Annotated in this window: 67 protein-coding genes, 1 tRNA gene and 1 pseudogene (2 of these 69 running past the window's edge); 46 read left to right on the forward strand and 23 right to left on the reverse strand. The window is 66.7% G+C overall.

Features of this window, described 5'->3' with window-relative positions; translation table 11 throughout:
- From glgX to AC1HIL_RS17235, 5 genes are all read left to right on the forward strand, one after another.
- Positions 1-655: the 3' end of a glycogen debranching protein GlgX gene (glgX, locus tag AC1HIL_RS17215; RefSeq protein ID WP_479672267.1), read on the forward strand. Its footprint begins 1475 nt before the window's first position; the window shows 655 of its 2130 coding nt (coding positions 1476-2130); the start codon falls outside the window, past its left edge; the stop codon is at positions 653-655.
- A 269-nt stretch (positions 656-924) separates the two neighbouring features.
- Positions 925-2364, forward strand: a complete 1440-nt coding sequence (locus AC1HIL_RS17220) for a DUF4331 domain-containing protein (protein ID WP_479672268.1) — start codon at positions 925-927, stop codon at positions 2362-2364.
- Positions 2365-2377: 13 nt separating this feature from the next.
- Positions 2378-2662, forward strand: a complete 285-nt coding sequence (locus AC1HIL_RS17225; protein ID WP_057591434.1) for a hypothetical protein — start codon at positions 2378-2380, stop codon at positions 2660-2662.
- The gene (locus AC1HIL_RS17230) at positions 2659-3846 is read left to right on the forward strand and encodes a tetratricopeptide repeat protein (RefSeq protein WP_479672269.1); all 1188 of its coding nucleotides are present in this window, start codon (positions 2659-2661) and stop codon (positions 3844-3846) included. The genes AC1HIL_RS17225 and AC1HIL_RS17230 overlap by 4 nt, the downstream gene beginning before the upstream one ends.
- A complete protein-coding gene (locus AC1HIL_RS17235; protein WP_479672270.1) occupies positions 3833-5029 on the forward strand; it encodes a HupE/UreJ family protein in 1197 nt (398 codons plus the stop codon). Before AC1HIL_RS17230 ends, AC1HIL_RS17235 begins: the two co-directional genes overlap by 14 nt.
- 114 nt (positions 5030-5143) lie before the next feature.
- Here the strand turns inward: AC1HIL_RS17235 and AC1HIL_RS17240 are convergent, their stop codons facing one another.
- From AC1HIL_RS17240 to AC1HIL_RS17255, 4 genes are all read right to left on the reverse strand, one after another.
- Positions 5144-5701 carry a fasciclin domain-containing protein gene (locus AC1HIL_RS17240; protein ID WP_479672271.1) on the reverse strand — a complete coding sequence of 186 codons (558 nt, stop codon included), beginning with the start codon at positions 5699-5701 and terminating at the stop codon, positions 5144-5146.
- A gap of 111 nt (positions 5702-5812) precedes the next feature.
- Positions 5813-7900: a TonB-dependent receptor gene (locus tag AC1HIL_RS17245; protein WP_479672272.1), complete on the reverse strand. Its 2088-nt coding sequence runs from the start codon at positions 7898-7900 to the stop codon at positions 5813-5815.
- Between the two features lie 99 nt (positions 7901-7999).
- Positions 8000-8479, reverse strand: a complete 480-nt coding sequence (locus AC1HIL_RS17250; RefSeq protein ID WP_261213914.1) for a hypothetical protein — start codon at positions 8477-8479, stop codon at positions 8000-8002.
- A gap of 171 nt (positions 8480-8650) precedes the next feature.
- A complete protein-coding gene (locus tag AC1HIL_RS17255) occupies positions 8651-9010 on the reverse strand; it encodes a helix-turn-helix domain-containing protein (RefSeq protein WP_479672273.1) in 360 nt (119 codons plus the stop codon).
- 56 nt (positions 9011-9066) lie between these two features.
- Here AC1HIL_RS17255 and AC1HIL_RS17260 point away from each other — a divergent pair, with 56 nt between their 5' ends.
- Positions 9067-9270, forward strand: coding sequence for a hypothetical protein (locus AC1HIL_RS17260; RefSeq protein WP_479672274.1), 204 nt, complete (start codon positions 9067-9069; stop codon positions 9268-9270).
- 2 nt (positions 9271-9272) lie between these two features.
- Here AC1HIL_RS17260 and AC1HIL_RS17265 read toward each other — a convergent pair whose 3' ends face one another.
- Positions 9273-9719: a hypothetical protein gene (locus tag AC1HIL_RS17265; protein ID WP_479672275.1), complete on the reverse strand. Its 447-nt coding sequence runs from the start codon at positions 9717-9719 to the stop codon at positions 9273-9275.
- Between the two features lie 95 nt (positions 9720-9814).
- On the opposite strand from AC1HIL_RS17265, the gene AC1HIL_RS17270 reads away from it, so the two are divergent.
- Positions 9815-10453: a hypothetical protein gene (locus tag AC1HIL_RS17270; protein WP_479672276.1), complete on the forward strand. Its 639-nt coding sequence runs from the start codon at positions 9815-9817 to the stop codon at positions 10451-10453.
- Positions 10454-10578: 125 nt separating this feature from the next.
- Here AC1HIL_RS17270 and AC1HIL_RS17275 read toward each other — a convergent pair whose 3' ends face one another.
- From AC1HIL_RS17275 to AC1HIL_RS17345, 15 genes and pseudogenes are all read right to left on the reverse strand, one after another.
- Complete coding sequence (locus tag AC1HIL_RS17275; protein ID WP_479672277.1) at positions 10579-11421, reverse strand: DUF2303 family protein; 843 nt, start codon at positions 11419-11421, stop codon at positions 10579-10581.
- Positions 11422-11477: 56 nt separating this feature from the next.
- Positions 11478-11852 carry a hypothetical protein gene (locus tag AC1HIL_RS17280; RefSeq protein ID WP_479672278.1) on the reverse strand — a complete coding sequence of 125 codons (375 nt, stop codon included), beginning with the start codon at positions 11850-11852 and terminating at the stop codon, positions 11478-11480.
- A 116-nt stretch (positions 11853-11968) separates the two neighbouring features.
- Positions 11969-12244 carry a KTSC domain-containing protein gene (locus AC1HIL_RS17285; protein WP_479672279.1) on the reverse strand — a complete coding sequence of 92 codons (276 nt, stop codon included), beginning with the start codon at positions 12242-12244 and terminating at the stop codon, positions 11969-11971.
- A gap of 24 nt (positions 12245-12268) precedes the next feature.
- The gene (locus AC1HIL_RS17290; RefSeq protein WP_479672766.1) at positions 12269-13855 is read right to left on the reverse strand and encodes a hypothetical protein; all 1587 of its coding nucleotides are present in this window, start codon (positions 13853-13855) and stop codon (positions 12269-12271) included.
- Between the two features lie 8 nt (positions 13856-13863).
- A complete protein-coding gene (locus AC1HIL_RS17295) occupies positions 13864-14802 on the reverse strand; it encodes a lambda exonuclease family protein (RefSeq protein ID WP_479672282.1) in 939 nt (312 codons plus the stop codon).
- Positions 14799-15614, reverse strand: coding sequence for an ERF family protein (locus AC1HIL_RS17300; protein WP_479672283.1), 816 nt, complete (start codon positions 15612-15614; stop codon positions 14799-14801). The genes AC1HIL_RS17295 and AC1HIL_RS17300 overlap by 4 nt, the downstream gene beginning before the upstream one ends.
- On the reverse strand, positions 15611-15865 hold the full coding sequence (locus tag AC1HIL_RS17305) for a hypothetical protein (RefSeq protein WP_479672284.1): 255 nt from the start codon (positions 15863-15865) through the stop codon (positions 15611-15613). Before AC1HIL_RS17305 ends, AC1HIL_RS17300 begins: the two co-directional genes overlap by 4 nt.
- A complete protein-coding gene (locus AC1HIL_RS17310) occupies positions 15862-16131 on the reverse strand; it encodes a hypothetical protein (RefSeq protein WP_479672285.1) in 270 nt (89 codons plus the stop codon). Before AC1HIL_RS17310 ends, AC1HIL_RS17305 begins: the two co-directional genes overlap by 4 nt.
- Positions 16131-16388, reverse strand: a complete 258-nt coding sequence (locus AC1HIL_RS17315; RefSeq protein ID WP_479672286.1) for a hypothetical protein — start codon at positions 16386-16388, stop codon at positions 16131-16133. Before AC1HIL_RS17315 ends, AC1HIL_RS17310 begins: the two co-directional genes overlap by 1 nt.
- Positions 16385-16603, reverse strand: coding sequence for a hypothetical protein (locus AC1HIL_RS17320; protein WP_398498139.1), 219 nt, complete (start codon positions 16601-16603; stop codon positions 16385-16387). Before AC1HIL_RS17320 ends, AC1HIL_RS17315 begins: the two co-directional genes overlap by 4 nt.
- The gene (locus AC1HIL_RS17325; RefSeq protein WP_479672287.1) at positions 16600-16722 is read right to left on the reverse strand and encodes a hypothetical protein; all 123 of its coding nucleotides are present in this window, start codon (positions 16720-16722) and stop codon (positions 16600-16602) included. The genes AC1HIL_RS17320 and AC1HIL_RS17325 overlap by 4 nt, the downstream gene beginning before the upstream one ends.
- Positions 16719-16928, reverse strand: a complete 210-nt coding sequence (locus tag AC1HIL_RS17330; RefSeq protein ID WP_479672288.1) for a hypothetical protein — start codon at positions 16926-16928, stop codon at positions 16719-16721. The genes AC1HIL_RS17325 and AC1HIL_RS17330 overlap by 4 nt, the downstream gene beginning before the upstream one ends.
- A gap of 482 nt (positions 16929-17410) precedes the next feature.
- Positions 17411-17836, reverse strand: coding sequence for a hypothetical protein (locus AC1HIL_RS17335; protein WP_479672500.1), 426 nt, complete (start codon positions 17834-17836; stop codon positions 17411-17413).
- Positions 17837-17860: 24 nt separating this feature from the next.
- Positions 17861-17983, reverse strand: a pseudogene (locus AC1HIL_RS17340) (DUF4124 domain-containing protein); the annotation flags it as partial.
- A gap of 12 nt (positions 17984-17995) precedes the next feature.
- The gene (locus AC1HIL_RS17345; protein ID WP_479672289.1) at positions 17996-18676 is read right to left on the reverse strand and encodes a S24 family peptidase; all 681 of its coding nucleotides are present in this window, start codon (positions 18674-18676) and stop codon (positions 17996-17998) included.
- 73 nt (positions 18677-18749) lie between these two features.
- On the opposite strand from AC1HIL_RS17345, the gene AC1HIL_RS17350 reads away from it, so the two are divergent.
- From AC1HIL_RS17350 to AC1HIL_RS17460, 23 genes are all read left to right on the forward strand, one after another.
- Positions 18750-18980, forward strand: coding sequence for a hypothetical protein (locus tag AC1HIL_RS17350; protein WP_479672290.1), 231 nt, complete (start codon positions 18750-18752; stop codon positions 18978-18980).
- On the forward strand, positions 18980-19165 hold the full coding sequence (locus AC1HIL_RS17355; RefSeq protein ID WP_479672291.1) for a hypothetical protein: 186 nt from the start codon (positions 18980-18982) through the stop codon (positions 19163-19165). Before AC1HIL_RS17350 ends, AC1HIL_RS17355 begins: the two co-directional genes overlap by 1 nt.
- Positions 19166-19192: 27 nt before the next feature.
- On the forward strand, positions 19193-19507 hold the full coding sequence (locus tag AC1HIL_RS17360; RefSeq protein WP_479672292.1) for a hypothetical protein: 315 nt from the start codon (positions 19193-19195) through the stop codon (positions 19505-19507).
- Positions 19507-20730 (forward strand): DNA-methyltransferase, encoded by a 1224-nt coding sequence (locus AC1HIL_RS17365; RefSeq protein ID WP_479672293.1) that lies wholly within the window; start codon positions 19507-19509, stop codon positions 20728-20730. The genes AC1HIL_RS17360 and AC1HIL_RS17365 overlap by 1 nt, the downstream gene beginning before the upstream one ends.
- Positions 20727-21116 (forward strand): hypothetical protein, encoded by a 390-nt coding sequence (locus AC1HIL_RS17370; RefSeq protein WP_479672294.1) that lies wholly within the window; start codon positions 20727-20729, stop codon positions 21114-21116. Before AC1HIL_RS17365 ends, AC1HIL_RS17370 begins: the two co-directional genes overlap by 4 nt.
- The gene (locus tag AC1HIL_RS17375) at positions 21113-21637 is read left to right on the forward strand and encodes a hypothetical protein (protein WP_479672295.1); all 525 of its coding nucleotides are present in this window, start codon (positions 21113-21115) and stop codon (positions 21635-21637) included. The genes AC1HIL_RS17370 and AC1HIL_RS17375 overlap by 4 nt, the downstream gene beginning before the upstream one ends.
- The gene (locus AC1HIL_RS17380) at positions 21637-22500 is read left to right on the forward strand and encodes a phosphoadenosine phosphosulfate reductase domain-containing protein (RefSeq protein WP_479672296.1); all 864 of its coding nucleotides are present in this window, start codon (positions 21637-21639) and stop codon (positions 22498-22500) included. The genes AC1HIL_RS17375 and AC1HIL_RS17380 overlap by 1 nt, the downstream gene beginning before the upstream one ends.
- Before the next feature lies 1 nt (position 22501).
- Positions 22502-23455, forward strand: a complete 954-nt coding sequence (locus AC1HIL_RS17385) for a hypothetical protein (RefSeq protein WP_479672297.1) — start codon at positions 22502-22504, stop codon at positions 23453-23455.
- Positions 23452-23691 carry a hypothetical protein gene (locus tag AC1HIL_RS17390; protein ID WP_479672298.1) on the forward strand — a complete coding sequence of 80 codons (240 nt, stop codon included), beginning with the start codon at positions 23452-23454 and terminating at the stop codon, positions 23689-23691. Before AC1HIL_RS17385 ends, AC1HIL_RS17390 begins: the two co-directional genes overlap by 4 nt.
- Entirely contained in the window at positions 23688-24419 is a 732-nt protein-coding gene (locus AC1HIL_RS17395; protein ID WP_479672299.1) for a hypothetical protein, read from the forward strand. Before AC1HIL_RS17390 ends, AC1HIL_RS17395 begins: the two co-directional genes overlap by 4 nt.
- On the forward strand, positions 24416-24679 hold the full coding sequence (locus AC1HIL_RS17400; RefSeq protein WP_479672300.1) for a hypothetical protein: 264 nt from the start codon (positions 24416-24418) through the stop codon (positions 24677-24679). The genes AC1HIL_RS17395 and AC1HIL_RS17400 overlap by 4 nt, the downstream gene beginning before the upstream one ends.
- A complete protein-coding gene (locus AC1HIL_RS17405; protein WP_479672301.1) occupies positions 24676-25113 on the forward strand; it encodes a hypothetical protein in 438 nt (145 codons plus the stop codon). The genes AC1HIL_RS17400 and AC1HIL_RS17405 overlap by 4 nt, the downstream gene beginning before the upstream one ends.
- Positions 25110-25742 (forward strand): hypothetical protein, encoded by a 633-nt coding sequence (locus AC1HIL_RS17410; RefSeq protein WP_479672302.1) that lies wholly within the window; start codon positions 25110-25112, stop codon positions 25740-25742. The genes AC1HIL_RS17405 and AC1HIL_RS17410 overlap by 4 nt, the downstream gene beginning before the upstream one ends.
- A gap of 2 nt (positions 25743-25744) precedes the next feature.
- A complete protein-coding gene (locus tag AC1HIL_RS17415; protein ID WP_479672303.1) occupies positions 25745-26089 on the forward strand; it encodes a hypothetical protein in 345 nt (114 codons plus the stop codon).
- Positions 26082-26582 (forward strand): hypothetical protein, encoded by a 501-nt coding sequence (locus tag AC1HIL_RS17420; protein ID WP_479672304.1) that lies wholly within the window; start codon positions 26082-26084, stop codon positions 26580-26582. The genes AC1HIL_RS17415 and AC1HIL_RS17420 overlap by 8 nt, the downstream gene beginning before the upstream one ends.
- Positions 26579-27112, forward strand: a complete 534-nt coding sequence (locus AC1HIL_RS17425) for a nuclease domain-containing protein (protein WP_479672305.1) — start codon at positions 26579-26581, stop codon at positions 27110-27112. Before AC1HIL_RS17420 ends, AC1HIL_RS17425 begins: the two co-directional genes overlap by 4 nt.
- A 17-nt stretch (positions 27113-27129) precedes the next feature.
- Positions 27130-27663: a hypothetical protein gene (locus AC1HIL_RS17430; RefSeq protein WP_479672306.1), complete on the forward strand. Its 534-nt coding sequence runs from the start codon at positions 27130-27132 to the stop codon at positions 27661-27663.
- Positions 27654-27730, forward strand: a tRNA-Met gene (locus AC1HIL_RS17435). The genes AC1HIL_RS17430 and AC1HIL_RS17435 overlap by 10 nt, the downstream gene beginning before the upstream one ends.
- Positions 27731-28102: 372 nt before the next feature.
- Complete coding sequence (locus AC1HIL_RS17440; RefSeq protein ID WP_479672307.1) at positions 28103-28387, forward strand: hypothetical protein; 285 nt, start codon at positions 28103-28105, stop codon at positions 28385-28387.
- Between the two features lie 749 nt (positions 28388-29136).
- Complete coding sequence (locus AC1HIL_RS17445) at positions 29137-30072, forward strand: hypothetical protein (protein WP_479672308.1); 936 nt, start codon at positions 29137-29139, stop codon at positions 30070-30072.
- Between the two features lie 179 nt (positions 30073-30251).
- A complete protein-coding gene (locus tag AC1HIL_RS17450) occupies positions 30252-31193 on the forward strand; it encodes a terminase small subunit (RefSeq protein WP_479672309.1) in 942 nt (313 codons plus the stop codon).
- Positions 31177-32928, forward strand: coding sequence for a terminase (locus AC1HIL_RS17455; protein ID WP_479672310.1), 1752 nt, complete (start codon positions 31177-31179; stop codon positions 32926-32928). Before AC1HIL_RS17450 ends, AC1HIL_RS17455 begins: the two co-directional genes overlap by 17 nt.
- A gap of 10 nt (positions 32929-32938) precedes the next feature.
- Positions 32939-35287, forward strand: a complete 2349-nt coding sequence (locus tag AC1HIL_RS17460) for a portal protein (RefSeq protein WP_479672311.1) — start codon at positions 32939-32941, stop codon at positions 35285-35287.
- Between the two features lie 5 nt (positions 35288-35292).
- Here AC1HIL_RS17460 and AC1HIL_RS17465 read toward each other — a convergent pair whose 3' ends face one another.
- Complete coding sequence (locus AC1HIL_RS17465; protein WP_479672312.1) at positions 35293-36102, reverse strand: hypothetical protein; 810 nt, start codon at positions 36100-36102, stop codon at positions 35293-35295.
- A gap of 109 nt (positions 36103-36211) precedes the next feature.
- Between AC1HIL_RS17465 and AC1HIL_RS17470 the strand changes: the two genes are divergently transcribed.
- From AC1HIL_RS17470 to AC1HIL_RS17480, 3 genes are all read left to right on the forward strand, one after another.
- Complete coding sequence (locus tag AC1HIL_RS17470) at positions 36212-36898, forward strand: hypothetical protein (RefSeq protein WP_479672767.1); 687 nt, start codon at positions 36212-36214, stop codon at positions 36896-36898.
- 204 nt (positions 36899-37102) lie between these two features.
- On the forward strand, positions 37103-37960 hold the full coding sequence (locus tag AC1HIL_RS17475) for a DUF2829 domain-containing protein (RefSeq protein ID WP_479672314.1): 858 nt from the start codon (positions 37103-37105) through the stop codon (positions 37958-37960).
- An 87-nt stretch (positions 37961-38047) separates the two neighbouring features.
- The gene (locus AC1HIL_RS17480) at positions 38048-38380 is read left to right on the forward strand and encodes a hypothetical protein (protein ID WP_479672768.1); all 333 of its coding nucleotides are present in this window, start codon (positions 38048-38050) and stop codon (positions 38378-38380) included.
- On the opposite strand, the gene AC1HIL_RS17485 is transcribed toward AC1HIL_RS17480, so the two are convergent.
- A protein-coding gene (locus AC1HIL_RS17485; RefSeq protein WP_245610619.1) for an IS3 family transposase occupies positions 38313-39595 on the reverse strand; the annotation gives its coding sequence in 2 pieces (ribosomal slippage) (positions 38313-39259 and positions 39259-39595; 1284 coding nt in all). The two genes, AC1HIL_RS17480 and AC1HIL_RS17485, sit on opposite strands and share 68 nt — an antisense overlap.
- 213 nt (positions 39596-39808) lie before the next feature.
- Here AC1HIL_RS17485 and AC1HIL_RS17490 point away from each other — a divergent pair.
- The 13 genes from AC1HIL_RS17490 (at position 39809) to AC1HIL_RS17550 (ending at position 52477) form a co-directional block, all read left to right on the forward strand.
- Positions 39809-40684: a hypothetical protein gene (locus AC1HIL_RS17490; protein WP_479672315.1), complete on the forward strand. Its 876-nt coding sequence runs from the start codon at positions 39809-39811 to the stop codon at positions 40682-40684.
- Positions 40685-40917: 233 nt separating this feature from the next.
- On the forward strand, positions 40918-42030 hold the full coding sequence (locus AC1HIL_RS17495; protein ID WP_479672316.1) for a hypothetical protein: 1113 nt from the start codon (positions 40918-40920) through the stop codon (positions 42028-42030).
- Positions 42031-42071: 41 nt separating this feature from the next.
- On the forward strand, positions 42072-43361 hold the full coding sequence (locus AC1HIL_RS17500) for a phage capsid family protein (RefSeq protein ID WP_479672317.1): 1290 nt from the start codon (positions 42072-42074) through the stop codon (positions 43359-43361).
- 58 nt (positions 43362-43419) lie between these two features.
- Complete coding sequence (locus AC1HIL_RS17505) at positions 43420-43899, forward strand: hypothetical protein (protein ID WP_479672318.1); 480 nt, start codon at positions 43420-43422, stop codon at positions 43897-43899.
- A gap of 57 nt (positions 43900-43956) precedes the next feature.
- Positions 43957-44568 carry a hypothetical protein gene (locus AC1HIL_RS17510; RefSeq protein WP_479672319.1) on the forward strand — a complete coding sequence of 204 codons (612 nt, stop codon included), beginning with the start codon at positions 43957-43959 and terminating at the stop codon, positions 44566-44568.
- The gene (locus AC1HIL_RS17515) at positions 44565-45233 is read left to right on the forward strand and encodes a phage adaptor protein (RefSeq protein WP_479672320.1); all 669 of its coding nucleotides are present in this window, start codon (positions 44565-44567) and stop codon (positions 45231-45233) included. Before AC1HIL_RS17510 ends, AC1HIL_RS17515 begins: the two co-directional genes overlap by 4 nt.
- Before the next feature lie 2 nt (positions 45234-45235).
- Positions 45236-46465, forward strand: coding sequence for a hypothetical protein (locus tag AC1HIL_RS17520; RefSeq protein WP_479672321.1), 1230 nt, complete (start codon positions 45236-45238; stop codon positions 46463-46465).
- A complete protein-coding gene (locus tag AC1HIL_RS17525) occupies positions 46462-46962 on the forward strand; it encodes a hypothetical protein (RefSeq protein ID WP_479672322.1) in 501 nt (166 codons plus the stop codon). Before AC1HIL_RS17520 ends, AC1HIL_RS17525 begins: the two co-directional genes overlap by 4 nt.
- A 10-nt stretch (positions 46963-46972) precedes the next feature.
- Positions 46973-47410: a hypothetical protein gene (locus AC1HIL_RS17530; protein ID WP_479672323.1), complete on the forward strand. Its 438-nt coding sequence runs from the start codon at positions 46973-46975 to the stop codon at positions 47408-47410.
- A 3-nt stretch (positions 47411-47413) separates the two neighbouring features.
- Entirely contained in the window at positions 47414-48064 is a 651-nt protein-coding gene (locus AC1HIL_RS17535; protein ID WP_479672324.1) for a hypothetical protein, read from the forward strand.
- On the forward strand, positions 48061-49599 hold the full coding sequence (locus tag AC1HIL_RS17540; RefSeq protein ID WP_479672325.1) for a hypothetical protein: 1539 nt from the start codon (positions 48061-48063) through the stop codon (positions 49597-49599). The genes AC1HIL_RS17535 and AC1HIL_RS17540 overlap by 4 nt, the downstream gene beginning before the upstream one ends.
- Before the next feature lie 2 nt (positions 49600-49601).
- The gene (locus AC1HIL_RS17545; RefSeq protein WP_479672326.1) at positions 49602-51437 is read left to right on the forward strand and encodes a hypothetical protein; all 1836 of its coding nucleotides are present in this window, start codon (positions 49602-49604) and stop codon (positions 51435-51437) included.
- A 2-nt stretch (positions 51438-51439) separates the two neighbouring features.
- Positions 51440-52477 carry a hypothetical protein gene (locus tag AC1HIL_RS17550; protein WP_479672327.1) on the forward strand — a complete coding sequence of 346 codons (1038 nt, stop codon included), beginning with the start codon at positions 51440-51442 and terminating at the stop codon, positions 52475-52477.
- 34 nt (positions 52478-52511) lie between these two features.
- On the opposite strand, the gene AC1HIL_RS17555 is transcribed toward AC1HIL_RS17550, so the two are convergent.
- Positions 52512-53406, reverse strand: partial view of an AIPR family protein gene (locus AC1HIL_RS17555; protein ID WP_479672328.1) — the 3' portion only. The gene runs 884 nt beyond the window's last position; the window shows 895 of its 1779 coding nt (coding positions 885-1779); the start codon falls outside the window, past its right edge; its stop codon occupies positions 52512-52514.

The following is a 53406-nucleotide window of genomic DNA, read 5'->3' on the forward strand; positions in this document are numbered from 1 at the left end:
CTCGTGGAACTGCGGCGTCGAGGGCCCCACCGACGACGAGGCCGTGCTCGCGCTGCGCGCGCGCCAGCAGCGCAACCTGCTGGCCTCGCTGCTGCTGTCGCAGGGCACGCCGATGCTGCTGGCCGGCGACGAGTTCGGCCGCACGCAGCAGGGCAACAACAATGCCTACTGCCAGGACAACGAGATCTCGTGGGTCGACTGGGCCACGGCCGGCGGTGAAGCGGGGCGTGCGCTCGGCGAGTTCGCGGCCCGCCTGCTCGCGCTGCGCAAGGAGTTCCCGGTGCTGCGGCGCAACCGCTTCCTGGCCGGCGCCTGGTTCGAGGACATCGGCGCCAAGGACTCGACCTGGTTCACGCCGTCCGGCGAGGAGATGCAGCCCTCGCATTGGGACGACCCGCAGACGCGTTCGTTCGCGCTGCTGCTCGACGGCCGCGCGCCGGTGTCGGCGATTCCGGTGGCGGCGCACGATGCGAGCGTGCTGCTGGTGTTCAACGCGTGGCACGAGGCCGTGCCTTTCACGCTGCCGGCCGCGCCGGCCGGCGCGTGGACGTTGGTGCTCGACAGTGCCGACCCGGCATTGGGCGTGGGCGATGACGCGGCGCGTGGCGACTATCTGGCGACGGGGCGCTCGGTGCTCGTGTTCGCGAGCCGCTGAGTCCGTGACATTCCGGTGACGGAAGGAAGGACCGCGCGCGCCCTCGCGGGGACGCGCGAATAGCACTTCCACGCCCGCGCGGCGCGGTGAAAACCCTCGGTAAAAAAATCGCATCCGGTTGAACTTCCGGCCCGTACTCATCCAGAGCCGACGTTCGCGTCGGACGAGTCGTGCCTGCCAAATCCACCATTTACACCGAGGTGATGCCGATGAGATTCTCCCTACCGCCCGCAAGGGCCTGTGTCCTCGTGCTCAGTGCCGTGACCGCCATGGGTGCCATCGCATCCAGCCACCGGGAGGCACCGTCGATCGCGGGCATGCCCAAGCTCGATGCCACCGACTTCTACATGTTCCGCAGCTACGAAGCCGGCCGCCAGGACTTCGTGACGCTGATCGCCAACTACCAGCCCGACCAGAGCCCGTACGGCGGCCCGAACTACTTCACCATGGACCCGAACGGCCTGTACGAGATCCACCTCGACACCGACGGCAACGCGGTCGAGGACATCACCTTCCAGTTCAGGTTCAAGAACACGCTGCGCGACATCCAGCTGCCGATCGCGGGCAAGCAGGTGTCGATCCCGCTGGTGCAGGCCGGCGGCATCAGCGCGCCGAACCAGGCCACGAGCAACCTGCGCGAGACCTACACGCTGAACATCGTGCGCGGCGACCGCCGCAAGGGCAAGGTGGAGGCCGTGACCAAGGCCGGCGGCGGCACCGAGTTCGACAAGCCCACCGACAACATCGGCGACAAGACCTTCGGCGGGCCGACCGGTTACGCCAGCTATGCGAACCAGCACCTCTACACGGTCAACATCCCGGGCTGCGCCACGCAGGGCCGCGTGTTCGTCGGCCAGCGCAAGGACCCGTTCAGCGTGGCCCTGGGCCAGGTGTTCGACCTGATCAACCTCAATCCGCTGGGCTCGAGCTCGGCCAACCCCGACGCGCTGGCCGGCAAGAACGTGACGACGCTGGCGCTCGAGGTGCCGATCTCGTGCATCACCACGGCCGGCCAGCCGATCGTGGGCGGCTGGACCACGGCCAGCGTGCGCCAGGGCCGACTGATCGCCAGCCCGCCCAAGAGCGGCCATGGCACGACCGCGATCAACGGCGGTGCCTGGGCCCAGGTCTCGCGCCTGGGCATGCCGCTGGTCAACGAGGTGGTGATCGGCCTGAAGGACAAGGATCGCTTCAACAGCTCCAAGCCGCAGGACGACGCGCAGTTCGCCGACTACGTGACCAACCCGACCCTGCCGGCGCTGGTGCAGACGCTGTTCCAGGCGCCCGCGCCCACGAATTTCCCGCGCACCGACCTGGTCGCGGCCTTCCTCACGGGCGTCGAGGGGGTGAACAAGCCGGCCAACGTCAAGGCCTCGGAGATGCTGCGGCTGAACACCTCGATCGCGCCCACGATCAAGGCGAACCAGAGCAACCTCGGCGTGCTCGGCAACGACCTCGCGGGCTTCCCGAACGGACGCCGGCCGGGCGACGACGTGGTCGATGCCGAACTGCGCGTGGCGATGGGCGTGCTGTGCGTGGCCACCGGTGCCAGCGACACGCTCAAGGTCGGCTGCAAGCCGGCCGACGCGCCCGCGGGTAGTGCCCCTCTGACCGACGGCGCGGCGCAGAGCCCCACGGAGTTCCCCGATGCCTTCCCGTACCTGAACACGCCGCTGCCGGGTTCGACCTCGGCCTCGGCCGCGCGCTGAGGAGGATGCCGGCATGAACCGCAACATTCCTCGCATCGCCGGCCTGCTGCTGGTGGCCGCTTTCCTCGCCGGCTGCGGCGGGGGCGGCGGCGGTGGCGCCGCGTTCTATCCGTTCCCGCCGGTGAGCGGCAACAACCCGCCCGAGAACCCGCCGCCCCAGGCCGACGCGTACGACAGCTTCATCGCCTACGTGCAGTCGCTGGTGGCCTCGGTGCTCGACACGGCCGAGCCGGCCAACGTGGCCGCCTTCGACCCGGCGCCGACGTCGGAGACCAAGGACCCCGTCGCCACGCAATGAGGCTGGCGCAGCGGTCCGCGGCGGCACTGCTCCTGTCGCTGGCCGCGGCCGGCGCCGCGCTCGCGGCGCCACGGGTGCCGGCCAGCGACGACGAGGTGGTCGAGAAGCTGCCCGCGGTGGCCGGCTGGCTCGATGCGCAGCGCAAGCTGCGCCGCGAACTCGCGCAGCGGCCCGGCGACGCGGCCACCGCGATCGAGGCCGCGACCGCCTACCTCGACCTCGCGCGCTCGCAGGGCGATGCGCGCTACGCCGGCCAGGCCGCGGCCGCGCTGCAGGCCTGGGACGCCACGCCCATCGCCCGGACGCCGCCCGCGGTGCTCGTGATGCGCGCCACCGTGGCCCAGTTCCTGCACGATTTCGACGGTGCCGAGTCCCTCTTGAAGGCCGCGCTCGCGCGCCGGCCCGCCGATCCCCAGGGCTGGATCACGCTCGCGACCGTGCTGCGCGTGCGCGGGCGCTACGACGAATCCGATGCCGCCTGCCGCGCGCTGGGCCGCGTGGGGCCGGCGCTCTATGGCGTGGCCTGTCTCGCGGAGAACGCGGGCCTGCGCGGCAACCATGCCGCCGCGCGCGATGCGCTGCGCGGCCTGCTGGCCGATCCCGCGCTGGCCGCTGCGCCGCAGGCCGGAACGCGGCAGTGGCTGTGGACCTCGATCGCCGAGATCGAGGAGCTCGCGGGCCGGCCCGCCGAGGCCGATGCCGCGTACCGCAAGGCGCTCGCGGCCGAGCGCTCCGGCTATCTGCTGCTGGCGTACAGCGATTTCCTGCAGCGTGCCGGACGGTCCGGCGAGATCCCGTCGCTGCTCGCGAAGGAAGCGCGCAGCGATGCGGTGCTGCTGCGGCTGGCCATCGCGCGCACGCATCCGGACCCGCGGCCAGCGCTGCGTGCAGTGGCCCCCGAGGCCGAGGAACTGCGCGAGCGCTTCGAGGCAGCGGCACTGCGCCCCGGCACCACCGCGCAGCATGCGCGCGAGGAGGCGATGTTCGCGCTCGATGTGCAGGGCGATGCAAAGCGCGCCGTCGAGCTGGCGCGCCTCAACCTGCGCCTGCAGCGCGAGCCGGTCGACCTGCTGGTGTTCGCGCGCGCGGCCTCGGCCGCCGGCGATGCGGCCGCGCGCGAGGAGGCGAGGGCGCTGATGCGCGAGATCGGACTGAAGGACGCCCGTGTCGATGCCATTCCCTGAACCACGCCGCATCGGGCTGGCCACCGCCTTGCTGTTCGTGCTGGCGTTGTTCCTGGCGCTCGCGCCGGGTGCCGCGCGCGCCCACAAGGCCAGCGATGCCTACCTGCAGATCCAGCGCGATGCCGAGGGCCTCGACCTGCGCTGGGACATCGCACTGCGCGATCTCGACGCGACGCTCGAGCTCGACCGCGACGGCGACCGCCAGCTGCGCTGGGGCGAGGTGCGCTCGCGGCTCGACGACATCCGAGCCTACGCGCTCGCGCGGCTCCAGTTGCAGCAGGGCCGCTGCGTGCTGGCCGAGACGCGGCCGCCGGCGGTCGAGGACCGCGTCGACGGTGCCTACCTCGTGCTGCAACTGCACGCGCGCTGCGATACGGGGCCCGCGCTAGAGATCGACTACCGGCTGTTTCGCGAGATCGATCCGACGCATCGGGGCCTGCTGCGCTTGGCTTCGGACGGCGGCGCTTCGCCCGCCGTGCACTCGCTCGATCCCGCGGCCGGCAGCGTGGCGCTGCCATGGCCGGGCGCAGCAGCCGGGCCTTCTGTGTCCGCAGCGAACGCCGAGAGCGACAGCCCCGGCTTCTTCCGCGACGGCATCCATCACATCCTGATCGGCTACGACCACATCCTGTTCCTGCTGTGCCTGCTGCTGCCCGCGGTGCTGCACCGGCGCGGCGATGGCGGCTGGACACCGGTGAGGCACTGGCGCGACGCGATCTGGCCGATGCTGGGCATCGTCACCATGTTCACCATCGCGCACTCGATCACGCTGGCGCTGGCCGGGCTCAAGATCGTGAGCCTGTCGCCGCGCATCGTCGAGCCGGGCATCGCGATCACGATCATCCTCGCGGCCGTGGACAACCTGCGGCCGTTGCTGCGCGGCAGGCGCAAGCTCTTCAGCTTCCTGTTCGGCCTGATCCACGGTTTCGGTTTCGCGGGCGCGCTCGGCGAACTCGAGCTGCCGCTGCGCGGCTTCGTGCTCGCGCTGCTGCAGTTCAACCTCGGCGTGGAAACGGGCCAGCTCATGGTGGTGGCCGTGGCACTGGTCGCGCTGCTGTCGCTGCGCGGCTGGCGATGCTATGCGCCGGTGGTGCTGCGCGGCGGTTCCGTCGTGGCCGTGGCGGTGGCGGCCATCTGGTTCTGCGAGCGCGTGTTCGACGTGAAGATCCTGCCGTTCGCCTGAGCGGGCGACGGCGGCGCGGTCGCATGGCGTGAAAGAAAAAAGCCCCGATCGATGTCGGGGCTCCGGAGCGCTTCGAACAGCCCGCACAGTTCGCGCGGGCGGGTGCGCGATGGATTACTTGGGCAGCAGCACCTTGTCGACGACATGGATCACGCCGTTCGACTGGTACACGTCGGCGATGGTCACGGTCGCGGAGCCACCCTTCTCGTCGGTGATCATGACCTTGCCGCCGCTGGACTTGGCCGTGAGGCTGCCACCGGCCACGGTCTTGAGCGTCGCCGAGCCCTTGCCGTCCATGATCATCTTGCTCAGCGCGGCCGCATCGATCTTTCCGGGCACGACGTGGTAGGTCAGGATGCCCGTCAGCATCGTCTTGTTTTCGGGCTTCAGCAGCGTATCGACGGTGCCGGCGGGCAGGGCGGCGAAGGCTGCGTTCGTCGGCGCGAACACGGTGAACGGGCCCGGACCCTTGAGCGTCTCGACCAGGCCCGCTGCCTTGACGGCCGCCACGAGCGTGGTGTGGTCCTTCGAATTCACCGCGTTGTCGATGATGTCCTTGGTGGCATACATCGGTGCACCGCCGACGGTGACCTGTGCGAGCGCGGCGAACGAGCCCAAGCTCAGCGAGACGGCCAAGGCGACCGTGGCCATGCGATTGAATCTGTTCTTCATGCGAGTACTCCTGGTGAGGATGCCGGCGCGAATTGCGCATCGACTGCTGCAACTACGGGCCGGGCCACGATGCAGATTCAATCTCGAGGCAAGGCGCGCGCTTTCTTTCGTTCAGAAGGTCCAGCGTGCGCTGACCCGCGCGCTGCGCGGCTCCATCGGATGGATGTGGCGCCCGTCGATGCCATCGCCGCAGGCACCGCGCGCCACCTCGCCCGCGCTGCACGAGGCGTAGAAGTACTCGATGTCGTTGCCCTTGCGGCCTGCGAGGTTGAACACGTCGAGGCCCAGGGTGAGCTGCTTGTTGACCGCATAGCGCGCGCCGAAGTTCAGCAGCGTGGTGGCGCGCGAGCGCACCGTGTTGAGCGTGTCGAGCGCGCGCGGGCCCATGTAGCGCAGGCGAAGCGAGGCCGTCAGCGGACCCTCGGTGTAGATGACGCCGGCCGCGAACACGCGCTCCACCGCGTTGTCGATGTGGTTGCCTTCGCCCTCGGGCGCCAGGCCCCGGAAGCGCGCGCGCGAGATCGCCGCATCGGCCTCGAAGCGCCAGCGCGAACCGAGCTTCCAGCGCAGCGTGGCCTCGATGCCGCGGCGGCTGCTGGCGCGGCCGGGCTCGGTGGTGCCGGCGTCGCCGACATAGACCAGCTCGGAGTCGAGCCGCAGCTGCCACAGCGCCGTGGTGAGGCTGAAGTCCTCGCTGGGCTGGAAGCGCCAGCCGATCTCGGCACCGCGCCCCTTCACGAGCGCGGGCACGCGGTCTGCGGGCAGGCCGCTCGTCGGATCGACGTTGATCGTCGCGCCGCGCACGTCGTTGCTGTGGAAGCCCGTGCCCACGTTGAGGTAGAGCTCATGGGTGGGTGTCACGGTGAAGGCCAGGCCGGCCTTCGGGCTCACGAGCGAATCATGGCCGCGTCCGCTGTTGATCGGGCCATAGAGCGGCTCGCGCCCCTGCACGTCGTAGCGCAGCAGGTCGCCGCGCAGGCCCACGTAGCCGCGCCAGCGCTCGCTGAAGTTCACGAGCTGCTGGGCATGCATGGAGAACAGGTCCTGCTGCACCTTGTCGTTGCGCACCGTCGAAATCCGCTCGCGCGCCGCTGTGTTGTACAGGCCCACCTCGCCGATGCGGTCACCGCGCCAACTGCCTCCGAAGCTCAGGACGCCATCCAGCCCCCCGATCGAGTTAGGCCTGCTGTGCGTGCCTTGCAACCCGAAGACCCGACGACGATCGGTCTGCTCGAACTGGTCGCCCTGCTCGGGGTTGTTGAGAAAGTAGGTGAAGTCCGAGAACAGGTCGAAGCGGTAGTCGATGACATAGCCACTCAGTTGCGTCTGCCCCTCGGGGCTGTTGTCGAACCACTTGCCCGACAGGCTGAGGCGCCGCGTCTTGCCGCCGTCGGTGGTGTTGAGGGAACCGAAGCGAGAGAGCTCGCCGCTGTCGACCAGCCGCTCGGGGATCTGGTCGGTCGAATTCCAGCGGCTCTGGTAGGCCATGGCCGTGAGGCTGAAGCCGCGCACCGGCGAGCCTTGCGAATAGCGCAGTACCGCGTTCAGCTTGCGCAGTCGCTCGGGCGTGTCCCAGGGTCCGTTGTTGCCTTCGAGCTCGATGGCACCGAGCCAGGTCTGGTCCTGCACGGTGCGCGAGCCTGCCGCGAGCAGGCGGCGGAAGTTGTTGGCGCCCAGCGTGACTTCGGCGAAGGGCGCGTCGAGCGCGCTCACGTAGTCGAGCGAGGCGCTGCCCGCGAGCGAGAAGTCGCCGCCATCGGCGAAGTAGGGACCCTTGCGGTAGCGCACGCCCGAGACCAGGTCGGGGATCAGGAAGTTGAGGTCCGCGAAGCCCTGGCCGTGGCCGTGCGAAGGCATGTTGACCGGCATGCCGTCGACCGTGACCGCGAAGTCGGTGCCGTGGTCGAGGTTGAAGCCGCGCAGGAAGTACTGGTTGGCCTTGCCGTCGCCCGAGTGCTGGGTGGCGACCACGCCCGGCACGGCCTCGACGATGTCGCCCGGGCGCAGCTTGGGGCGGGCCTGGAAAGAGGCTTTCTCCACTGCCCCTTCGCTCGCGCTGTCGGCGGTGCCGATGGCCGCGTCGCGCGGGCCGCTCACTTCGATGGGCGGCAGGTGGACGGGTTGGGCACAGGCCGCGGCGCTGCCGAGCAGGGCGCCGAACATCCAGGGTTGGCGCGCGAGGCGGATCGAAGCTTTCATGGGTCTCCCGCGTCTTCGATGTCCGCGCGGAGCGGGAATGCTCGTTGCCATGACGCGCGATTGATACGCGCCCAAGGGCGCTTTGGATTCGGCGCGCCCTCAGGGCTTCCGGGGCTGCAGCAAGCCCGAGTAGCACTCGGGACTCTTCTCGCTGCCCTGCAGGCAGTCGGAGTGGCGATACAGCGCGTCGATCTCGATCACCGGCACCGGCTTGCCCAGGAACATCCGCTGACCGGTCACGCGGCCGTCGAGGGTCAGCAGCGTGAACTGGGCCACGAGGTCGCGGTCGTAGTAGCCCGCGCCGCAGGCGATGAACTGCTGCTCGTCGCGCGGCCACTGCAGCATGCCTCGTTCATCGGACGTGGCGTACAGCAGCGTGAAGCACTGGCGGTCGCCTTCCTGCGCTTCGATGGCGCTGACGCCGCCGCGCCAGTGGACGCGCGTGCCCTGGGCTCGCGGGGTCAGGGCCTGGGCGGGGGAGAGCTTGACGGACGGGGTGTCGGCGGAGTGCGCGGGCCGATCGGCGGCGCGATCGGAGGGCGTGCCGCAGGCGGTCGCCAGGGCTGCGGCACACAGCATGGCGAGGATGTGTCGTTCTCTGGAAAGAGGCATCGAGGGGAGAGAGCTGTACTTGCACCGGCGGACGCCGATGTTGGCCTGCCCGGAGGGGATCGAACCCCCGACAACCTGCTTAGAAGGCAGCAAAAAAACAACAGTGACAACGACTTAGGGCTTTGCTACCCATTTTCGCTACCCGGGAAGAGGTGGCAGGTAGGGGCGAGGCCTAGTTCGGCTGTTGTTCGCGGCCTTCCGTCTGCTGGGCGGCGCGGTGAAGCTGTAGGCGGGCTCGGGTTGTTGAGGAATCTGCGATGGTACCGGGCTCGGCTTGGCGTGGCCGGGCTTCAGGTTCGCGAGGGCCTCGAGGAAGAGCGCTTCGGCCAAAGCGTCCTCGGGAAACAGCCAAGCCCTGCCGTATTGGATCGCTGGGAGCCTGCGCTCTCGCGCAGCGACTTCTACGGTCTGGGCGGTGCATTGCAAGAGCGCAGCGACCTGGTCGGCCGTGAGCAGCCGCGTGACGAAATCGGGGGGCGGGGATGCGTGCCTGTTCATGGTGTCATACTGGTTCGATGGGAAAGCCGACTCGCACCGCAAAGCAATTGCAGCAGATGCTGATCCAGCGAATTGAAGCCCTGCCGGGCCTTCGTGGCCAGCAGACGGATATACATCGCGGCGGGGTGATCGGCATGCCGTCCGAAGAGGGCGGACCCAACTGGACGGTGCGCGTGGTCACCGACCGCGGCAGGCACCGTGCCGACATCGCACAGATCGTTCGGACCCTGCAGGGGCAATTCGACCTCGATGAGGACTGACGTCATTCGCTCCTCACGAGGGGGAAGGTGTAGGCGCCGACCCATACCGCCGAGATTCCGCCGGCGCGTTGACCCTGCTTTTTCACCTCGGCGCTGATGCAGCGCTTGGGGTCCGAGAAGTGCATCCACGCCGCCGGCGGCCGCTGGTGGTTCCGGTTCACGAACCGCTGCGCGAAGCTGGTGGGCAGCTCGTCGTTCACCTCGCGCGGCGGCAGGCGCAGCTCTGGGTCTTCGCCACGCTCGACGGCTTCGGGCACGTGCCGATAGAGCGCGATGCGCGTTCCCTCGGGTAGCAGCTGGATGACCGGGTCATGCGGGTTGAAGACCGTCACGTCGGGCGGGCAGCGCGGCGTGAACATGATCCGCGCGTCCAGCCACTCGCCCAGCTCGGACCAGGTGATGCGGCCGCGCTGGTAGTCCGCCAGCTTGGCGCGCAATTCGTAGTTCATCGGGGACCGACCTTCCGCCCGACGCGCGCGGCGGCGCCGACGAAACTGATTGTTGGCTCGTTCATACTCGTGGTTCCCAAGGATGGAGGGGGTAGATGCGAAAGGAACTTGCAACACCAGGGGCTGTTGTTGGCGCCTTCGCTCTGGTGATGCTCTTCGGCGGCCTTGCCCTTGCGATCTATCCGGGGTGGGACAAGATCGGTGCGTGGGCGTCGAAAAGTGATGCACCTGCGTGGGTGCAGGCCGTTGGGTCGGTGGCTGCAATCTTGGCCTCGGGTGGCATCGCTTGGTGGCAACTCATCGCCAGCCGGAACCTCCAGCGGGAAACGTCGCGTCAGAGCGCTATGGTGATGGTCGAGGCCATCGGTGCGTTGGCCCGTGCTCACCTGGGCGAACTTGAGTCGTTCAACGCCATGGTGGACCGCCACAACTATCTCGCCACCATGGACTACATGGAGAGGCTGGATGCGCGGGCGCTGTTTCTCACGGCCGAGCAGGCGGCCCAAAGCATTCCGCTTCACGAGCTCCCGGATGCAGAGACCGTTCGACTCCTCATTGATCTCCAGAACGCGATTCGGACCAATCGTGACTCTGCTGTGAAGCTGCGAGACCACATCTTGGACGGCGAGGGTGACTGGGCGCCCATCCTTTTTCCATTGGGGCCCAACATTCAAGGCCTGCGGTTGCTGTTGGAGAAATACGCTGCAGCGCTGAAGCGGGCGGAATCTCTCTAACGTGGTGGCCGGGACCTCAGTTCCGGAGCTTTGGCACATACGCACTCCAGTGCTATTCATTGACGAGAGGCTTGCGCCGCTACGGCGCGAGTGGAGGTAAGCGCCCTGAGGGGCGCATGAGTCGATCAGCTCGGCGTGCCGACCAGGATGGGCAGCTCGGTGTTCTCGGCGATCGTGGTGCGGAGGTCGGCCACCGCGGCCTCGATGACCTTGTGCGGACGCACCAGCTCGTACCAGATGGACAGCTTCCCTCCGTCAGCGATGCGGTACCGCAGGTTCGCTTCGACACGCCAGCGGTCGCCGTTCTCGAAAACCGGAATCGCGAGCACGAAGACGTCGGGCACCTGCAGCTGGCCCTTCTGTGCGCTGCCCTGCACGTCCTCCTCGTAGGTGAACTGGGTGGAGCCGTCGGAGAGGCGCACGCTCGACGCGAAGTTCACCTTCTTCTTCGCCTCGAGGGAGCGGGCCACCTCGAGCACCACGCCGCCGACGGGCTCGGCGATGTCCGGCAGGTTGGTTTCGATGAACTGCGCGAAGTCGGTCTGCGTCTGCGCGCGGCCGCTCGCGCCGATCCACGTCTTCCACTCAGGCGACAGCGGTGCGTTGTAGACGGCGCGATGGTCGCGCCAGCCCGCGCGCCAGCCGCCCGCGGCCGCGCCGGAGTGGTCATTGAAAACGGCCGTGAAGGTTGGCGGGTTGATGGTCGAGTAAAGGCGCGTGGTGTCGCCCTTCTGGTCGTTGACCACCGCAATGAAGCTGACCGCGTCGTTCAGCGTGGTGTTCCCTTTCTTGCGCAAGGGCGAGGCCAGGATCGACTCGAGGCTCTCGGTGCGGTAGCCGTCGGGCAGCACGACGAAGGGAAGGTTTCCCGGGGCCGCCTTGGCAAGGTCCAGGATCTGGACGCCGGCCAGGCCGGCGCCGGCGTTGAGTGCGGCCTGCACGTTGCAGGTGGTGTTGTCGTCGCTCATTGGGGTGCTCGTTGAAGGGGGTGGAGGAAAGGGAAGGAGGTGTGGGTGAGGTGGTCTCAGGACACGGCGCGGACTTGGCTGCGGGTCTCTTCGGCCACGGTGCGCACGCCGTCGAGGGAGCGCTGGCGCGGGTCTTCGCGCTGCAGGTTGTTGTCGGGCGTGGCGAACATCAGCGTCTTGCCGCGGACGGGCTTCGGCTTCTTCACCTTGAGGGCGCTGTCGAGCTCGACCTGGCCGGCCGTGCCGATCGGCTTGATCTTGATCGTCAGCGAGATCTCGCCGGTCTTGCCGGTCTCCGTGCAGGCATGCACGATCTCGTTGAGCTCGTGCGTCGCTTCGTCGTCAATGGCGCCGTAGTCGAGCGACTGGAGGAACTCCGAGAAGCTCTGCCGCTTGGCTTGCGGCGTTGGGGACTTCAATACGTCAGGCATGGTCACCTTTCTGGTGGTTGAGGGGAATGAAAGCGGGCGCCGCTCGCGCGGGTTGGTCGGCAATGGAGGAGGGAGGAGGAGGGAAGGACTCCGACCAACGGGTCGCCCGAAACTGGTCAGCGCGCGCCGGCCGGGGCCGTCACGAACCTCTTGAATGGCTGGGGCCGGATGTGCTGCTCGAAGTACTTGCCGATGGACTCGGCCGCCAGCAGCGCCGCATGGGTCGCGGCGGTGATGTCGGAGTACTGGTAGACCGTGCCGGCACCGCTCTTGAAGGTCACGGCGAGCGTCTTCGTCGCCACGTCGTAGCCCACGGCAGCCAGCTGCGAGGACTTCACGGGCATGAGGGGGATGTCGAGGCGCTCGGCCTCATTGGTGAAGGAAACGGGCATGGGTTCTCCTGGTCGTGATGGGGATCAGGAGCCGAGGTCGGCCAGGTCGATGACGATTCCGCGGCAGTACTTCTCGCCGTCCTCCAAGATGTCGAAGGTGGCGTGCGGCACGGATGTCTCGATGACCCAGGAGTAGTCGCCCTCGGCCCATTTGGCATCGATCTCGAGGCCGCCGCGCTTGCGTGCGAAGTAGTCGGCGCACTCGTCTTCATCTTCGTGGTCGACGCTGTCCCAGTCGGGCACGAAGCCTTTGGCGTCGATGCGGTGCGTGGCGCCCCCGTAGGCGCCAGCCTCGTCGTACAGCGCGCCGCGCAGCTCCGTCAGGTCGTCGCTAGCGCCGAAGATGACCAGCAGACCGGCGGCCTTGGCGTCGGCTTCTTCGGTGGCCGTGATCTCGTTGCGGTACTCGCGACCGTTCAGCAGGGCGGCGAGGGACTCTTTTGTCATCGGCATGGTTGCTCCGGGTAGTGGTGGGCGGTCAGGCGGCCAGGCGCTGCGCGTGCGCGGCCTTGGACTGGAGGGCGTTGCGCGAGACGGCGTCGCAGATGAGCGGGTACTGGTGCTCGTGGTAGAGCGTCGCGGCCCCTTCGCGCGTGGCGGGCTCGATGCCCCAGTCGCGCAGGCGCTGCGCAGTGAGCGGGTGGCCCAGCCGCTCCGAATCTCGCCGATGCGCAGCGTGGGCTTGGCGCCGACGCTCGGCTCGTTGGCCGCTGCCGCGCCGGTGTCGATCGCCGCCGGCGGCGCGGGGGCGGGAGCTGGCGCCGCGGTCGAGATGCTGCGGCCGCCGCCATAGGCCGACGTCACGGGGCGGTGCGATGCGACGGGCGCCTCTGCGGCGCGCGCGGTGGGCGACGCCTCAGCAACGGGCGCGGCGACCGGCTCTGCCGGTGCTGGTGCTGGTGCTGGTGCTGGTGCTGGTGCGGCCTGCTGGCTCCGCATCGCGGCGAGCTCGGCCTGCAGGCGCTCGTTCTCGATGCGCAGCGCCTCGGCCGCGGCCGCTTGGCGCACGTCGGCGATCATCTTCTCGAGCGCCCGGATGGTGGCGTCCTTCTGCGCCGAGGCGCGGACTGCGAAGTCCTCGAACACGACTGCGCTGACGTCGATCTCGCGCACGTACGCCAAGCCGGCCTCGATGCGCTCGATCGGCAGGCCCTCGGCCAAGGCGACGTAGCTTTCGATCTTGGCGATGGCATCCAGGTGCTTCTGGCGGCGTTCGGCTTCGATGCGGTCGCGCTCGGCCTTCTCGGCGGCCAGCTTGTTCTCGTGCACCGTGATCTGCTCGTCGACAGCGGTCTCGACCGGCCGAACGATCTCGATCAGGCGCGCGGCCTCGGCGTCGACGACCTTCTTGCAGTCGTTGAGCTGGTCCTTGGTCTTGTCGCGCAGGCGTTGCAGCGCGAAGCGGCCCGATTCGCGGAGCTCGAGGCGCGCGTCCTTGGCGGCCTTGAAGCCCTTCGGCGTGCTCATGTCGAAGGCGACGTTGCGGTAGCGCTCCGCGAGGGTGTTGACCTCGGCTTCCAGGGGCGCGAAGAGTGCGAGCGCCGCGGCGGCGATGGTGGTCGGCTTGGCGGCGACTTCGCCGCCGGTCGGGGTGGTGGAAAGATCGGACATGGGGCCTCTCAGAACGGGTTGTCGACAACGGCGTGGCCGGCGCGCGCGGGCGCGGTCGGCTCGGGGAACAGGAAAGCGGGGGGCGCGGCCACGCGGGCCGGCGAGGGTGCGGGCGTGCGCGCTACGTGTGGCTGCTGCGCCTGGTCGGCCGGCGGCACCTTGGGAGCGCCGGACATCTTTGCGGGCGCGCGCAGAACCTCGAGGGAGCTTTCGACCAGCCGCCAGAAGCTGATGAGGTCCGACTCGAGGGCTTCGATCGCGTCGTCGTTGCGATAGATGCGCTTCACGAACAGGTCCTTGCCGACCGGCTCGAGCCATGGGCAGTAGACGACCAGGTCGCACCACTTCCGGCCCGTGATCCACAGGCCACCGTTGATCTGGTCGAGGTACTCGAAGTGCGCGGTTTCCGGGCTGGCCCAGACCTTGCCCAGCTTGTCGCACGACAGCGGGCACTTGATCTCCACCATGCCCTCGTCGTCGATGAAGCCGTCCGACGAGTAGCCGAAGCGTTCGTCATCGGTCAGGATCAGGCTGACCTCTTCGACCAGCGCGCCGGTGCGCGTCTCGTAGACCATGCGCGCGCGCGGCTCGAGTTCGCGGCCGCGGCGCATCGCGTAGGTGACGAAGGTGTCGTCCAGCGGCTCGCGGCTGATCGTCTCGAACGCGATCAGCCATGCGTACTTCACGGCGTCGGCGCCCGGCGTCTCGGTGGACTCACCGGCGAGCGCCTTGGCGATGCCGCCGGCCGTGGGCTTCTGCCGGAAGCCGGCCTTCGCTCGCGCGTCCGCCTCGTCCTGGCCCGCCAGCAGCGCGTCGACGTAGACGCGCTGCTGGTCGCTCAGGCCGCCGACCTTCTCGCGCGCCTCCGTAAACCGGGACGCGGTGGCCACGCCGCAGCGGGCGCGCAGCCAGTCTTCGCTGCCCTGTGGGTGGTTCAGGACGATCATGCGGCGCGCCTCCCGCGGAGAGCGGTTCGATGGGCGATGACCGCATCCTTGAACTTCGCGTAGAGGTCGTTGCGCTCCGTCGCGCGCAGCGCACGAGAACCCTCCTGCCACAACGCGGCGGCCTGATCGTCGCGAACGGTGCGCAGCAGGCGATCGATCAGCGCGGCCAGCGCCTGCTCCGCCGCTACATCGGCATCGCTCGACTTCTTCCCCGCGCGGTTGCCGTCGTCGTCTTCCTCACCGATGGCGACGTTGAAGATGAGCTTCAGCATGTAGCGCTGGGCGTAGGTCATCGCCGAGCCCTGGGCGTGGGTCTTCGTCATCACGTCGCCGCCCTTGGCGCCCTTGCCGTCGGCCGGCATGTCGCATTTGTAGGTGCGCATGTGGCCCGCGGCGTGCGACACGTAGCAAAGCACGCGGACGTGGTTCTCCTTGGGGCTGACGTCTGTGTCGTAGCTGAGGGCGAAGCCGTTCTTGGTGTAGATGGGGCGCAGCGCGCGGTCCAGCTGCGTGAAGGTGGCGTAGGCGCTGCGGGTCTGAGCGTTCACGGCATCGGCGGAGACCGGCCCCATCGCAGCTTGAGCCTTCGTCATGGCCGCGTTGAACTTCTGCTCGGCGGCGCGGGCATGCATGCGCTCGTGCATGGCCAGCAGCCGCTCCATCTTGTCGACGTCGACGTTCGGATCGTTGGCCGCGGCGGTGATGGCGTGCATGACGGTCGCGATCTCGTTGCGCGCGGGCAGCGGCGCGGCTGCCGCGACGCGCGTGGGCTCGAGAACTTCGGCCTCGGCGTGGGCGAGTGCGACGCTCACTTCGCGAAGCCCAAGAGCGCGCCCCACTGTGCGAGCGGCTCGCTGCCGGCGAACGCCAGCACCGCGCCGAAGGCGATCAGCAGCACGATGCCCGCGCAGATGAACAGGTCGTGCGCGCGGGTGGAGGGGAACCACAGGCCGGGCGCGTCCAGGGCGTCCAGGTGGTCGTCGTTGGCGGCGGCCGGGAAGCGGTCGGGCGGAAGGGTGTCGCCGGCGCTGGCGCGCGGCGGGTGCACGAGACGGACGCTCACGATGCAATCCTTTCGAAGATGAGGAGGGCGATGACGAACACGCCGGCGGCCGCGGAGGCGGCGATCACCGCCTTCTCTTCGAGCTGCTGGCGACGGGGGATCTCGACGTAGAGCCGCGCGGTGCTGGAGCGCTGGCCGGGCCCGAAGGCGTCCTCGAGCGAGCGCGGCATGCGGCCCGCGCGGTGGTCGTCCGCGTTCACTGTGCCGACCAGCGTGGGCTGGTCAGCGGGCGCGGGAACAAGGGGGAAGCTGTACGAGGAGCGCATCAGGCCTCCCGTGCGCGCAGCATGGCGTCGGCGAGCTCGTAGGCCTTCTCCGCGATCGCGTCTTCGGAGGGGAGAGCCCAGGTGTCGGGGTGGGCGCACAGGCCTTGCAGCACCGCCGTCGCGAACTCGTCGCGGTTGTCGGTGCCGCGGCGCAGCGCCAGCAGGAAGCCGATGTTGGTGGTGACGGTCTGATCGGGCGCGCATTCGCGCTCGGCGCGCCGCAGGTCCGCGTAGCTGAGGATGGTGCGCGTGCTCATTTCGCGCGCCCTTCCGCCGGCACGGGCCCGAGGTGGTCGACCGGCCAGCCCACGGGGAGACGCAGCAGGACGATGCAGCTGCCCCCGGAGGACTCGGCCTGCACGAAGAAGTCCGACAGGCCGAAGCGGCTGACGTAGCGGGCCACGTCGTGCAGGTTGCCGCTCATGGTCATCGAGACCAGTTCGGTCTTCGGCGTGTGCTGCGCGGCGCTCATGCTGCGCACCACCCGAACGAAGCCATGGCGCGCGCGGCGCGCGCCTCGGCGTACTTGTGCCGCAGCGCGGCGATCTGGCGCTGGATGTCCAGCAGCTGGGCCTGCAGCTTCGCCTTCATGCCGCACCCCGCTGATGGGCCAGGTCCATGCGCAGCGCGGCGTCAGCCTGCAGCTGCGGGAGGATGCCGGCGTCCTTGGCTGCGGCGTAGCCGCGGTCAAACGCCAGCAGCTGCCGTTCGGAGAACCCGAACGCATCGGGTGCAGGACTCGTGGCCGGGCTTTCCGCCTTCCTTGCTGCCTCTCGCGGCAGCTGCTCTATTCGCATACCCAACTCCTATGTAGAAGGGCTGCAATGTACCGATATCGGTATGGTTAGTAAACCGATATCGGTATGGGTAGGCTATGAAAGTTTCCGATGGACCGAAATCGGTATTAGCTGCACGCTATCGAGTCATGCGCTGGCGCGCGGTCCTGGTGATGTGTAGCCGCAGCGCCGCAGCTATCGCGCGTTACGTTCCGCGCGGCACGAAGCTGGCAGAGAGCGATGCCGAGGGCTCAGCGGCAATTTCGGCTTTGCTGGCACGACGGATTGACCACAGGCGCACCGCGTCAGACTTTTGCGCTTGGCGTGAGAATGCCGCGCGCACGTGATCCGCGCCGGAGTGCACAATCTTCTCGGCCACTGGCGTGATGAGAAACTCAACACACGTGGGGCATTCGTAGTGCCGATAGTCGTCGTGCGGGCCGGCCGTAACCCCGGCCAACGAGCCACAGAGAGGACAGGTTGCTTGGGAGGTTGACACCGCGTTAATTGCAACTCATCGAGCTGCCGGTGGCACGACAAAAACGCCCGTCAGAGCGCCAGAAATTCTGGCCATTGCCGGTGCGGTTGTAGCGATTGCCCGCGTTGTCCCAGCAGCCGCCGGCATTGCAGTTCGTGATGGTAGTAGGTCTGCCGACCGCTGCTGCCCGCGCTGCTTCGGCGCGTGCCTCTCGATCTTCCTGGCGAGCCCTGTCCGCCTCGATCTCGGCCATCCGCCTCTGCATGTTCCGGTCATCCTGTGCGCGGATCCGCTCGTTGGGGTCGTGGTCGATGATGCCGGCGCCTGCATCGCCGGCGGCATCGCTTGTTGGGGCCTGGATGATGCGAGACGCATTTTGAATGCTGCGCATGTTGCGCTCGCGGCCATAGACCTCGTTCTCCCACCGGCGATTTGTGGCGTCGGCACCCAAGACGCGCGCCGCGCTCTTCGCGCTGGTCGGGCACGGCTGATCGCTGAATGTCGTTTTTCCGGCAGCGTCAACGCATCTATGAACTTGCGCCGCTGCCCCAATTGAGACCCAGACCAACAGCGTTGCGACTACGACTCGGATGGGCATGATGCAAAGCGGTTAGAGGAGGGCGCCGGTCCACACCGCGTGACCTAAGACCTCGAATTCGATCTCGTCTGCCTCGGGGTAGATTTTGACCTTCGGCGTGAAATTGGAGTTTTCGGCTGTCGCCACCACGCCCACGCCGGGCATCCTGTTCAAACGCTTGATCAAGAGTTCGCCATCCACTCGAAAAGCAAAAAAGCGACCATTCAGGTTGTTGTTGTCCGAAGTGTTCACCAACACTATGGCCCCGTCCTGGATCTTGTCTTCGTTGCTGTTGCCTACGGCCTCAACCACCACCGCTCTCCCCGAGGGAATGTTCAGCTTCCTCAGGAAGTCGGCACGAAAAGACAGCGGCGGCTTGTCGTCGACGTGATAAACGATTTGCCCGTGGCCGTTCGAAAACTTGACGTCAGCGCGTCGCACTTGAACGAACTCGTCTTCTTCAGAGCGACCGTCTTCCCGAAGCAACTCGTCGGGCTCCATGCGCGCGAAGGCCGCTAGCTTTTTGATCGAGTCCATTCGAACTCCGGTCTCTCCATGAGCAAGGCGATTCAAAGTGCCTTGACCGATGTCGTAGCCCGCCTCCTTCATCTCGAGGCGTAGGACCTGAATAGATCGCCCCCCGGCGATTCTTTCGAAATGCCGGGCGAGAGCGCTGTTTCGCTTCTCCTCGGGCGGCAGGGGCTTCTTTCGCATGCGCAAATTCTCGCGCTCGACATACCGTTGTCGGTATGGCACACTTGGACCGAAATCGGTATGAAAGCCGCCTATGTCCACCATCGAATCCATAACTGACTTTCTCAAACGTCGCCTGCGCGAGGCCGGGGCCTCGCGATGGGACGCGATCGCCCATGCAGCGGGCGTCACCCCGAGCTTCATCCGCAAGTTCGTTTATGGAAGCCGCGATAACCCGCGCGTATTGACCGTCCAGCCACTGCTCGACTACTTCGATGAAGTGGATCGCGGTGTTCGGGAGCTTCCCGTGATCGAGGCTGCGTGATGCAGGTCAAGCCTCTCTCCTCACTGAGCCACACCGAAGTCGCCGAACTCGCCCTGCACGCGGCCGAGCGGGGCGAAGAGCTCGCCTTGGCCAACCCATTTCCGGCTGACCCCGACTGCTGGCGGCACGTCGTCTTCCGCGACGTCTTCGCCGCACGCGCCGCCGACCTCCAGCCGATCGGCTGACCACCTCACCCCAACCATCAACTCGAGATGTCCACCATCGACCAAGACCAAGAGCCGGCCTTCGCCCGCGGCATCGCCGGGCCGCTCGGCAAGTTGACCGAAGACCTGAAGACCAAGGTTGACGAGGCGACTGACAAGGTATTCCGGCAGCACTGCGCTCTTAGCGGTACGGACGCCAGCACGCTGCTGCGCGACTTCGTTTACCTGACCTGCTACGGCAAGACCTGGCGTGCGATGGCGGCGGAGAAGCTGTTGCATGAGGAGGAGCGTATCGGCGCGCTGCGGAAACTGGCAGGGCCTTTTGAGGGCCCGGAATTCGCCGAGCGGGGAGGGCACGCCTGATGGAGCGCTTTGCATTGCACCAGGGCGACTGCATCGAGGTCATGCGCAGCATGGCCGACTCGAGCATCGACGCGATCGTGACCGATCCGCCGTACCACTTGACGAACAACGGCGGCGGGCCGCATGGGAAGGGCGTGGGCAACGCCTACGCGCGCGCACGCGCCGGAGCGAGCAACACGGGCTTCATGGGCCTCGAGTGGGACGGGGGCGACGTTGCCTTCCGTCCTGAGACGTGGGCCGAAGCGCTGCGGGTGCTCAAGCCTGGGGGGCACCTGCTGGCGTTCTCCGGCGCGCGGACCTACCACCGCATGGCGGTGGCGATCGAGGACGCTGGGTTTGAGATCCGCGATCAGATCATGTGGGTCTACGGTTCGGGGTTTCCGAAGTCGCACAACCTTGACGACGAATGGGAAGGGTGGGGTACCGCGCTCAAGCCCGCACACGAGCCGATTGTTGTGGCGAGGAAGCTCCTCCCTAAGGGCTACAGCGTCGCTGCAAACATGGCGGAGTTTGGCACCGGCGCCCTCAACATCGATGGCTGCCGCGTGGCGGGAGAGTCGATGCCACCCAACACCGGTAAAGGTGCGTTGCCTCGTCGCCAGGAGCACGAAGTTCGTGAAGGGTCGCCCTGCGGACAGCCGCATGAACTCGGTCGCTGGCCCGCCAACCTGATCCATGACGGGAGCGCAGAGGTGGTGGCCGCATTCCCAGAAGCGCCGGGCCAGCAAGGGGACCTCACCGGGCAGTCGAAAGGCAGGAAGTCGAAAGGAATCTTCGGCGACATGCCAGCGGCGCGTGATGCGCTGGCGCGAAGTGACGCGGGCAACGCCGCGCGCTTTTTCTACTGCGCGAAGGCGAGTCGAGCCGATCGCAATGAAGGGACCGCAGCGTTGCCGCAACCGCCGGCCGGCATGTTGAGCAACACCAGCGGCCAGCCCCTCGCACGCAGGGATGAGGGCTCCGAGGCTAGGGCCCAGGGCAACTTCCATCCGACGGTGAAGCCCACCGAGCTGATGCGCTACCTGTGCCGCCTGGTGACACCGCCGAACGGGCTGGTCCTCGACCCCTTCATGGGTAGCGGCAGCACTGGCAAGGCATGCATGAGCGAAGGCTTCCGCTTCGTGGGTTGCGAGATGGACAAGAACTACCTCGCGATCGCGCGCGCCCGTATCGAGTCGGCTGCGCGCGCCGGCCACCAACCATCGCTCCTCGAGGCCGCATGACCGCCCAGAACGACGCCCTGTTCCGTCGGGTGAACCCGCTCGAGCTGGCGCGCCAGCACGCCGGCATGTTCACGCCCGAGTTCCTGCTCTACCTGCCGAGCAATCTGCACGTCTACGAAGCCTTCTGCCGCGAGACGAACCGCGTAATCGCCAAGGGCTACGGCCACTACAGCGCGCGCACGATCATCGAGGTGCTGCGCCACCACTCCGCGCTGCATGAGGCCTCCGGCCGCTGGAAGCTCAACGATTGGCACACGCCGTACCTCGCGCGCCTGTTCGGCCTCGAGCACCCCGAGCACGCCGACATCTTCGAGTTCCGCAACGCCAAGGCCCCCGGCCGGCACCGCGCCGCGGCCGCCAACGATCCCCATGCGGAGGTGGCATGAAGGAAGCCCTCTGGCGCGCTGTCGCCTTCGTCGTGTCGCGCCGCCCGGTCGCGGACTACCTGATCCGCCGCGCGCAGCGCACGCCGTACTCGCCGATCTACGCGGGCGACGGCTCCGGACGCATCTACATGGACAGGCACTGGCTCTTCAATCCGTACGGGAAAGACGCAGCCGGCAACCAGTTGCCTGCGCGCTGGCCGAGCCTGCCCAGCATCCGCGTGCACAAGATCCTGCTGTCGGACAACGATCGACACGAGCACTCGCATCCATGGCGGCTGGCGCGTTCGATCATCCTGCGGAACGGCTACATGGAGGAACGCCGCGAGCAGTACCGCGGCGCTCGGCTGCGCCTGCGCGGCTTCACGCAGCCGATCACGTCCGATGTGTTCCACCGCATCGTCGAGGTGCCGGCGGGCGGCACGTGGACGCTGTTTTTCACCTGGGGCGATTCGCTCGGTTGGGGCTACAAGGTCGACGGCCGCGTCGTGCCGCACCGCGAGTACCTGGGGGACGACGCCTGATGCACGATCCCTTCAAGCTGAACGGTCCCACCTGCCTGAGCTTCAGCGGCGGGCGCACCAGCGCCTACATGCTGTGGCGCGTGCTGCGGGCAAACACGCGCGAGGACATCGCGCGCTGGCTGGTCGTGTGCTTTGCGAACACCGGCCTGGAGGCCGAAGAGACGTTGCAGTTCGTGGCCCGCTGCTCCTACGAGTGGGACGTGCGCATCGTGTGGCTGGAGTACTTTGGCGAGGACGACCGCATGTTCCGGTCGTACACCGATCCGAGATGGGCAGCGCGGGAGGGCGAGCCTTTCACGGCATTGATTCGGCGCCGGAAGTTCCTGCCGAACCCAGTCAGCCGTTTCTGCACCAGTGAATTGAAGATCCGCACCATGCATCGCTACCTGCGCGCGTTCTATGCGTGGCCGGAGTGGGACCAGTTCATTGGCATTCGGGCTGACGAGCAGCGGCGCGTCGCCAAGATCCGCGCCCGCGGCACCAGCACCGAAACGAAGGACGAGACCATGTGCATGCCGCTGGCGGACGCCGGCGTGAGCGTGCAGGAGGTGGGCGCGTTCTGGAAGTCGCAACCCTTCGATCTCGAGCTGGTGACGCACAACGGGCGCACGCTCGAAGGCAACTGCATTTACTGCTTCAACAAGCCGCCGGCGCAGCGGTTGTCCATCGCTCGAGCGGGCCGCTATCCCATCACCTGGTGGGTGCGCGCTGAGGACGGCTCCATGATCCCCGGCGCCACCGGCCGAGGCGCTCGCTTCACCAAGGACGGCCCGAGCTACGCCGAAATCGCCCAGTACGCAGCCGACCAGGTGGACATGTTCGAGGACGACCAGGAAGCCCTGGCGTGCTTCTGCGGGGACTGACGTGACGAGACCTGTTCCATACCCCGCGGATACGCGCGCAAAGGGCTGGCGCTTCGAGCTGGACCACGAGCGCATCGAGCAATCAGACACCTGGGCGCTCGCGCCGGCGGACGTGCGCCCGTGGCTGCTGATGCTCTGGGTCACAGCCTGGCGCCAAGAACCCTGCGGCTCGCTCCCGAGCGAAGATGAGCTGATCGCGGTTCGCATCGGCATGCCCATGAAGACCTTCGTGAAGGTGCGAGCCAAGTTGATGCGCGGCTGGTGGGCTGCTGAGGACGGTCGCCTCTACCACGACACCGTCACCAAGCGGGTCCTCGAGATGCTTTCGGCTCGCGAGTCGGAGCGCCTGCGGAAGCGAGAGTACCGCCAGCGGAAGGATGCGGAAAGGGCGGGGATGTCCCATGGGACAGACGACGGACGCCAACAGGACGACACCCGGAGCGACACCGGGAGAGACGACACCGGAACCGGAACCAGAACCGGTACCGGATTGGAAGAAAGAACCCCCCCACCCGGATCCACGGCCGGGTCGGTGGGGGTGGGCGGGCAAAGCCCGACGAAGGCGGGAGAGGTCTGCCGCGCCATCAAGGCGAAGAAGGTGGCGGACGTCAGCCCGTCGAACCCCGAGCTGCTGGCGCTGATCGCCAAGGGCGTGCCGGTCGAGACCTTCGAAGCGGCTGCCGAAATCTGCGCGAAGTCCACGCCGCCGAAGGGCTTCAACTACCTGCTGGGCATCGTCCGCCGGCAGCTCGGCGAAGCCGCGGCGATCGCGGCCGGCGTTGGCATGCCCCAGAAGCCCTGGGACGACTCGCGCACCACCATCGAAGCGAAGGGCGAGGAGCTCGGCCTGGGCCGTTGGGACGAGCACGACCTGAGCGCCACCCGCGAGACCTTCGCGCAGTACACGGCCCGCGTCCGCCGCGTGGTCGAGCAACGTCAAGGAGAACCAGCATGAACCTGCGCTACGTGGCCTCGGTCGCGCTCGGTGCCCAGCGCCGCCTGCACGCCATCGCCTGGTCGGAGACCCGCCTGCGGGAAGCCGGCCAGCTCAGTGCCGAAGCCGCCGCGGGCATCGCGGCCTACCGCGCGGTCGAGCGCTGCAGCCTGGATGGCTGCGCCGCCCACTTCGCATCCCTCGCGCCGGCGAATGACGGCGCCTTCACCCCTGCACCGGAGCCCGAACTGGCATGACGACGCGCGGCCCCCTTTTCCAATTCGACGCCGACGAGGTGTTCGCGCGCATCCGAGCGAAACCGGTCCGCTGGGATGACCTGGCCGGCTCGCGCGATGCGGTCGTCCGTCGCCGCCTGCGGCCGATCATCGAAGGCCTCCTCGCCAGCGGCGCGGTGAAGAAGGTCCAGTTCGGCGGCCACAAGCTGCTGGCTGCGGCCGCCTGGAAGCCGACGAAGGCGCAGCAGCTGCAGGACATCTACGAACGCTGCCGCCCGACGAACGGGTGCCTCTGCTGGTCGGGCTACGTCGACCCGCAGCGCGGCCCCATCGTGCATGCCGTGTGGGGCAGCGGCGAGCGGTCGGCGCGACGGCAGGTGTGGGGTCTGCACCTGCGGAAGATGGACTTCGGGCACACGATCACGATGACGTGCGAGAACCCGGACGACTGCATCCGCTTCGAGCACATGAAGCGCGTTGGCCGTGGGCACAAGCAGGAGGGGAAACCCAAGACGCTGGCCCACCGCCGGGCGATCGCGCTGGCGAAGCGCAAGGACTCGAAGCTGGACGAGGTCAAGGTCCTGGAGATCCTGTCCAACTCCAAGAGCCATCGGCAGATGGCGCGCGAGATGGACGTGAGCGCGTCGACGGTGCAGGCCGTGCGCAGTCGCGACCGCTGGCGCAACTACAAGGCCACGCCGTTCTCCGGCCTCGACGCCGCCAACGATTCGGAAAGGCGCCGCGCATGAGCTGCCCGAACTGCGACAAGGCCGCGGCGCGCGCCGACTGGCCGGGCTACACCGCCAACTGCCGCGAGTGCTTGGCGCGCGGCATCGCCAACGGGCCCGAGTACTGGCGCTCGCGCAAGGACGGCACGCTGCGCGAGGAGTACAAGACCGCGCTGCGCTCGATCTGGGGCGAGGACTGGCAGGGCGGCCACGCGGCGGTGAAGGTGGCGGCTGAGCGCCTCGAGCAGCTGCGCACGTCGCCGCAAGGAGCGCTCCTGTGAAGGTCCACGTTCTCGGCATTGACCCCGGCGCGAGCACCGGCCTGGCCGCCTTCAGCGGCGGTGCGCTCGATTTCCTGAAGACCATCGAGCCACTCGCGCTTGAGCGCACGCTGCGCGAATGCATGCCGGCGCGTGTCATCTTCGAGGACAGCCGCCTGGCGACGCACACCTGGAATGCCCGGAAGAAGCCCGACTTCGGCGCGGCGCTCGCCACCGCGCGCTCGCTGGGCCAGGTGGATGCCTGGTGCAGCCTGATCACGGCCATCTGCGCCGACCTCGGCATTCCCGCCCACGGCATCAGCCCGGCCGCCAAGGGCGCCAAGCTGAACGCGCAGAACTTCGCGATCGTGACCGGCTGGTCGGACCGGAGCAACCAGCACGAGCGCGACGCTGCCATGGTGGCCTGGACCTTCCGGAGGAGCGGCATCCGATGACCGTCACCGTTCGCGAACAAGCCCGCCGCCAGACCTTCGGTCGCGGCGTCATGGAAGGCCTGCGAATGGCCGGAATCGAAAACCCTGGAGCAGCGATGAATGCAGCGAAGCAGGCCCGGCTGGAAAGCGGGCTGAACACGATGGCGAAGAAGGTGCTGGACGCCGTGCCGATCAAGGACCCGTGGACCCGCGATCAGGTCATCGGCGAGCTGCGCCGCGGCGGCATGACGCCCGACCGCGCCGTCATCGACGGCTGCCTCGCGCACCTGTGCGACGCCCGCCTCGTGAAGCAGGCCACGCCCGGCTTCTACATCCGCGTCCTCGCGCGCCAGATCACCACCAGCACCCAGGAGAACGACCCCGTGCCCAGCCCCATCCGCGCCATCATCGCGACCGCCGCGCCGGCCCAGCCCGCGCCCCACCTGTCCGTCTCCGCCGCGCCGGCCGTGGCCCTCAGCCCGGGCGACAAATTCGTCAGCCGGCTCGGCGATCTCGGCGCGCTGCTGCGCCGCGCCGCCGATGAAGTCGACGCGATCGCGCTCGAAGTTGACGCGCAGCTGCAGCAGGCCGCCGCCGGCGGCGACAAGTTGCGTCAGCTGAAGGCCCTGCTGTCCGAGATCGGAGCCTGACCATGAACTGCCGACCTGGAGACCTGGCGCGCATCGTGGCCCCCTATGACCCGATCGCTCGGAATCGCTTCGTCGAGGTGGTGCGCCTGATGGCGACTGATGGCGAATCGCTCCCGACGCCGGACGGCGGCATCTGCCAGTATTCGCCCACGCACGGCCCTACATGGCTATGCCGCGGGCGGGTGCCGACCCGCTGGGGGTTCGACCTCATCGAAACCTTCATCGCAGACGAGTGCCTGCGCCCGCTCCGCGATCCTGGCGCCGACGCGGTGGATGAGACGCTCTCGTGGAAAGCTGTCCCGCTGCCGGCGATCCAGCCCGAGCTGCTGGAGGCTGCCCATGGCTGACATCGCGCTGCACGCCATCTGGCCCGACCAGGACCACGCGCGCGCCAGCTTCCTGCAGCGCATCGCCCCGTGGTGCATGCAGCAGTTCCAGGCCGGCCACCGCCTCGAGGTCGAGGTGCGGCTGCACGAGGACGCGAAGACCGACCGCCAGCGGAAGTACTACCACGGCGTGGTGCTCAAGACCATCGCGGCGCAGGCGCGGCCCCAGGGCGCGCAGTTCCCGCTGCAGGTCTGGAAGGAGCACTTCCGCGCCGAGTACCTCGGCCACAAGACGGTCACCACCCGCAACCCGCTCACGGGCAAGAAGGTGCGCCGGCGCGAGCGCGTCAGCACCGAGGACCTGGGCGTGAAGGGCTACAGCCAGCTGATCGACCGGGTGAGCGCCTTCGCGGCCACCGAGCTCGGCGTGACCTTCCCGGCCAGCTTCGAGCAGTGGGAGCGCATGCAGGTCGACCCGGACACGGGCGAGATCATCGGGATGGGGCCAACGTGAAGCGCAGCGCGCCGCTCAAGCGCACCGGCTTTCAGCGCCGGCCGCCGAAGCTGATCGGCTGGGACCTGGCGCGCGAGCCGAGCGTGACCGTGCTCGCGCGCGTGGAGGCCGTGCCGGGGCGGATCGTGCGCATGGCGGCGATCAACGACGCCGATTTCAAGGGCCCGCGGCTGAAGACGAAGAAGCAGAAGAACCGCACGCTCCTGAACATGGCGCGCGGCCAGCGCTGCCTGCTGCTGGTGCCGGGCGTGTGCCGCGGCGGTACCGACACGACCGTCGCTTGCCACAGCAACCAGGCGGTGCACGGCAAGGCCGGCGCGCGCAAGGCCGACGACCAGTGGCACGTGCACGGCTGCGACGCCTGCCACCGCTGGCTTGACCAAGGCCCGGCGCCGGCGGCCGAGAAGGTGGAGCGCTTCGGCGCCGCCCACCGCTGGATGGTGGCCATCTGGCAGGACATCGTGGCAGGCAACGTGCCGGCCACGCCGCGCGAGCGGAAAGCCGCCCAGTGGGCGCTCGACAGGATTTGAACGAGGAGAACAACCGAATGGCTGAAGATCGCAAGAGCAGCACGACCATCGTGCTCGAGGCCGTGCAGGACCTGCATGGCAAGGAACAGATCGTGACCCGCGAGACGCTGGCCGAGCTCACCGGCCTGACGCTCAGCGTGATCGACGACCGCATCGGCACGCTGGTCGACCGCGGCGACATCTTGCGCGTGCAGCGCGGGGTGTACGTGCCGGCCGTCCAGCACCCGCCGGCGCGCGCCATGTCGAAGACGCTGCTGGCCGACGGCTGGGTGAAGATCGAGATCGGCGACATGGTGTTCCAGCTCACGCCGCGCGAGGACCGCATGCTGGCCACGCTGCAGGCCGGCGCGGCCGCCCAGGCGATCGCGATCGAGAACGGCCGCAACACCGCCATGCTGGCGGCCGAGCAGGCCGAAGAGATCAAGCGCCTGCGCCGCCGCGTGGCCGCGCTGGAAGCGCCGTCCGACCCGAAGCAGGTGCAGCTGTTCGAAACCCCCTGTAGGGCGGGCGTGCCGGCGGCGAACACCTCACACTTCGATCGCGCGGTGTAGCTCAGCCAGGCAGAGCGACAGGCCCATACCCTGTATGTCGTCGGTTCGAAGCCGACCACCGCAACCAGATAACCACCCCGAAGGGGCTCAACCGTGATTCGAGCACGGGTCGAGATGCATGATGCCGGGTAGCTGCGCAGGGCGAACCGGCCGAGGCCTTGAGTGGCATCCGCCTGCGAGCGACGCCCCGCTTTTGACCGACTCTTGCCGTCTTGGCTTTCCGACAAGCAGCGAGCAGAACTAACCCCGACAATTCGTCACCCACCGTGTGACAGCGAAGGGCTTTGGGCTCGACCTTGCGTCGGGCTTTTTTTTGCCTGGGCGCTCGGAGCGAAGATCGGGTGGCAATAATCAAGGCCTCCTTCGTCAGAAAAATCTGGCCGCTAGCATGGGGTGCGTCTTTCATTCGTGCCACGTGTGATCTTGGGGAATCCCGAGCATGAAGGTCGATGAACTTGATAGTTTTTCTTTGCAGCGATGGCTCGCGCGTGCCATGGGCGAAGACGTTTTCCAGGCGGAGTGGCACGACTTCGAAGCCGTGCTCGATAGGTTCGTGATTCAGATGACCCCGATGCCGCACCCCGAGCCGCACTGGTTTGCGATGGTGCTGGGGCGCCCTGGAGATGCATTGAAGGACGGGCCTTGGCAACAAGGCGAGACACCCAGAGAGGCCGTGGCCCGTGCCATCGTGGCTGCTCGTTTCGGCAGCGACTTCGACTTCTGACGATACCGGCGCCCTCGTGTGGGTGAGCGTGCCAACTATGTCAGCTTGCGACTAAATCTGGGTGTCATCAGCACATCCAACTCTTTGCGACCGGCCGCCGTGATTGCCGTAACCGTCGCACTAGTCCCGGCGCTTCGGTTGAGCGCACCTTGAGGAAACCCTTCGAATTCGGCCTCGACCAAGCCCGCGAAAACGAGTCTGGATAGGAACCTCAGCTCGCCAGGATCTGAAATGAAACAGGGGAGCGACCGTTCTGCGATCGCCATCAGAAGATCGAGGGGCATGGGGTCTGTAGTTAGTTCATTCGTTCGCAACATTTTGAAGCAGGCGACGCCTGTATGTGTAGGTGAATTGCGCCACGTGGGCGAGCGCAATGAGCGCAATCCCTGCATCCGGCCCCCTGTAGGGATTCGCCGCATGCGCTGGCCGCCGGATGATTCGGGCCACGGGCAACCGGACCCCGAACACGGCGCCAGCCCTGGTGCTGGAGTGGGGGGTAAGCCACTCCGGATTTTTCCTCCTGCTCGTCCCAGGGGTTGCAGGGTGGGACGAGAACCGCGCGGTCCAGCGCGCGAGCACCGCGTAAGTCGGATGGACCGAACCCCCGGCACTTCGCCGGCCAGTTGTCTCCTCGAGCGGCCTCGGTCGCACGTTCGCCCGTCAGGACCACCCTGGCGGGCTCTTTTCTCCGTTGCAAACGATGGTTTACATTCAGGTTTCAGAGAATCTGAGACTTGGAGCGAGGAACCATGACCGTCTGTGTTGCCGCTATCTGCGAGACGAGCGGGTCTGTGATCGGAGCGTCGGACCGCATGCTGACTGCTGGAAATGTGCAATTCCAGCCGCCAGTCTCAAAGTGCTATGAGCTTACGAGCTCAGCAGTGTTGATGGTCGCCGGCGAGATGACGATTCAAGCCGAGATCGTCGCCCGGATGAGAGACCGAATCAATGGGATGCTTAGTGTGGAGCCGCCACCGGATTGGCTCCGCATCAGCGAAATCGCCGCAATGTACTCCCATGTACACAGCGAACTGCGCGCAAACCGCGCTGCAAGCGAGTTTCTGGGGCCGCTCGGCCTGACGCTGGAGACGTTCATCGCACGCCAAGCCGAATTGTCGCCACAGCTCGTGTCGAGTCTTGCCACAGAAATGATCACAAAGACGTTCCCCCGGGTGGAGGCGATCATTGCTGGCGTTGATCGCACAGGTGCGCACATCTACGTGGCGGATGGAGCAACGATTTCTTGTCATGACGCAGCGGGCTTTGCCGCGATAGGGAATGGTTGGTATCACGCAAACTCGCATTTGATGTTCTTAAGACATGGGAAAAACGCGGGTTTCACAAAGACTTTGTGGCTGACATTCAGCGCCAAGAAGAGAGCAGAGGTGGCTCCCGGCGTTGGAGAGGACACAGACATGTTCGCGGTACGCGGGTTGGGTCAACACTTCGAGATCGGCGATCACGTATTGGCCGAGTTCGATACCGTGTATCGGCAGACGGTCGATCTTCACGCGCAAGCCGACGCAGAGTCAGAAAGGAAGGCAGATGAAAGTCTTGCAGAGCTTCTTGCGGCAAGAGCCGCTGTTGGGGCCGAGGAGCAACAAGCTGTTGACACAGCGCCGCCCGCTGACGGGGCAGCGGTCTCAAGCGAAGGCGATCAAGAAGGTCCAAATCGAGGAGGCTGAGCGAAACGCCGCAGGCATGCCCTCGCTGTTCGGGCAGGTGTCGAACTTAGCCGCTGGCGCATCGGAGATTCAAACTGCGGGAGCCACTGTTACGCGATCTAAGCGCTGATGAGTCGCGGGGCGCGCTAAGCCCCCTCTAGGGTTCGACCAGGTGTGAGACGCGCGGAACACTCCCGCGCATGGCAGCACCCAAGCCGGCGAAGAAGCAGGCGCCCGCACCGAAGAAGACCACCCCGAAGCCCGCCGCCCGCAAGAAGGCCGCGGGTTCGCCTGCGCGCAAGAAGGCCCCGGCCGCCAAGGCGAAGAAGCCACGCCGCCCAGCAGCCGCAGAGCCGGCCCAGCTCGGCCTCACCGACCTGCAGCAGCGCTTCGTCGACGAGTACCTGGTCGACCTGAACGGGACGCAGGCAGCCGCCCGCGCCGGGTACAGCCCGGACAGCGCGCGGCAGATGGCGTCCGAGAACCTGTCAAAACCGTACATCCAGGCCGCGATCGCAGACGCCCGGAAGGCGCAGCAGGAGCGGACACAGGTGGATGCCGACCGCGTGGTGACGGAAGCCTGGAACATCATGCTGGCCGACCCGCGCGAGCTGGTGCAGGTGAAGGTCGGCTGCTGCCGGCACTGCTGGGGCGAAGGCTTCCGTTACCAGCGCACGGTCGGCGAGTTCAACCACGATCGCGAGCAGCACGCCCTGAAGAACGCGGCGGCAGCTGAATTCGACGAGAAGGGCGGCATCGGCTTCGACCCGCTCAAGCCGCCGCACCCGGCGTGCCCGGACTGTGGCGGCGACGGCCATCCGCGCACGGTGCTGGCCGACACGCGCCGGCTGTCGGCCCGCGCGCTCGCGCTCTACGCCGGCGCCAAGATGACGAAGTACGGCATCGAGATCGCCATGCACGACAAGGGCGCGGCGATGGAGAAGCTGTTCAAGCACCTGGGTCTCTACGAGAAGGACAACCAGCAGAAGACCGACCCGCTGGCGGCCCTGCTGCACAGCATCGCGAACGGCAATGGGAACGGGTTCCGGCCCGTGGCCAACGATCCCGAGGCGCCCGAGGCTCCGGCCGGCACCAGCGGCTTCATGCCGCGCCAGGACGTAGACGATGGCGCTCCAGGCTAAGGCTGCGGCGCGCCCCGCCGACCCGGGCACGCTGGACGAGGACGACACTGCGGTGGACGTCGCGCCCGGCAGCGCCGTCGACGCGCAGCTCGGCCACCGCTGGGACAACCGCCGCCGGCCGAAGCGCGGGCCGCACATCGCCAAGCACGCCGAGCTCCTGCCCAGGGACGCGGCCGAGCTCGAGCGCTGCCTGCGCGACCCGGAATGGCGCCTGTTCAGCGGCTGCCTCTACCAGATCATCGTGAAGGGCGAGCCGCTCAAGAACGAGGACGGCGAGGTCATCGACGAGGGCGACTCCTTCGTCATGCCGTTCAAGCCCAACCGGGCGCAGCGGCGCTTCATCACCAGGCTCTGGCACCGCAACGTCATCCTGAAGGCCCGGCAGCTCGGCTTCACCACGCTGGTGGCCATCCTCTGGCTCGACCACGCGCTGTTCAACGGGAACCAGCGCTGCGGCATGATCGCCCAGGACCGCGAGACGGCCGAGGCCATCTTCCGCGACAAGGTCGTCTTCGCCTACGACCACCTGCCCGAGGAGATCCGCCAGCGCTTCCCGCTCGCGCGCGCCAGCACCAAGGAGCTGCTGTTCGGCCACAACAACAGCAGCATCCGCGTGGCCACCAGCGTGCGCGGCGGCACGATCCACCGCCTGCACGTCTCCGAGTTCGGGAAGATCTGCGCCAAGTTCCCCGCGAAGGCCAACGAAGTGGTCACGGGCTCGTTCCAGGCCGTGCCGCTATCCGGCATCCTGGTGATCGAGAGCACCGCCGAGGGCACCGAGGGCGAGTTTTACGACATCTGCCAACGTGCGCAGGCGCTGGTGGCCGGCGCGCGCAAGCTGACGCCGAGCCAGTACCGCTTCCACTTCTACGCCTGGTGGCAGGACCCGACCTACTCGATCGACCCGGCCGGCGTGTCCATCACGCCCGAGCAGCACGACTACTTCGATGAGCTCGAGTCGAAGATCGACGCCAAGATCGACCTCGGCCAGCGCGCCTGGTACGTCGAGAAGCTGCGCAATGACTTCTCGGGCAAAGAGGAGCGCATGTGGCAGGAGTACCCCTCGACCCCCGAGGAGGCATTCCAGCAGTCCACGGCCGGCCACTACTATGCGAAGGACATGGTGCTGCTGCGCAAGCGCGGCGGCATTTGCCAGGTGCCGGTGCTCGACCTGCCCGTGTTCACTTTCTGGGACATCGGCAACAGAGACGGCACGGCCATCTGGTTCATGCAGATCCTGCGCAGCGAGGACCGCTTCATCGGCTACTACGAGGAGCATGGAGAGGACCTGCGCCACTACGCGCGCCACCTCCAGGACCGCGGCTACCTGTATGGCGGGCACTTCCTGCCGCACGACGCGAATCACAAGCGGCTCGGCGACTACAACAGGAGCACAAAGGAGCAGCTCGAGCAGCTGCTGCCTGGGCAGGCCTTCTTCATCGTGCCGTGCGTCACCGATCTGATGACCGGCATCTACGCCGTGCGCAAGCACATCAAGGGCGCCTTCTTCGACCTCGACGCCACGAAGCAGGGTGTCGAGCGCATTCAGGGCTACCGCAAGAAATACAGCCAGTCGGAGAGCCGCTACCTCGACCAGCCCGACAAGAGCAACGGCTGCACCGAGGGCGCCGACGCGCTGCGCCAGTGGGCCCAAGCCAAGGAGCTGGGCCTGCTGTCCAGCCTGACCGACAACACCGCCTACGTCGAGGCCCCAGCCTCCGACTGGCGCGTGTAGGAGCACCACCATGACCATGAGCAACAGCACCACCACCCTGAGCATCGAGGAGGAGATCGACGCCGATGGCGCGCTGACCCTCGAGGAGTACCGCCAGTTCATCTACGAGATCGAGCAACAGCCGCCGTGGCGCGCCGTGGCCGACAAGGAGCTCGACTACGCCGACGGCAACCAGCTGGACACCGAACTGCTGCGCGCACAGAAGGACCTGGGCATCCCGCCGGCGAAGGAGGACCTGATCGGGCCGGCGCTGCTGGCCATCCAGGGCTACGAGGCCACGGTGCGCACGGACTGGCGCGTCACGCCCAACGGCCAGCCGGATGGCCAGGACGTGGCCGACGCGCTGAACTTCCGCCTCAACGAGGCGGAGCGTCATTCGAAGGCCGACCAGGCGTGCTCGAAGGCCTTCCGTCCGCAGGCGGCCGTGGGCCTGGGCTGGGTGGAGGTGTCGCGCGAGTCGGACCCCTTCAAGTACCAGTACCGCTGCACCGCCGTGCACCGCAACGAGATCCACTGGGACTTCTACGCGAAGGAGGACGACCTCAGCGACGCGCGCTACCTGCGCCGCGAGCGCTGGCTGCCGGCGAGCCGCGTGGCGAAGGTGTTCAAGAAGCACAGGGACCTGATCATCGAGTGCGGCCGGCACGGGCAGAACTGGTGGGTGAACCTCTCGCCCGAGTCGCTCGACGGCGGCGGCTCGACCGGCCTGACCACGGGCGCCTGGGACGCGGCGCGCGGCTGGACGGTGGCCGAGCACAACTGGTACGACCCGGTCAGCAAGGACATGTGCGTGTCCGAGGTCTGGTACCGCCGCTGGGCCGAGGCGGTGGTGCTGCGCTCGCCTGACGGCCGCGTGGTCGAGTACGACCGCGAGAACGCGGTGCACAACTACTCGCTGGCCCGCGGCCTCGTGCGGCCTCAGCATGCGGTGGTCGCGCGCGTGCGTCGCAGCTACTGGCTCGGCCCGCACCGCCTGCACGACGGGCCCAGCCCGTACACGCACCGGCACTTCCCCTACGTGCCGTTTTGGGGATACCGAGAGGACGGGACGCGCGTGCCCTACGGCCTTGTGCGCGGCATGATCTTCCAGCAGGACCGGCTGAACAGCGGCACCGCCACGATGACCTGGGGCATGAGCGCCTACCGGGTGGAGCGCACGAAGGGCGCGGTCGACATGACCGACGAGCAGCTGCGCCGTCAGGTCGGGCGTCGCAACGCCGACATCGTGCTCAACGCCGCGGCGATGGCGCAGCAGGGCGCGCGGTTCGAGGTGAAGCGCGACGTACAGCTCACCGACCAGCAGCTCCAGATGCTCAACGACGCGCGCATGGCGCTCGAGCGCGTGGCGCCGGCGGCGGCCGGGGCGTTCTCCGGCCGGCGCGGCACAGCCACCAGCGGCGTGCAGGAGGAGACGCAGGTCGAACAGGCGAACCAGGGCCTGGCGCACCTGATGGACAACTTCAAGGCCGCGCGGACGCAGGTGGGCGAGCTGCTGCTGGCGATGATCGTGGAGGACATGGGCAGGGAGCCGCACACCATCGTCATCGAGGGCGACGCGATCACGCCCGATCGCACGGTCTTCATCAACAAGCCCGAGACCGACCCGAAGACCGGCGTGGCCTACCTGAGCAACGACCTGCAGCGCACGCGGCTGAAGGTCGGGCTCGAGGACGTTCCCAGCAGCTCCACCTACCGCGGGCAGCAACTCAACGTCATGGGCGAGGCGGTCAAGAGCCTGCCGGCGCAGTACCAGGCCGCCGCCATGCCGTTCCTCGCGAGCCTCATGGACGTGCCCTTCAAGCGCGACCTGGTGGAGGCGCTGCGCGCCGCCGGCCAGCAGGCCTCGCCGGAGGAAATCGAGAAGCAGGTGCAGGAGCGCGTGGCGCAGGAGGTCAAGATGGCCGGCCACGACCTGAAGGCCCGCGAACTCGACATCAAGGAGCGGCTGACCGACGCGCAGATCAAGCAGCTGATGGCCCAGGCGGTGCAGACCGGCGTGCAGGCGGCCTTCGCTGCGATGCAGGGCGGCGCGCAGGTGGCGCAAATGCCGATGATCGCGCCGATCGCCGACGCCATCATGCAGGGCGCGGGCTACACGCGGCCCAGCCCGGGCGGGGACGACCCCAACTTCCCCACGCCATCGCAGACCGCGGCCATGAACATCAAGGACCCGTACCTCCAGGGGCAGGGCGGCGCGGGCGTGGTCGCGCCGGCGGCGCAGCAGGAAGCGGCGGCCGCGCCACCCGTACGCGAGAACACCAGCCCGACCTTCCCGCCACGGCCGCGCGGTGGAGGCGAGGGCATGGAGGGCATCGAGACGGCGCGAACCTCAGACAACCTCGAAGGCGCGGGAGCCTGAGCTGCTCAGAACCAGGATTTGACCGCAGGCCACCACTTGTACAGCGCGGCACCAAGCGCGATCACAAGGGTCACGACTTTGAAAAGCCAATGTTCCTTGAGCCATTCGATCGCGGCCTTCATCGATCGACCGTGTTTGTCCATCCAACTCGCGTTCGTTTGCAGGTCGTTGGCGTGCGCGCGACCAGCTAGGTTCGCAAGGATGTCCACCTTTCTTAGCGTGGACTGGTGAAGCTTCACAAATTCCTTGTTCTCGAACGCCGCTGCTTCTTGAGGCCCGTTCAAGAAATCACGCGCCGTCACATGATTTTTAGTCATCAAGCTTTCCAGTCGAGGGTGCCCGATGTATCCAGTGCCGTAGATGGAAACCAAGATGCGCGAAAGGTCGTAGCGGCGCTCTTCGGGGATTGAAACAGCTTGCCCACCGAGGGCACGAACTCTGTTTTCGAGGGCCTCAAACCCGAAGTTGGCATCGCGCATATTCCAGTGCAGCCAGAGGAACTGCTTCCGCTCTCGCGCCGCATCGAAGAATTCGTTGAGCATTTCCAGCTCCAAGGCGTCGTAGTGCTGGTCAATTTGGTTCAAAAGGCCTTTGCGCTCTGCGATCAGGTGGATCGAGAACGAGCGGGTCTGACCGCTATCGAGATTGCGGATGGCCAGCGATGTCACTCGAGGAGACGTCGGATTGTTCCCTCGGTCGTAGAAGCTTTCGCAGGAATAGTGAACCACGACGGACTGTTGTGGCCGTTCAAAAACCTCGTCAAGCTGATCCTTCGCCCGTTTCAGGCCCCTGTAAAGGTCTCGTTGTTTACCCATGTCGTCCCTCGCTTGATGTTTGACCAAAAGGCCCTCGGGATGCATGAGTATTGCATGCTACGCATAAGATTGCAATATCATGCATGATCGGGCAACTTAGGAGTGAGCTATGGCATTTCGAGCAGACGAAGCGGCGCTGGACGGCTACAACGAAGCCGAGGATTACCTGGTGAACCGAATGCAAGGGGTTGACGAAGGGCAACGCACCCAGAGCCGAAATGCGCTCCGGGACATCGTGGACCAGATCGGTCCCGCCATTGACGCATATCCCACATGGCACCCGCTTGTGTGGAGCAACGACAGTGATCGCAGTCCTCAAACTAGGCCGGGTAGGCGGTGTGGGTACGAGGGCCTCGACCACACGCGGTGTTTCGTGAACGGCTTCATCAGTTGCCCGTACGGCTCCGGAGCTGACGAGATCATTGCTTCTGTGGCCGCGCTGCCCCGCCATCACGCGGCGCGGATCACGGCTGAGAAGCTCAAGGCGAAGTTCTATAACGCAGAGGCAACACCGGTGTTGGTGCGGTGCGAGTGGGAGCGCTACGTCGCCCCAGGTGGAACCATTCCACTGGCGATCGCGCTGCCGCTACTACTCCGCAAAGAGGTGCCGTGCTCTGAATGGTCGGAGGTTGCCGAAACATGGGAGTCGATGCGAGGCTACTTTCTTGGCTCGCCTCGTGGCGCCCGGTCGTCTTTGTTCCTGAGCCAAGAGGCTGGCCAGTCGATCAAGAAGATCTGGGAAGCCCTGATCTACTCGGGAATGTTCGGCGACATCAAAGTCGACCACACGCGCTGATCGCCATCATGTCTACCTGAGCCGCCCCGAAGGCGCCCCCTGTAGGGCTCGCTCCGCACGCCGCCACTGGAGACGATCACCACGTCAACGGGTAGCGGCCAAGACAACCAACCCAGAGCCCTGTGCTCTGGCATCCCACCCCGCAAGGGGAACGGCCGCTACCGGGGATGCCAGAGCGCAGGGCTTTTCCATTTCAAGGACCTCATGAACACCCCCAGTCCCATCATCATCCCGACCATCGGGCGCGTGGTCTGGTTCTATCCGTATGCGAACGGCGCTGAGGCTGGCTTCGCGCGCCACCCGGCCGGGGCCGATCAGCCCTACGCGGCAATCGTCGTGCACGTCTGGTCCCCGTCGTTGGTGAACCTTACCGTCCTCGACGCCAACGGCGTGCCGCACAGCCGCACCAGCGTGAGCTTGATCCAGGACGGCGAGCCGCGGCCGGACAACGCCTTCTGCGAGTGGATGCCCTACCAGAAGGGCCAGGCCGCGCGGCAGGACCCAGCGCCAACGCAGCACCGTCAATCCTCGCACCGCGAGAACCTTGAGCTGTCCGTTGCTCACGCGATGGCCGACCGCGTCGCGGAGCGCGGCGTGAGTGGCGCGGAGACGGGCTCCCAGGTGCGACGCGCCATCGATGCGTTGCTCGAAGCACCGGCGGCCGCTCCGCAGATCGTCTGCATCCCCGTCCGCGACGATCACCGCGACGAAGGGCAAGGCCAGGCCGCGCACGCCGTTGACGCGGTGTTCGCCGCGCGCGGGCAGCGCTCGGTCCTCGACTTCGGCGCAGCGCTGCGTGCCCTGAAGCACGGCGAGCGCGTCGCGCGCCTCGGCTGGAACGGCAAGGACATGTGGCTCGCCCTGAGCTGCGACGGCTCGCGCGAGGTGCCGGCTGCAAACTTCTGGGCGCCGGCAAATCGGAAGTGGGCCGAGCAGCAGCCGAACGGCACTGCCATGGTGCTGCCATCCATCACGATGAAGACCGCCACCGGCGAGATCCTCATGGGCTGGCTGGCCTCGCAGACCGACATGCTGGCCGAGGACTGGGTGGTGGTTGTCTGAGCTGTCGCCGCCCCTTGCCGATCGTCGTCACATCCACCTTCGCCGGTTTGTTGTACGAATTGACCTTGCCTGTGGCTAAATCCGCGGATGAGCGATCAAAGCAAGGAAAGAAAGATTGAACTCAAAGGCAAGTACCTTCGGGTCGTTGAAGACTACGTAGGCATTCTGAATCTTGATGGGCCGATGGCCAAGTTGGGCGACGAGTGGTCCAAGGCGGTCGATATGCTCGCTGACTTGCAGCGAGAGTATCTAGCGCCAAGCGATATCGAAACCATCTTGATTGAAGAGTGCGTGATGTTTCGGCATCTGCACAAAGAGCGAGTGATGTTGCCCCCGTACTTCCGGGCCCGTCCTATTCGCAATAAAGCGCCTGGTCCATCACTGACTCTTGGCGCACCTGGGCGGCCTGCTGCCGCCTGAACTCCCGAGGTGATCGCATTTTCAGCGACGAGTGCGGATGCACCTCGTTGAAGTGCTCGAAGGCGGCCGGCAACTGCGCCAGCACCGTCTGTGCGTCACGCAGGTCCATGCGCGCCACGTAGTCGCGCTTGAAGGTGTTGACGAAGCTCTCGGCCATGCCGTTGCTCTGTGGGCTGCATACGGGTGTGTTGATGGGCTGCAAGCCCAGCGAGCGTGCCAGTGCGCGCGTGTCCGCCGCGATGTAGGCGCCGCCGTTGTCGCTCAGGAACTCCAGCCGGTGGCCCGCGGGGACGGCTTCCACGGTCCCGAAGCGCCGCTCCACCGCTTCGATGAGCATCTCGCGCACCGGCTCGCCCGGCAGTCCCTTGCCTTCCCAGGCACGCCAGGCCATCACCTCGCGGTCGCAGCAGTCCTTGGCGAAGGTGGCCGTCACCGTCTGGCCCGAGTCGCACTTGATTTCCAAGCCGTCGGAGCACCAGCGCAGGTCGCTGTTTGTCACGGACACCTGACCCTCATGCGTGCGGGCCGACTGGCGTCGTCGTGGTGCCTTGGGCAATAGCAAGCCCGCGTGCGCCATCACGCGATACACGCGCTTGGGATTGACCCGCGCCTCGCCCCTGGCGTCGCGCTGGCGGTTCACCAGGGCGCAGGCGCGCCGATAGCCATAGCTTGGCAACTCGGCAATCTCGTGGCGCAGCTCGGCCAGCAAGCTTGCATCGCCTTTCGGTGTGCGATGCGTTCGACCGTCCGTCCAGTCGTCGCCGCGTCCCAGCACCTCACACACATGCGAGCGCGCCAACCCCATCGTCCGGCAGACCGTCTTCACTGGTCTTCCCCGGGCAACAAGGGCGAGCGCGCAATCCACTTTTTTTCGGCGGCGTACTCCACGGCTTCCTTGAGGATTTCGTTCTCCAAGGTCTTCTTGCCGAGCACGCGCTGCAGCTTGGCGATTTCCGCACGGGCAGCCGCCAGCTCAGACGCCGGAACCACTGCTTCGCCAGCGGACACGGCAGTCAAAGCGCCTTGCCGCTCGAGCTTGCGCCACTGGAACAACAAGCTGGCCGCTACGCCTTCCTGTCGAGCCACGAGCGACACGCTCATCCCAGGCTCGTAGGTGCGCCGCACCAGCGCTGCCTTTTCAGGGAGGGACCAGCGCCTGCGGCGCTGGTCTTTCAAAATCACCTCCACCGACTCCGTATGCCTAGTCGTATTCATAGTCCTATTCCTATCTCAAAGATAAGCGATAGGACGGGACCGGGGAATCAGGGGGCTATCTCACGAGCTGGGCCGCTCGCGGCGCCCGAAAATGCAGATATGCGTGCGGGACTTGTCGATCGTATTAAAACATTTATCGAGTCTATACCCAGGACGTACACCCTGCGCATTCAGCTACCTTCGTTTCCATCTGCAGCTCCGAGAACGATCGCATTGGCCGACAGCCTGCGGTTAGTCTTTCACGGCGAATCGACACCAGCAAATGAGGTTCGAGCAGGCGGATTTTTTGGGCCTATGGTGTATCCACCAAAGGGGGAGCGATTTCTCGAGTTTGATGCCAACGGCTATAGCGATCGCTCTGCAAAGTCTCCAGCCGCGTCGCAATGCTTTTCACTCGCGAAACAGTTTCTTTTTATCGTTCAAGCCTCCAAAATTTGCGTTTCAGCCTTCGCTCCAACTCGTGTAGAAACAGCCTTGAATAACGGAGAAGGAACCAATTTTTTTCGGCTCTCAATTCCTGAACGATTGGGTGAGCAATTCGCGAGGCTAAGCCTTGATGTCTCGAAGCTCACGCTTAATGGAGCGTGGTTGTACGGCGAGCCAGTGCAGGGGAGCCTTCTAACTCACCCTAGTCGCGCACCTGAGAACGAGGAGGAGTTAGCAGATGCGATTGCTGTTCAATTCGAGCCGGTGAGGCGTTATTTCGGCGCAAGTGGGAATTTAGACTTCGAAAGCGTTGCGGCTGCAATTGAGTGGTATATGGATTCCCTGCTTGCGGAAAACGACACGTTCGCCTACCTCGCGGCATGTATAGGTATGGAAGCTCTACTTGGTAGCGCTGGCCACGTTGATGGTCTTTCGAAACGCCTCGCTGATAGATTTGCGTTTTTGCTTGGAGGTAGCCGTAAGGACCGTGACGACGCAATTCTTCTCTACACCAAGGTATTAAATTTGCGGGGCAAACTTGTCCATGCGAAGGCCGCTCGACTAGGCCGCGATGAGATGCCGCTTCTGATTTCGGCGCAGCAGATGCTTCGACAAGTAATTCAGCACGAGCTGCATCGCATCTATCAGACGGAAAAAATCTAGCCGCTGTGTCGCTCAAGTTGCCGCCCTCAGAGGCTGCAACTTCGTTTTTGCCCCCTGTAGGGTTTCGCTTTTCCTATCCCTCTTTCGACACTGCCTTTCAAGCACCGCGCGTGAGCGCCGGGGCGAGGTCACGGTAGCAACACCGTGGATTCCAGGCAGATGGCGCGGCCCGATCAGGGCTCGCACCGGATTGCTGGCCCCTTGCGGCCACGGCGATATGTGGCGGGACAGGCATGACGACATCCAACGACTTTTTCCAGACCAACGAAATCAACGGCGCACTGACGCCGCAGCAGGCCGCTGAGCTTCTCGAGCTCGCGGCATCGGGCGATACCAGCTTCGGGCTGGATGACGGTGGCGCGCCCGCGTCCACCACTGCTGCAGCCGCACCCGCTCCCGCATCCGATGCAGCGAGCGGCGCCGACACGAACAGCAGCGCAGCAACGCCGGCTCCCGCACCCGCGGCAGCCCCGGCTGCTTCGGCCGCGCCTTCCCCCGCAGCAGCGCCCGCACTGGCGCCTGCAGCAGCTCCCGCAGCCGAGCCCGATGCGTCCAACGCCGTCGTGCTCGCGAAGGATGGCAAGCACACCATCCCCTACGAGAAGCTGGTGCAGGCCCGCGAAGGCGAGCAGCACTGGAAGGCGCAGGCGGAGACGGCACAGCGCCAGCTCGCGGACCTGCAGGTCCAGGCGCAACAGCGCGCCGACGCGGGGCAAGCGCCGACGAGGACGGACAACCAGGTGGCGGCCGCGCAAGCGGCGATCGCCAGCGGGGTGGACCCGGCCCTCTTCGGTGACTTCTCCGAGGAGGCGCTGGCCAAGGGCATCGCGACGCTGGTTGACCAGCGCGTGGAGGAGCGGATCAGCAAGGCGATCGCTCCTCTGCAGCAGCACCAGCAGCGCAGCGCCCAGGACGCCCACCTCGACGCCATCTACAAGGCGCACCCCGACGCGGATTCCGTGGCGGAGAGCGCCGAGCTGAAGGCGTGGATCGCGGGGCAGCCCAGCTACGTGCAGCCCACGCTGCAGAACGTGCTGGCGAAGGGCAGTGCGCAGGAAGTGGTCGAGCTGTTCAACGACTTCAAGAAGGCTACCGCTGCACCCGCAGCGGCACCGGCCGCTGGAAAGAGCCAAGCCGCGGCAGCCGATCCCAAGGCAGCCGCGCAAGCCGCCATCGCCGCGGCGGCGCCGGCCGTGCCGGCCTCCCTCTCGGACATCCCGGGCGGGAAGGCCGACGCGCTGTCGCCTCACGAGCGATTGGCGGCGATGGAGCCCGCAGCGATGGCGGAAGCCATGCACGGCATGACAGCCGAGCAGATCGATGCGTTCCTGAACCGATCTCTGTGAGCCGACAGGCCCACACAGCACCACAAATCAAGGAGGTCTAGATGACCGCAACCAAAACGCAGATGCAGTATGGCGACCCGAAGGCGATGGTCCAGCAAGCCGCTGGCGTCTTCGCGGTGAGCCAGCAGCGCAACACCACCATCAACCGCCTCGTCGGCAAGATGCCGAAGCTCGAGGGCGCGATCGCCACGATCAAGAAGCAGTCCAGCAACCACATGCCGATTGTGCAGGTGCAGGACCTGGGCCAAGGCCGTGGCGACGAGGTGAAGTTCAACCTCATCAACCCGAGCGGCGGCTATCCCATCATGGGCAGCAAGTACGCCAAGGGCCGCGGCGTGGGCGTCAAGCTGTCGGAAGACCGGCTGCGCGTGAATCAGGCGCGCTTCCCGATCGACATGGGCGACGTCATGTCGCAGATCCGCAGCCCGGTGGACCTGCGCCGCGTGGGCCGGCCGCTGGCACAGCAGAAGGCCAACGACTACCTCGACCAGTCCATCCTGGTCCACATGGCTGGCGCACGTGGCTTCCACGACAACATCGAATGGCGCGTGCCGGTCGAGTCGCACGCCGACTTTGCCGAAATCCTGGTCAACCGCGTGAAGGCACCGACCAAGAATCGCCACTTCATGGCGAAGGCTGGTGCGATCGACCAGTTCACGGTCAACGCGGGCGAGGTCGACATCGCGTCGACTGACCTGCTGAAGATGGGCACCGTCGACGCCGTGCGCGCCTACATCGACCAGATCGCGCTGCCGCCACCCCCGGTGCAGTTCGACGGCGACCAGGCCGCCACCGACAGCCCGATCCGGGTGATGTTGCTGTCGCCGGCCCAGTACAGCGGCTTCGCGACCGATCCGGCCTTCCGCAACTTCCAGGCGGCTGCCGTGGCGCGCGCGCGGCTGATCAAGGACCACCCGCTCTTCCTCGGCGACGCGGGCCTGTGGAACGGCATCCTGCTGGTGAAGATGCCCAAGCCCATCCGCTTCTACGCGGGCGACGTCATTCACTACTGCGCGGCCTATGACTCCGAGGTCGAGAGCGACGCGGTCGTGCCCAGCAGCTTCACCACGAAGTTCGCAATCGACCGCGCCATCCTACTCGGCGGTCAAGCCCTCGGCCAGGCCTTCGCTGCCTCCGAGCACAGCGGCATGCCGTTCTTCTGGAGCGAAGAGCCTGACGACCACCGCGACAAGCTGGAAATCCTGATCGGCGTCATCCAGGGCCTGTCGAAGATCCGCTTCGCGGTGGACCACGGCGACGAGGTGCAGTTCACCGACCACGGCGTGACGGTGCTCGACACCGTGGTGCCCATCATCAAGCCGCGCGGCTGATGACCCAGGGCCGGGGCAACCCGGCCTCTCTCCCTTCACCTTTCCAAGGAGCCACACAATGGCCAACATCAAACTCAAGGGCCTGGGCGTCAACCAGTTCGGCGGCATGGCCGCCTACGGCAACGTGACCACGCTGCGCTCGCGCCTCGACACGGGCGCCAATGGCGCGCCGCTGCGCGCCAACTCCGAGCTCGCGCTTGCGATTAGCGACAAGGTCTACCTGCAGGAGCTGCCCGCGGGCTTCCGCCTCGAGGACCTGCAGGTGATCGTGTCCACCGCCATGACCGCGGCGGTGACGGGCTCGATCGGCTTCGAGTACGCCGATGGCGTCGACAGCGCGGAGGTGCCGCAAGACCTCGCGTACTTCGGCGCGGGCATCGCGCTCAACGCCGCGGCGCGGCTGCGCACCACCTCGGCGAAGGCCCCGGTGACGCTGGCGAAGGAAGCCTTCCTGGTGCTGACGCTGGCGGGCGCGGCCAACGCCAAGGCCAGTCGCGTCGACTTCATCGTGCACGGCGAGCGTCTCGGCGCGAAGTAACGCGAGTGGGGAGGGCCTGGCGCCTTCCCCTTTCCCATCCCACTGAAGGATTCCACCATGGCCTCCAAAACCGCCGGCGTGCCCGTGAAGTACATCGGGCGCGAAGACCCGTTCTATGACCGCCTCTACGGTTCGAACCTATCCTTCGAGCGCGAGCAGGTGCGCGTCATCCCCGACCTCGACCTGGTCGCGAAGTTTCTGCGCCACAGCGACTGCTTCGAGCGCGTGGTCATCGCGCCGGCGGCGCCCGCGCCCGCCGTGGTGCCGGCTCCTGTCGCGCCCGACGCGCAAGGCGGCGAGAGCACCCAGGGTGCTGGCGATGCTGGCGAGGGCCCGGACGGCGGCACCGCCGAAGGCGCTGCACCGGACGGTGCGGGCGGCCAGGCGGATGGCGCGCCCGCAGGCGGCACCCAGCCCGCCGACGATGGTGCGCACGAGCCCGAGGATGACACCGACGCCGTGCTCGCCGAAGCCAAGAAGGTCGAAGAGGCGCGCAGGCTGGCGGAACAGAGCCGGCTCGACCTCGTGCAGACCCTCGACTCGATGGACAAGGACGCGCTGCAGGACTGGGGCTTCGACAAGTTCCAGCAGAAGGTGCCGAAGACCCTCACGGTCGAGAACATGCGCGCCCGCCTCGTCGAGCTGGTCGATCAGTACGGGGTGCCATGAACCTCCAAGCGTTGATCGCTGCCTTTCGCGTCGACGCGAAGGACCGCGCCGACCCGCCGCTCTTCGAAGAGGCGGACGTCATCGCGTGGCTGAACGAAGCACAGGACGAGGCGGCGGTGCGCGCACGGCTGCTGCACGAGAGCGCCAGCGCCGCGATCTGCGAGATCGCCGTGCAGGCCGGCACGGCCGTCTACGTGCTTCACCCGAGCATCTACGAGCTCGACCACCTGGTGTTCGAGCCCGCTGACGGCAGCTGGCCGCGACAGGTGACCCTGAAGTCTTCGGGAGAGCTCGATCGCAGCATGCCCGACTGGCGGCGCGAGCTCGGCTTCGTCGACCACGCTGTGCAGGACGACAAGTCGCTGCGGCTCGCGCGGGTGCCCTCGGTCGGGGGCGTGCTCCGGCTCGAGGGCTATCGGTTGCCGCTGGTGGCGATGGAGCAGGACGACGACGTGCCGGAGATCCACACGGCGCACCACAGGCATCTCGTGGACTGGGCGCTGTTCCGCGCCTTCAGCGTACCGGACGCCGACTCGTTCGACCCCGTGCGCGCCGGCAAGGCCGAAGCGGCTTTCGCCACCTACTTCGGCCTGCCACCCGACAGCGACCTCCGCCGCACCTCGCGGCATGACCAGGATCACCAGACGGTGGTCTATCCGTTCTGACGATGCGCGACGTCAACTTCACCTCCCTGGCGCGCGGCATCAACAACCGCCGCGAAGCCACGCGCCTGGCCGATGGCGGCGAGGGCGCCACGTTCCTCTACGGCGCCGACAACGTCGACATCGATGCCCAGGGCTACGTGAAGCGCCGCGTCGGCGCGACGCGCGCGCTGGCCGGCGCCTGGCACAGCGCGTGGGACAACGACGGCAAATTCGGCTTCGCGGTCGTCGATGACGTGCTCACGCGCCTCGAGCCGAACGGGGCCGGTCTGGACCAGACGCCGGTACGCGAGGGCATGCCCCACGCCGACGTGTCGTACTCGCTGGGCGCCGACGGCGCGGTCTACTGGACCAACGGCGCCGAGATCCGGCGCGTGCTCGAGCGCGAGGACCGCGCGATCGCGACCGCGCCGCTGGACAGCGCGCCGGTGCTGTCGCTGGCCGCTGGCGCGCTGCCCGCCGGGCGCTACCTCTACACCTTCACCGTGCAGGGCGAAGACGGCGAGTCGCCGGCCACCGTCGTGCAGCAGGTGGAGGTGCCCGAGGGCGGCGGCCTAGCGCTGAGCGACGTGCTGCTCGACGGCCTGGCCGTGAACCTCTACCTGTCGGGCCCGAACGGCGAGCTGCTCGGCCTGGCCCAGACCTCGACGGACGGGCGCTTCAGCGTGCTGGCGCCGCTCGAGACCGGCCGGCGCTGCTCGACGATCGAGACCGGAGTCATGCCAGCGGGCAGCATTGTGCGGCACTTCAACGGTCGCATGGTCGTGGCGGCGGGCAGGACGCTGTACTTCTCGCAACCCTATCGCTACGGCCTGTACGAGCCGGCCGCCGGCTACATCCCACTGCCGGCCGAGATCACGGTGGTGGAGCCGTGCGACAGCGGCATCTACCTGTGCGCCGACAAGACGTACTGGCTGCCGGACTTCAACGCATCGCGGCTGCAGGAGCTGCTGCCCTACGGCGCGCTGCCGGGCTCGAGCGTGCGCTCGCCGGCGGCGAAGGCCGCCTACTGGCAGTCGACGCGCGGACTGGTGATGGCGGACATGGTCGGCGGCGTGCAGAACCTGCAGGAGGCCGCCATCGCCTTCGGGCCCGCGGCGCGTGGCGTCTCGCTCTACCGCGCCTTCGACGGCATGCAGCACGTCATCTCCACGCGCGCCGGCGCCGAGGCATCGGTCGCGGTCGCGCGCAGCTACATGGACGCCGAGATCGTCCGAAAGGAAACCCAGCCATGAACAACACCGCCGAGCACGGATTCAACTTCCTCGTGGAGGTGGAGCACCCCGACGGCAGGGTGTCGCAGCGCGAGACCGTGCACAACCTCACCCCGATCGAGGGCCGCAACCACATCGCGTCCGTCATCTACAAGCAGGGCACGCAGGTGCCGACCTGGTTCATCGGCCTGTTCGAGGGCAACTACACGCCGCAGCCCGACGTGAAGGCCAGCACCATCGCGGCGGCGGCGGCGGAATGCTCCGCCTACGCCGCGGCCCAGCGCGTGCCCTTCGTTCCAGGCGCGGTGGTGGACGGGTCGGTCGACAACAGCGCCAGCAAGGCCGAGTTCGTGATGACCGCGAACAAGACCGTCTACGGTGGCTTCATCGTCTCCGCCTCGCCAAAGGGCGCCACGACCGGCGTGCTCATCAGCGCCATGCGCTTCAGCTCGCCGAAGGTGCTGGCCACCGGCGACAAGCTGAACGTGGTGGCCGTCAACTCCCTCGTCTCCGCCTGAAGGACACCCCATGACCCTCAAAGCCTCCACCGGCCTGCGCAACGCCATGCTGAGCATGGGCTCGCTGATCGCATCGATCCCCAACCCCGTGCTGATCATCTTTGCAGGCGCCGAGCCCGCCTCGGCCGATGCCGCGGCCGCGCCGGCCGTGCTGTGCATCGTCAGCGACAACAGCACCGGCAATCCCCTCAACTTCGACGAGCCGGCCAACGGCACGTTGCCGAAAGCGGCCGCCCAGGTCTGGAGCGGGGTCAACACGGGCAGCGGCGCGGCCTCGCACTTCCGCATCGTGTCGGGCGACGACGATGGCACCGCCAGCACGACGCAGCCACGCCTGCAGGGGAAGTGCGGCACGGCCGGCGCGGACCTCAACATGTCGAGCGTCAACCTCACCGCCGGCGCGCCGCAATCGATCAACGCCGCGAACATCACGCTGCCGACGTTCTGATCCGTGGCCGACATCTTCCTCGACGAGTTCAACGGGCCGCCAGGGTCCGTCGTCGGCCACGACGCCGGTGGTGGCCACCTCTGGGCCGCGCCGTTCGCGGGAGGGAGCCGTCTGCTGCTGTCCGGGTTCGGGTCGCTGATGCCTCCCGTGGGCTATGGCGATGCGCAGATCAGGATTCCCGAGTTTGCTGGTCAGTCGGAGTACGAGATCGAGTTGCGCTTCGGCGGTCCGCTCTCGGACATCATCGAAGTCGAGTACGGCGCACACTCGGTCGGCGACCTGATGCCGGGCAACTTCTATATCAACATCTCGAACACCGGCTGCTCGGTGCGTTGGTACACCGAAGACCCGAACCAGAACTTCACGTGGCCTGAATTGATCATTGAGGACACGACGATCCTCTTTCGCTTCACGTCCGGCAGCGTGCCGCGGCTGTCCGTTTTCTTCGAGGGCAATCCGGCGTTCTCGTACGGTGCATCGGACCGGACGTTGGACGACCACATCTGGAAGATGGCGACGAGCAGCGACTCGGACATGAACCTGCTCAGCTTCCGGGCGGGCACGCCCACGCCGCCCGAGCCCTCGGATTTCTGGACCGCATTCGTCGGCACGCGCGCCACGGTCGGCGATCCAGCTCCACCGCCCGAGGCTTGAGCATGGCCTACGGGAAGTTCCGCAACGGCCCGACCTCGCTGGGGCGTCAGGCAGCGAACTGGGTGCAGGATGGACTGCCCACGTTCAGCACGCGCCGGCGCGGTGACGTGGTCGTGCGCAAGAGCGGCGACTTCACCAACATCTTCCAGGGGCAGAAGCTCGACGGCTACTACTCTCTCGGGCGCGTGGCCGGCGGCGGCACGCGGATTCGCGGATCGAGCGACGCGCGCACGTTTTCCGATCGCGGGCCGGCGCCGGAGGCCGGTGGCTTCGTGACGTCGCAGCTTGCCTACTACGGCAAGGGCCAGGGCGGCGTCATCAGCAACACCGACGTCGGCAACTTCCTGGATTTCGACGGCCGGCCCTGCCGGGTCTTCACGACGAACCTGCAGCTGACCCGCACCGGCAAGCAGCTCAAGGACCACTACGCCGTGGACAGCTTCGTGCCGTACCTCGGCGGCTATGCGCTGGTGACCTACACCCGGGGCGGCTACTGGCAAGACGGCGCCGCGCACAAGTTCTACGCTGGCGTGGCCGTGCCGATCCTCCTCGAGGACGGCCAGCACGCGCAGGCCTACGTGACCGATGACGGCGCGAACCAGGCGTTCGGCGATGTCCTCTACGTCGCGAACCAGCTCGGCTGGTTCCCCGACATCCTGCATCTCGCGCCCGGCGTGCTGCTGAAGATGGACCGCTACCTGCGGCCGGTCTACTCGCCCACGGCCGTCAACGCGGCGGCGTGCCCCGGGCTGACCTTCACCTACTCGGTGGACGCGGGCCGCACCTGGTCTCCGTGCTCGTCGACCAACATGTTCGATGCGGAGATCGCCTCCATGCAGGGGATACCGCTGAACGAGACCGGCGCCCAGCGATTCAACCAGGGAATCTCGGACGCTGAGATCACCTCGGCGCCGCTGAGCCGGCGCTACTCGGTGGTCGTGGCCCGCGTGCCCTACGTCGATGGTTCGAACGCCGTGCGCGTGAAGGTGAAGCTCGGGCTGGTCGACGTCGCCGCTGGCTGCTCGCTTATGGAGACGCAGGTCCTCTACGAGGGCACCGGGGAAGACGCCGGCATCTACGCCGGTCGCGCGCCACTGGCCGTGCCGGGCGGCGTGCTGATCTTCACGCGGAACATCCCCGCGCCGCTGGAAGGGCGCAAGGCTTGGATGTACCCGGCGCGCGTGCGGTTCACGCCCAACGGCACGGATCTCGTCGATCGGGCCGCGATGCCGTTCAAGGAGAACTACACCGGCATCGTGAGCGGCCTGTCCACGAAGCTGATGGTGTGCCCCATGTGGGACGGAAAGCACTCGCTGTACCAGAGCGCCGACTACGGCCAGACCTGGTCGCGCCGCGGCACGATCGCGCGCGACGGCCTGCCGCCCAACGATGCGCCGGCGCCCGGCCAGGAGCAGCTCTCCCTCGCGGACTTCACGGTCGTGACCTTCCTGCGCGACAACGACTTGCAGGTCAGCGCCTTCCCGCTGACCCCTTGGCTGACCGACTCGCGCAGGCCCAACCCTCCACCCATCTGACCATGGCGAACACGCTCACCAAGAACACGGTCATCGTCGAGAACGTCAGCTACGAGCATGTCCCAGCGAAGCCATACCGGCCGCCGCAGCCCGCGCGCACGGTCTTCGAGACCCGGCGCGTGTGCATGTTCCGGTACAGCGGGCCCGGCCGCTACTTCTACACCTACGACCCGTCGACGGGCCAGGTGACGGGCACGTTCGTGCCCGACAACGTCATCGGCGGCGGTGCCGGCGCGGAGGTGGGGGTCTGGGCGTGCACGAACGAGCTGGTGGCCATCAACTATCCCGCGGTCCCGGCCCAGCCCTACGTGCCCGGTTTCTCCTACGCGGCGGGTTCCACCTTCGAGACCGGCTACAACCTGGGGTGGAACGCTGGCGCGCGGTCCATCGCAGAGTTCAAGGGCGACGGCTTCGTCGAGTTCAAGGTCGGCCAGTCGGTGGTCGGCGTCATCTGCGGGATCAACTTCTACGACGGGGTCGACGCCGGCTACAACGGCAACACCATCGACTTCGGCTTCTACTGCGCCCAGGGCGTGGCCTGGACCATCCGCAACGGCGTGATGGGGGTGGGCGTGGGCACCTACTCGGACGCGACGGTGTTTCGTATCGAGCGTTCGGGAAGCGACGACGAGCCGGTGGTCACCTTCTTCAAGGACGGCGAGGAGGTGCTGGAGGTCAGCACGGGCGTGCCGATGGCCGCGGGCTGGCTCGAGGCCTCGCTCTACTCGGGCGACGACAAGGTGTTCGATCCGCAGCTGGTGCAGGTCAGCCCGCCGGACCTGACGCCGGGCACCGCGACGCTGGACGCCGAGCTGGAGCCGCTGACGATGTTTGCGGCCACCGGCGCCTATGCGGAGCTGCGCGCGGACCTGCCGGCGCTGCTCTTCGCCGGCGAGGCCGGCCTGATCACTCCCTCCTATGCCGTCGGCAACTTCTCGCTGCCGCCGCTCGCATTCGGCGGGAGCGTGCTGGTGGGCGAGACCGCCACGCTCGACGCCGAGCTGCCGCGCATGGAGATGCTCGCAGCCGATCACGCCTACGGCGAGCTGCGCGGCGTTCTCGAGCCGCTGGGCGGCATGCTGCTGGCCTACGAGGACAACTTCCAGGCTTCCATGTCGAGCCTTACCGGCGTGGCCACCGCGCTGCAGGCGCTGAACCTATTGGTCGTCACCATGCAGGGCGGCGTGGTGGTGGCGGCGGACCTGCTACCCGAGATCCTGCTGTCGGCCGAGATGGTCGAGCAGCTGGGCGTCGGCTCGGCGCTGGCGCTGAGCGCCGTGGTCGAGGCCGCGATGAAGGCCGCGGCGCGAGCCGGCTCGGAGCTGGGCACGCGCGGTGGGCCCGGCGGACCCGGCGGGCCGGGAGACCCGGGCGCCGGCGGCGATACCCAGGTGTGGGTGGTGAACCTCGACTCGAACGCCAGCACCACCTACTCGAACTACGACTACAACAGCTTCGCGCGCATCGGCGATCGCTTCTACGGCGCCAGCGACTTCGGGTTGTTCGAGCTGGCCGGCGACGACGATGCCGGTGAGCCGATCGAGGCCTCGATCAGCCTCGGGAAGCTGGACTTCGGGACCAAGGCGCTGAAGACGATCAGCGAGGCCTACGTCGGCATGGCCGGCGAGGCCGAGCTGTACGTGAAGGTGATCGCCGAGGGGCGCGCGTTCATCTACAAGGCCCGCGGCTTCGGCCCGGACCTCAAGCAGCGGCGCGTGGAGGTCGGGCGCGGCCTGAGCGCCAGCTACCACACGGTCGAGCTGTTCAACAAGGACGGCGCCGACTTCGAAATCGACTCGGTGCTGTTCCGGGTCGCAGACCTCAAGCGGAAGATTTGAACATGGCAGTCACACCACCTGGACCGGGCGAGATCGTCCCCATCCCTGATCCCGTCAGCGGCGGAGTCGGCGCGGCCGTCACGGTCGCGCGCACCTTCAACGCGATGTGGAAGAACGCGCAGACGATGTCGTCGGCCGGCGATGCGCGCATCGGCGCGGCGGTGGCGCTGGCCGACCCCGCGCCGCACGTGACGGTGCCGGGCCTGGACACCAGCTACGTTCCGCCGGTGAAGCCGCAGCTGCCCGACGAGGACCCGGCCAACGCCCAGGCGCTCTACGACGCTTCGCGCGACCAGATCCTGGCCATGATCCAGCAGGGCATGGCCGACTTCATCGCCGAGCACTTCCCGCACCCCGAGTTCTACGAGGACGCCATCACCTGGTGCGATCGCGCGGTGCGCGAGGGAGGTACCGGCATCAACCCGGCCGTCGAGCAACAGCTGTTCGAGCGCGACCGCGCGCGCGTCGGCGCGGAGGTGGCGCGCGCGGAGGACGAGGCCATGGCTTCCTGGGCCGACCGCGGCTTTCCGCTGCCGCCGGGCGCCCTGACCAGCCAGGTGAATCAGATCCGGCTGGACGGCATGAAGCAGCTGGCCACCGCGAGCCGCGACATCATGGTGAAGTCGTGGGATCAGGAGCTCGAGAACATCCGCTTCGCGGTGAACGCACTGCTGAGCCAGCGCCAGGTCGCGCTCGATGCCGCGGGCAACTACATCCGCACGCTGGTCCTTGGGCCCGAGACGGCGATGAAGCTGGCCACCGGCCTCTCGGGCCTGCGCACAGACCTCGCGCGTGCGCTGGTCCAGATGTACAGCGCCGAGACCGCGGCGCTTGAGCCGCGCGTGCGGCTGGCGATCGCCGATGCGGACCTGAAGATGCGCGGAGAGGAGGCGAACATCCGAGCGACCATGGGGTCCGTCGATGCCAGGGTGCGCGCCACGATAGCCGGCGCTCAGATGTTCGGCACGCAGTCGGCCGCAGGGCTCAACGCAATCAACACGAGCGCGAGCATCAGCGGCAGTGACAGCACTTCTAGCTAGCTTGTCGGCGGCCCAAATGGTGGATAGGGGTTACTCAAGGTTTTTTCGACGGACGTGTTCTTCGAATGGGATGCGACCGTCCACTCAACTGCTCGCGTGCTGCTGACATCAGCTCGCTGGAATACTTGCCGCGTTTAAGTTCGTCGTCGGTGGGAAAGCCCACGGAGTCAATTATCCTTTGGCACTTGTCGAAGGTTTTTATGTAATTCCGATTGTCCGAATTGAGCGACGCAATCAACTTTGCCGAGTATCCTTCTGCCTTTTTTGAGTTTGGAGCAGGTGTTTCAATTGATCCTGCTGAGAGCCATTTGAACAATTGAATTATGTGCCAGCGCACCTTGACGTAATTTTGCGCGCCACTTTTCTTGCCGTTGATTAGCGTCTGGTATTTATATAGGGTGAGGCAGGCGGCGTAATAATAAGACTCATGATCGGTCTCTTTAAATAGGTTGTCTTCATTCGCCGCGAAAATCGTGGCGACGTAGCGCGCCGCATTATGCGGTACATCTAGGAACATTGCGGCATAACAGCGGGCAACTTCCCGAACATCGAATATCCGCGTCGACTGAAAGCCAGCGTGTTTATATTCCCCCTGCCGTCTTTCAAAATGGACGTGGTTCTCTTGAGGGGTTAGGGCGTTCTGCGCCTTAAAATACTTTTGCACCAACTTCGCCTTGTCGCGTAGGCCAAAAAAAGCTTCTTTCGGAATTCCTGATTGACTGTTTGTTGCGGCGATGATATCGCTGGAAGCATCGTTCTCTGGAGATTCAATGAATTTCGCGACGACATTTACTGATTCGGTTAAAAGCAGCTTGTTCTCATGCAGAGTGCTACTAGTTTGGCACCCATTAATTATTTGATAGTTTGTAAGGTGAAGTTCTTTGGTATTCGGAGTGAGGGTCAGTTCGGGAGCGACGATTGTTATGCCA

Source organism: Variovorax sp. ISS6, from assembly GCF_056523145.1.

Coding starts and splice junctions, on each gene's coding strand:
- AC1HIL_RS17220 (WP_479672268.1), top strand. CDS start 925: ATGGGTGCCATCGCATCCAGCCACCGGGAGGCACCGTCGATCGCGGGC.
- AC1HIL_RS17225 (WP_057591434.1), top strand. CDS start 2,378: ATGAACCGCAACATTCCTCGCATCGCCGGCCTGCTGCTGGTGGCCGCT.
- AC1HIL_RS17230 (WP_479672269.1), top strand. CDS start 2,659: ATGAGGCTGGCGCAGCGGTCCGCGGCGGCACTGCTCCTGTCGCTGGCC.
- AC1HIL_RS17235 (WP_479672270.1), top strand. CDS start 3,833: ATGCCATTCCCTGAACCACGCCGCATCGGGCTGGCCACCGCCTTGCTG.
- AC1HIL_RS17240 (WP_479672271.1), bottom strand. CDS start 5,701: ATGAAGAACAGATTCAATCGCATGGCCACGGTCGCCTTGGCCGTCTCG.
- AC1HIL_RS17245 (WP_479672272.1), bottom strand. CDS start 7,900: ATGAAAGCTTCGATCCGCCTCGCGCGCCAACCCTGGATGTTCGGCGCC.
- AC1HIL_RS17250 (WP_261213914.1), bottom strand. CDS start 8,479: ATGCTGTGTGCCGCAGCCCTGGCGACCGCCTGCGGCACGCCCTCCGAT.
- AC1HIL_RS17255 (WP_479672273.1), bottom strand. CDS start 9,010: ATGAACAGGCACGCATCCCCGCCCCCCGATTTCGTCACGCGGCTGCTC.
- AC1HIL_RS17260 (WP_479672274.1), top strand. CDS start 9,067: ATGCTGATCCAGCGAATTGAAGCCCTGCCGGGCCTTCGTGGCCAGCAG.
- AC1HIL_RS17265 (WP_479672275.1), bottom strand. CDS start 9,719: ATGAACTACGAATTGCGCGCCAAGCTGGCGGACTACCAGCGCGGCCGC.
- AC1HIL_RS17270 (WP_479672276.1), top strand. CDS start 9,815: ATGCGAAAGGAACTTGCAACACCAGGGGCTGTTGTTGGCGCCTTCGCT.
- AC1HIL_RS17275 (WP_479672277.1), bottom strand. CDS start 11,421: ATGAGCGACGACAACACCACCTGCAACGTGCAGGCCGCACTCAACGCC.
- AC1HIL_RS17280 (WP_479672278.1), bottom strand. CDS start 11,852: ATGCCTGACGTATTGAAGTCCCCAACGCCGCAAGCCAAGCGGCAGAGC.
- AC1HIL_RS17285 (WP_479672279.1), bottom strand. CDS start 12,244: ATGCCCGTTTCCTTCACCAATGAGGCCGAGCGCCTCGACATCCCCCTC.
- AC1HIL_RS17290 (WP_479672766.1), bottom strand. CDS start 13,855: ATGTCCGATCTTTCCACCACCCCGACCGGCGGCGAAGTCGCCGCCAAG.
- AC1HIL_RS17295 (WP_479672282.1), bottom strand. CDS start 14,802: ATGATCGTCCTGAACCACCCACAGGGCAGCGAAGACTGGCTGCGCGCC.
- AC1HIL_RS17310 (WP_479672285.1), bottom strand. CDS start 16,131: ATGCGCTCCTCGTACAGCTTCCCCCTTGTTCCCGCGCCCGCTGACCAG.
- AC1HIL_RS17315 (WP_479672286.1), bottom strand. CDS start 16,388: ATGAGCACGCGCACCATCCTCAGCTACGCGGACCTGCGGCGCGCCGAG.
- AC1HIL_RS17320 (WP_398498139.1), bottom strand. CDS start 16,603: ATGAGCGCCGCGCAGCACACGCCGAAGACCGAACTGGTCTCGATGACC.
- AC1HIL_RS17325 (WP_479672287.1), bottom strand. CDS start 16,722: ATGAAGGCGAAGCTGCAGGCCCAGCTGCTGGACATCCAGCGCCAGATC.
- AC1HIL_RS17330 (WP_479672288.1), bottom strand. CDS start 16,928: ATGCGAATAGAGCAGCTGCCGCGAGAGGCAGCAAGGAAGGCGGAAAGC.
- AC1HIL_RS17345 (WP_479672289.1), bottom strand. CDS start 18,676: ATGCGAAAGAAGCCCCTGCCGCCCGAGGAGAAGCGAAACAGCGCTCTC.
- AC1HIL_RS17350 (WP_479672290.1), top strand. CDS start 18,750: ATGTCCACCATCGAATCCATAACTGACTTTCTCAAACGTCGCCTGCGC.
- AC1HIL_RS17355 (WP_479672291.1), top strand. CDS start 18,980: ATGCAGGTCAAGCCTCTCTCCTCACTGAGCCACACCGAAGTCGCCGAA.
- AC1HIL_RS17360 (WP_479672292.1), top strand. CDS start 19,193: ATGTCCACCATCGACCAAGACCAAGAGCCGGCCTTCGCCCGCGGCATC.
- AC1HIL_RS17365 (WP_479672293.1), top strand. CDS start 19,507: ATGGAGCGCTTTGCATTGCACCAGGGCGACTGCATCGAGGTCATGCGC.
- AC1HIL_RS17370 (WP_479672294.1), top strand. CDS start 20,727: ATGACCGCCCAGAACGACGCCCTGTTCCGTCGGGTGAACCCGCTCGAG.
- AC1HIL_RS17375 (WP_479672295.1), top strand. CDS start 21,113: ATGAAGGAAGCCCTCTGGCGCGCTGTCGCCTTCGTCGTGTCGCGCCGC.
- AC1HIL_RS17380 (WP_479672296.1), top strand. CDS start 21,637: ATGCACGATCCCTTCAAGCTGAACGGTCCCACCTGCCTGAGCTTCAGC.
- AC1HIL_RS17390 (WP_479672298.1), top strand. CDS start 23,452: ATGAACCTGCGCTACGTGGCCTCGGTCGCGCTCGGTGCCCAGCGCCGC.
- AC1HIL_RS17395 (WP_479672299.1), top strand. CDS start 23,688: ATGACGACGCGCGGCCCCCTTTTCCAATTCGACGCCGACGAGGTGTTC.
- AC1HIL_RS17400 (WP_479672300.1), top strand. CDS start 24,416: ATGAGCTGCCCGAACTGCGACAAGGCCGCGGCGCGCGCCGACTGGCCG.
- AC1HIL_RS17410 (WP_479672302.1), top strand. CDS start 25,110: ATGACCGTCACCGTTCGCGAACAAGCCCGCCGCCAGACCTTCGGTCGC.
- AC1HIL_RS17415 (WP_479672303.1), top strand. CDS start 25,745: ATGAACTGCCGACCTGGAGACCTGGCGCGCATCGTGGCCCCCTATGAC.
- AC1HIL_RS17420 (WP_479672304.1), top strand. CDS start 26,082: ATGGCTGACATCGCGCTGCACGCCATCTGGCCCGACCAGGACCACGCG.
- AC1HIL_RS17430 (WP_479672306.1), top strand. CDS start 27,130: ATGGCTGAAGATCGCAAGAGCAGCACGACCATCGTGCTCGAGGCCGTG.
- AC1HIL_RS17440 (WP_479672307.1), top strand. CDS start 28,103: ATGAAGGTCGATGAACTTGATAGTTTTTCTTTGCAGCGATGGCTCGCG.
- AC1HIL_RS17445 (WP_479672308.1), top strand. CDS start 29,137: ATGACCGTCTGTGTTGCCGCTATCTGCGAGACGAGCGGGTCTGTGATC.
- AC1HIL_RS17450 (WP_479672309.1), top strand. CDS start 30,252: ATGGCAGCACCCAAGCCGGCGAAGAAGCAGGCGCCCGCACCGAAGAAG.
- AC1HIL_RS17455 (WP_479672310.1), top strand. CDS start 31,177: ATGGCGCTCCAGGCTAAGGCTGCGGCGCGCCCCGCCGACCCGGGCACG.
- AC1HIL_RS17460 (WP_479672311.1), top strand. CDS start 32,939: ATGACCATGAGCAACAGCACCACCACCCTGAGCATCGAGGAGGAGATC.
- AC1HIL_RS17465 (WP_479672312.1), bottom strand. CDS start 36,102: ATGGGTAAACAACGAGACCTTTACAGGGGCCTGAAACGGGCGAAGGAT.
- AC1HIL_RS17470 (WP_479672767.1), top strand. CDS start 36,212: ATGGCATTTCGAGCAGACGAAGCGGCGCTGGACGGCTACAACGAAGCC.
- AC1HIL_RS17475 (WP_479672314.1), top strand. CDS start 37,103: ATGAACACCCCCAGTCCCATCATCATCCCGACCATCGGGCGCGTGGTC.
- AC1HIL_RS17480 (WP_479672768.1), top strand. CDS start 38,048: ATGAGCGATCAAAGCAAGGAAAGAAAGATTGAACTCAAAGGCAAGTAC.
- AC1HIL_RS17495 (WP_479672316.1), top strand. CDS start 40,918: ATGACGACATCCAACGACTTTTTCCAGACCAACGAAATCAACGGCGCA.
- AC1HIL_RS17500 (WP_479672317.1), top strand. CDS start 42,072: ATGACCGCAACCAAAACGCAGATGCAGTATGGCGACCCGAAGGCGATG.
- AC1HIL_RS17505 (WP_479672318.1), top strand. CDS start 43,420: ATGGCCAACATCAAACTCAAGGGCCTGGGCGTCAACCAGTTCGGCGGC.
- AC1HIL_RS17510 (WP_479672319.1), top strand. CDS start 43,957: ATGGCCTCCAAAACCGCCGGCGTGCCCGTGAAGTACATCGGGCGCGAA.
- AC1HIL_RS17515 (WP_479672320.1), top strand. CDS start 44,565: ATGAACCTCCAAGCGTTGATCGCTGCCTTTCGCGTCGACGCGAAGGAC.
- AC1HIL_RS17520 (WP_479672321.1), top strand. CDS start 45,236: ATGCGCGACGTCAACTTCACCTCCCTGGCGCGCGGCATCAACAACCGC.
- AC1HIL_RS17525 (WP_479672322.1), top strand. CDS start 46,462: ATGAACAACACCGCCGAGCACGGATTCAACTTCCTCGTGGAGGTGGAG.
- AC1HIL_RS17530 (WP_479672323.1), top strand. CDS start 46,973: ATGACCCTCAAAGCCTCCACCGGCCTGCGCAACGCCATGCTGAGCATG.
- AC1HIL_RS17545 (WP_479672326.1), top strand. CDS start 49,602: ATGGCGAACACGCTCACCAAGAACACGGTCATCGTCGAGAACGTCAGC.
- AC1HIL_RS17550 (WP_479672327.1), top strand. CDS start 51,440: ATGGCAGTCACACCACCTGGACCGGGCGAGATCGTCCCCATCCCTGAT.